Source organism: Cellulomonas sp. C5510, assembly GCF_019797765.1.
GTDB lineage: Bacteria > Actinomycetota > Actinomycetes > Actinomycetales > Cellulomonadaceae > Cellulomonas.
The window spans coordinates 2572800-2630470 of sequence record NZ_CP081862.1 but is presented as its reverse complement, the minus strand read 5'-3'; the positions used below and the strand labels follow the sequence as shown (position 1 = coordinate 2630470).

The following is a 57671-nucleotide window of genomic DNA, read 5'->3' as shown; positions in this document are numbered from 1 at the left end:
GGTACGCCGAGCCGGGCAGCCCGAGCAGCAGCAGGGTCGCCGCCCGGCCGCGCCGCAGGCCGAGCTCCTCGTCCGGCTGCTCGTCCGCGGCGCCGATCCCGTTGGGCCGCGAGGTGGGGTCCGGCAGGCCGAGGCGGGAGTGGTGCCGCACGACGTCGTGGTTGGACAGGACCCACGTGGTGGGGGCGCCGACCGAGTCGTTCACGGCGTACGACGCCGCGATGACCCGGCGCAGCGCCGGCGCGTCCCACCCGGTGGCCAGGAACGCGAAGTTGAACGCCTGGTGCATCTCGTCGGGCCGGACGTACCGGGCCAGGCGGGACAGCGGCTCGACCCAGGCCTCGGCGACGAGCATCCGGTCGCCGTCGTACTCGTCGAGGACCGCCCGCCAGGAGCGGTAGATCTCGTGCACGCCGTCCTGGTCGAACATCGGGCCCTGGTTGCCGGAGCCGCTGACGGCGTCGGCGGGGTCCGCGGCGTCCCCGTCGTCGCTGCCCTCGATCATCGACACGTGCCCGTCCCAGTCGGGCAGCCCGTCGGCCTTGACCATGCCGTGCGCGACGTCGACGCGGAAGCCGTCGACCCCGCGGTCCAGCCAGAACCGCAGCACGTCCTCGAACTCCGCGCGGACCTCCGGGTTCGTCCAGTCGAGGTCCGGCTGCTTGGAGTCGAAGAGGTGCAGGTACCACTGGCCGTCGTCGACGCCGTGCTGCTCGGGGGTGAGCCGCGTCCAGGCGGGGCCGCCGAAGATGGAGTCCCAGTTGTTGGGCGGCAGGGAACCGTCCGGACCGCGCCCGTCGCGGAACAGGTACCGCGCGCGCTCGGGCGACCCGGGAGGCGTGCGCAGCGCCTCGGCGAACCAGGCGTGCTCGTCGGAGGTGTGGTTCGGCACGAGGTCGACGACGACGCGCAGCCCGAGGTCGTGCGCGCGGGCGAGCAGCGCGTCGAAGTCGGCGAGCGTGCCGAACAGCGGGTCGACGTCCCGGTAGTCGGCGACGTCGTAGCCGGCGTCCGCCTGCGGGGAGCGGTAGAACGGCGACAGCCACACCGCGTCGACGCCGAGGGCGGCGAGGTGGCCGAGGCGCGCGGTGATGCCCGGCAGGTCGCCGATGCCGTCACCGTTCCCGTCGGCGAACGAGCGCGGGTACACCTGGTAGATCACGGCGTCACGCCACCAGGGGCCGTCGGCGGCGTCGGGGTGGTGGACCACGGCGGGGGCGGTCAGGGCCTGGGGGAGGACAGCGGTCACGGCGGTGCCTTCGGGGTCGCGGGCGGGTGCGGTGTGCGGGGACGGGGTGCGGGTCGGCGCGGGGTGCTCCGGCCGCGGGGGCAGGGCGGGGCGGTCGGGTCGTGCGGTCAGGCGCTCGCGCCGGGCTCGCGCGGCGCGGCGCCGGTGGATCCCCGGACGATCAGCTCGGGGTGGATCAGCAGCTCGGCCCGGGGGGCGGGCGTGCCGGCGATCTCGCTCATGAGCGCCTGGACGGCGGCCTGGGCCATGGCCTGCACCGGCTGCCGGACGGTCGTGAGCGGCGGGTCGGTGAACCCGATGAGGGGCGAGTCGTCGTAGCCGACCACCGACACGTCCCCGGGCACGTCCAGGCCCCGGGACCGTGCGGCGCGGATGGCGCCCAGGGCCATGAGGTCGGACCCGCAGATGATCGCGGTGTGCCCGGAGTCGAGCAGCTCGTGCGCAGCCTGGACGCCGCCCTCGACGGTGAACAGCGTGGCGACGACGTGACCGGACGGGTCCTCGATCCCGAGCCGGTCGCGCAGCAGCTCGGCGAACCGCGCGTGCTTGCGTCGTGCCGGGACGAACCGGGTGGGTCCGGTGGCCAGGCCGATGGACCGGTGCCCGAGCGCGAGCAGGTGGGTGAACGCCTGGTCGACGGCCACCGCGTCGTCGGTGGCGACGGCGGGGGCGTCCACGTCGGCGGCGCGTCCGTTGACCAGCACGATCGGCAGGCCGCGGCCCCGTAGCGCGTGGTAGCGCTCGGTCGAGGCCGTGGTGTCCGCGTGCAGGCCGGAGACGAACACGATGCCGGCCACGTCGTGGTCCAGGAGGATCTCGACGTAGTGGTCCTCGGTGGTGCCGCCGGGGGACTGCGTGCAGAGCAGGGGCGTGTACCCGCGGCGCGTGAGCATCGACTCGACGGACTGCGCCATGGCAGGGAACACCGGGTTGGACAGCTCGGGAACGACGAGGCCGACGAGGCCGCTCGAGCGTGTCCGGAGCTTCTCGGGCCGCTCGTACCCGAGCACGTCGAGGGCGGCGAGGACCGCCTCCCGCGCCTGGGTCGACACGCCGGACTTCCCGTTGAGGACGCGCGAGACCGTCGCGGTGGAGACCCCCGCCTGGTCGGCGAGGTCCGTCAGGCGGGTGCGCACGGTGGCGAGCGTAAGGGACACCGGGCCTCCTCGTCCTGGGTGGTTCACGTGCAGGGCTGAGCCCGGGCCGGCGCCGTCCTCGGTGCGGGCGGTCGTCACTGTACGCACGTGCTGAAACTTGCTGCAAGGCCTTGCGAAGCCGGTCGGATCGGCGTTAGCGTCCAGCCCCGTCAAGCCGTGGCCGGCACAGCTGCCGCCCGGCAACCTTCCTGCGATACGGAGACGACGATGCGACGGAGCATCCCCGTGCTGGCGACCGCTCTGGGCCTGTCCCTGGTGCTCGCCGGCTGCTCGGGCGGCGGCGACGAGCCCGCGAGCGGCGACGAGCCCACGAAGCCGGCCGAGTCCGCCGGCACCCTCACGGTCTGGGTGGACGACACGCGGTCCGGCCCGGTCAAGGAGGTCGCGCAGACCTTCGAGGCCGACACCGGCGTGACCGTGAAGTTCGTCCAGAAGGACTTCGGCGACATCCGCGACGACTTCATCTCGCAGGTGCCGACCGGCCAGGGCCCGGACATCATCGTCGGCGCCCACGACTGGCTCGGGAAGCTCGTGCAGAACGGCGTCGTCGCGCCGATCGAGCTCGGCGACAAGGCCGGGGACTTCCTCGACGTCGCGATCGACGCGATGAGCTACGACGGCACGCTGTACGGCCTGCCGTACTCGGTGGAGAACATCGGCCTGGTGCGCAACAACGCGCTGGTGAGCGAGCCGACGCCGGACACGTTCGACGCCCTGGTCGAGCAGGCCAAGGCCGCCGGCACGGAGCACTCGGTCCTGATCCAGCAGGACGAGACCACCGGTGACCCGTACCACCTGTACCCGCTGCAGACGTCGTTCGGCGCCCCGGTGTTCGCCACCGACGACACCGGCGCGTACGACGGCTCGCAGCTCGCGATGGACACCGAGCAGGGCCGGGCGTTCGCGGCGTACGTCGGCAAGCTCGGCGCCGAGGGCGTGCTGAAGACGACGGTCTCCGGCGACATCGCCAAGGAGGCCTTCCTGGCCGGCCAGGCGCCGTACATGATCACCGGCCCGTGGAACGTCGGCGACTTCGTGGACGCCGGCATGGACGTCTCCATCGAGCCGATCCCGTCGGCAGGCGGCCAGGAGTCGCAGCCGTTCGTCGGCGTCCAGGGCTTCTTCATCTCGGCCAAGAGCGAGAACGCGCTGCTCGCCAACGAGTTCGTCGTGAACTACCTCGGCACCGAGGACGTCCAGCTCGCGCTGTACGAGGCCGGCGGCCGCGCCCCGGCGCTCAGCGCGGCGGTCGACACGATCGCCGACGACCCGGTCGTCGCGGGCTTCGCCGAGGTCGGCAAGAACGGCGTGCCGATGCCGTCCATCCCCGCGATGGACTCCGTCTGGTCCGACTGGGGCGCCACGCAGGTGGCGATCATCAACCAGCAGGGCGACCCGGGCGAGATGTGGACGCAGATGTGCGCGTCCATCGCCGCCAAGATCGCCGCGGCCTGACCGGCCCCGCGGCCTGACCGGCCCCGCCGGGCGGGCGGTGCGCCGCCCGCCCGGCACCCCCTCGTCGGACCCCCTCAGCGTGGAGTGAGCATGAGCCGCACGACGACGCCCCCCGCGGCGTCCCCCCGATCCCGGACGGCCCGCGGACCGTCCGCCGGCCCCGCCGGCCCGGACGGGCCCCGGGGCCCGCGGACCTGGATCGGCGCCCAGACGTTCTCGGCCGGCTTCGTCGTCAAGCTCGTGCTCGTCGGCCTGGTCGACGCGCTCGGCGTGTACGGGGTCCTGGCGTCCGCGGCGCAGCAGCAGTGGGGCGTCCTGGCGTTCCTCGTCGCGGCGCTGCTCGTCGTCAACCTCGTCTACTTCTCGCGCCGTGCCGTGCCGGGCAAGTACCTGGTGCCCGGGCTGGTCTTCCTGCTCGTCTACCAGGTGTTCGTCGTGGCCTACACGGGCTGGACGGCGTTCACGAACTACGGCGACGGCCACAACTCGACGCGGGAGGACGCCGTCGAGGCGATCCTCGTGCAGGACGAGGCCCGCGTCCCGGACTCGCCGACCTACGCCCTGTCGGTCGTCACGCGCGGCGACGAGCTGGCCTTCGCCGTCGTCGACCCCGAGGGGGACGCGCTGGTCGGCGCGACCGAGCAGCCGCTGGAGCCGGCCGACGGGGCCGACGTCGAGGGCGGCCGGGCCGTGGCGCTCGACGGGTACGACGTGCTCGACTTCGCGCAGGTCGTCGCGCGGCAGTCGGACGTGTTCGCGATGCGGGTGCCGCTGTCGGACGACCCGAACGACGGCAGCCTGCGCACCACGGACGGCTCCGCCGGCTACGTGTACGCCTCCACGATGGTCTACGACGAGGCCGCCGGGACGATCACGGACACGACGACCGGCACCGTGTACACGGCCGACGAGACCGAGGGGTCCTTCGTCGCGGAGGACGGCACGGCGCTCGGCACCGGCTGGCGGGTGTTCGTCGGGCTCGAGAACTTCTCCCGCGTGCTGGCCGACCCCTCGCTGCGCGGCCCGTTCGTCGGCGTGCTGCTGTGGACCTTCGGGTTCGCGATCGGCTCGGTCGTCCTGACCTTCGGGCTCGGCCTGTTCCTCGCCATCACGCTGAACGACTGGCGCGTGCGGGGCCGGACGGTCTACCGGTCGCTGCTGATCCTGCCGTACGCGTTCCCGGCGTTCCTGTCCGCCCTGGTGTGGCGCGGCATGCTCAACCGCGACTTCGGGTTCGTGAACCAGACGCTGCTCGGCGGCGCGGAGATCCCGTGGCTGACGGACCCGGTGCTGGCCAAGGTCGCGGTGCTCACCGTCAACCTGTGGCTCGGCTTCCCGTACATGTTCCTCATCTGCACCGGGGCGCTGCAGTCGATCCCGCACGAGGTCTACGAGGCGGGACGGCTCGACGGTGCGAAGCCGTGGCGGATGTTCCGGTCGCTGACGATGCCGCTGCTGCTGGTGTCGACCGCCCCGCTGCTGATCTCGAGCTTCGCCTTCAACTTCAACAACTTCAACGTCGTCTACCTGACCACCGAGGGCGGGCCGCAGGACCTGTCCGCGCCGGTCGACGTCGGGGCGAGCGACATCCTCATCACCTTCGTCTACAAGATCGCGTTCGGCGGCGTGAACCGGCAGTACGGCCTGGCCTGCGCCATCTCGATCCTCATCTTCCTGATCGTCGCGACCGTCTCCGCGATCAGCTTCCGCAAGACCCGCGCGCTCGAGGAGCTGGGCTGACATGGCCACCGACCAGACCACCGCCGTCCGCGGCACCCGCGGCTCCCGCACCGCCCCCGACGCACCCCGGCGCCTGTCGCCCCGCCGCTGGTGGCGCGAGGTCGGCTGGCGGCACGTCGTCGCCCTCGTGGCGCTCGTGTTCGCGATCTTCCCGATCCTCTACATCGTGTCGTCGTCGCTGAACCCCAGCGGCTCCCTCACGGGGTCGAACCGGCTGTTCGGCACGGTGGCGCTCGACAACTACGTCGACCTGTTCACCGACCCCGTCCACCCGTACGCGAAGTGGTTCGTCAACACGCTCGTCATCGCCGGCGTCACGGCGGTCGGCACCGTGTTCCTCGGGGCGTGCGCGGCGTACGCGTTCTCGCGGTTCCGGTTCCGCGGGCGCCGCGGCGGCCTGCTGTCGCTGCTGCTGATCCAGATGTTCCCGCAGCTGCTGGCCTACGTGGCGATCTTCCTGCTCATGGTCATGCTGCGGGACCTGTTCCCGGCGATCGGCCTGGGCAGCCGGCTCGGCCTGATCCTCGTCTACCTCGGCGGGGCGCTCGGGGTGAACACGTACCTCATGTACGGGTTCTTCAACACGGTCCCGCGCGAGCTGGACGAGGCCGCGACCCTGGACGGCGCCAGCCACGCCCAGACGTTCTTCACGATCATCCTGCGCCTCGTCGCGCCGATCCTCGCCGTCGTGGGCCTGCTGTCGTTCGTCGGCACGTTCTCCGACTTCCTCATCGCGTCGATCGTGCTCGTCGACCCGGACAAGCAGACGCTCGCCGTCGGCCTCTACCAGTACGTCAGCCAGCGGTTCTCGGAGTACTGGGGCGTGTTCGCCGCCGGTGCCGTGCTGGCCGCCGTGCCCGTGATCCTCCTGTTCCAGTTCCTGCAGCGCTACATCGTGTCCGGTCTCACCGCCGGCTCCGTGAAGGGATGAGCATGGCCACCACGACCACCGTCCCCGCCCCCGCCCGGCGCCGTGACACCCGCCCGGCCGGCCACCTGCTGGACGTGCCGCACCACGACGGCAGCGAGCTGTTCGCGCCGCAGGAGGTCCCGTCGCTGGGTGACGTCGTCCCGGTGCGCCTGCGGGTGCCCGCCGGCACGCCGGAGCGCGGCGTGTGGGTGCGCACCGTCCGGGACGCCGAGCCGCACATCGTGCCGGCGCGCCTCGACCGCGAGGAGGGCGGCGAGCGCTGGTACGTGGCCGAGGTACCGGTGCACAACCCGGTGACGTCGTACCGCTGGCTGCTCGACGAGCCCGGCGGCTACCGCTGGCTGACCGGGCGGGGAGCGTTCGACCGGGACGTCACCGACGCGGGGGACTTCCGGCTGACCGTGCACCCCGGCGCGCCCGCGTGGGTGTCCGACGCGGTGGTCTACCAGATCTTCCCGGACCGGTTCGCGCGGTCCGGGACCGAGCGGGCGTTCCCCGACTGGGCCGTGCCCGCGGCGTGGGACGAGGAGCCGGTCGGACGCGGCCCGGCGACCCCGGTGCAGCTCTACGGCGGCGACCTGCCCGGCATCGAGCAGCGGCTCGACCACCTGCAGCGGCTCGGCGTGGACACCGTGTACCTGACGCCCGTGTTCCCGTCCCGGTCCAACCACCGGTACGACGCCTCCACGTTCGGGCACGTCGACCCGCTGCTGGGCGGCGACGAGGCGCTGGCTTCGCTGAGCCGCGCGCTGCACGGCCGCGGCATGCGGCTCGTCGGCGACCTCACGACCAACCACACCGGCGACGCCCACGAGTGGTTCCGGCGGGCCTCGGCCGACCCGGCGGCGCCGGAGCGCGAGTTCTACTACTGGGACGGTTCCGAGCGCGGGTACGCCGCCTGGCTCGACGTGCCGTCGCTCCCCAAGCTGTCCTACCGCTCCCGTGAGCTGGCCCGCCGCCTCGTCGACGGCCCGGACTCCGTGATCGCCCGGTGGCTGGCCGAGCCCTACGCCCTGGACGGCTGGCGCATCGACGTCGCGAACATGACCGGCCGGTTCGGCGGCGACGACTTCGCGCACGAGGTCGCGCGTGCGGTGCGCGCGACGATGGCGGCCGCCAACCCGGACGCGGTGCTGGTCAGCGAGCACTTCCACGACGCCGGCGGCGACCTCACGGGCGCCGGCTGGCACGCCAACATGAACTACGGCGCGTTCACCAAGCCGGTGTGGACCTGGCTGGTGGACCCGGCGACCACGCTCGACTTCCTCGGCATCCCGACGACGATCCCGCGCCGCAGCGGGCCGTCCGCGGTCGCGACGATGCGGGAGTTCGACTCCACCGTGCCGTGGCGGGTGACGCGCTCGCAGTGGAACATGCTCGGCTCGCACGACACCCCGCGGCTGCGGACGGTGGTCGGCAGCCGCGAGCTGGTCGAGGTCGCCGCGGGGCTGCTGTTCACCTACCCCGGGACCCCGGCGCTGTTCGCGGGCGACGAGGGCGGGCTGACCGGCTGGAACGGGGAGAACGCCCGCGTCCCCATGCCCTGGGACGCCATCGAGGGCCGCGACCCCGGCCGCGGTCCCCGGTGGGACGCCGCGACATTCGACGTGTACCGGCGCCTCATCGCCCTGCGCCGGTCCAGCCGCGCGCTGCGCGAGGGCGGCCTGCGGTGGGCCGTCGTCGAGGACGACGCCGTCGCGTACCTGCGGGAGACCGCGGACGAGCGGGTGCTGGTGCTCGCCGCGCGGGCGCCCTGGCGCGGGGCGACCCTGCCCGGGCGCCTCGTGTCCGGCGCGGAGAACCTGTACGGCGGCGCCGACCTGCGCGTCGACGCCGGCGGGGTGCACCTGCCCGGCGACGGTCCCGGCGTGCAGGTCTGGCGGCTGGCGTGACCGCGGGGCCGGGCGCCGGCCCCGTCGTCACGCCCGAGCGGCTGGTCGACGACCTGCGGGCGCTCGGTGTCCGGCCCGGGGGCGTGCTGCTGGCGCACGTCAGCCTGTCCTCGCTCGGGCGGGTCGTCGGGGGCGCCGAGGCCGTGGCGCTCGCGCTCGAGACCGCGCTCGGACCGGACGGCACGCTCGTGGTGCCGACCCAGAGCTGGCAGCTCTGCGACCCGGCGTACCTGGCGGATCCGAGCGTGCCGCGCGCCGCGTGGGAGGCGGCCCGCGCGGCGCTGCCGCCGTACGACCCGCGGACCACGCCGAGCCGGTCGATGGGCGCCGTCGCGGAGGCCGTGCGCACCCGGCCCGGCACGCTGCGGTCCGGGCACCCGCACCGGTCGTTCGCCGCGCGCGGGCCGCTGGCCGCCGAGGTCGTCGCGCGCCACGACCTGGACGACCCGGTCGGGGAGGGGTCGCCGCTGTCGGCCGTGCACCGGCGCGACGGCCAGGTGCTGCTGCTCGGCGTGGACCACGACAAGAACACCTCCCTGCACCTCGCCGAGGCGCGCTCCGGAACGGCGACCGCCCGCGTCCCGAACGCGGCCCCGCTGCTCGAGCGGGGCCGCCGGGTGTGGGTGCCGTTCACCGAGCCCGTGGTGGACGACAGCGACTTCGTCGCGGCCGGGCGGGACTTCGCGGCGGCCGGGCGCGAGCGCACCGGTGCCGTCGGCCGGGCCACGGCGCGGCTCATGGACCAGCGGGCGCTCGTCGCGCACGCGGCCGCCTGGTTCGCGCGCACCCGGCCGGCGCGTGCGGACGGGTCCGGCGGGCCGGGGTCGGGTGCCGGGCGAGGCTGACCCGCCTGCCGGGACGCCGCCCGCCCGGGGTGCCGCCCGCGCGGGCCGCCGCCCGCCCAGGGCCCGGCCTCTCGCGGCCGCTCGATAGGCTGGGCCCGTGACCCCTGACCAGCCCGACGGCTACGTGGACGCCGACCGGGAGCGGTGGGTCGCCGAGGCGCCCAAGTCGCGGTCCCGGACGCCGTTCGAGCGCGACCGCGCCCGCCTGGTGCACTCCTCGGCGCTGCGCCGGCTCGGCGCGAAGACGCAGGTCCTCGGCCCCTCGACCGACGACTTCGTGCGGACCCGCCTGACGCACACCCTGGAGGTCGCGCAGGTCGGGCGCGAGATCGGCAAGACGCTGGGGTGCGACCCGGACGTCGTCGACACCGCGTGCCTGGCGCACGACCTCGGGCACCCGCCGTTCGGGCACAACGGCGAGCGGGCGCTGGCGTACCTGGCGCGCGACATCGGCGGGTTCGAGGGCAACGCGCAGACGTTGCGGCTGCTGACCCGGCTCGAGCCGAAGGTCGTGGCGGACGGCGTCGCGGTGGGGCTGAACCTCACGCGCGCGAGCCTCGACGCCTCGGTGAAGTACCCGTGGGGCCTCGGCGAGGGGCCGCTGTCCGCGACCGGCCGCCCGACGCACAAGTTCGGCGTCTACGCGGACGACCTGCCGGTGTTCACGTGGCTGCGCGACGGCGCACCCGAGCAGCGCAAGTGCCTCGAGGCGCAGGTCATGGACCTCGCGGACGACATCTCCTACTCCGTGCACGACGTCGAGGACGCCGTGGTCGGCGGGCGGTTCGACCTCGCGGTGCTCACCGTCCCGGACGAGCGCGCCCGCGTCGCCGAGTCCGTCCGCACCTGGTACGGCGACGCGATCGACGCGGCCGGCCTGGAGGCCGCGATGGACCGGCTGGTCGCCGCCGACCTGTGGCGCCCCGGGTTCGACGGCTCCCGCGGCGCGCTCGCGGCGCTCAAGGACACCACGAGCCAGCTCATCGGGCGCTTCGCGCGCGCCGCCCAGCTCGCGACGCGGGAGGTCTACGGGCCGGGCCCGCTGACGCGCTACGCCGCGGACCTCATCGTCCCCGACACGACGACGGCCGAGATCCTGGTGCTCAAGGGCCTCGCCGTGACCTACGTGATGGCGCCGCGCGAGCTCGAGCCGCTGTACCAGCGGCAGCGGGAGATCCTCGCGGACCTGGTGCACGTGCTGTCCGAGCGCGCGCCGCTCGCGCTCGAGCCCCCGTTCGCCGCGGACTGGAAGGCGGCCCCCGACGACGCCGCCCGGCTCCGTGTCGTCGTCGACCAGGTCGCCTCGCTCACCGACGTGTCAGCCGCGGCCTGGCACGCGCGCCTCGCGCCGCCCCCGCGGTACTGACGCGGCGAACGCAACCTCCAGGGCCCGTCGTGCGTGTACCTGGTGCGGCAGACGGCCGGGTGCGGGAGCTGGGAGACCTGCTGACGCGGCCGTACCGCGGGGACGCACGCCGCCGGGGGGGAATCGTCGGCATTTCACCCGTCCGCGGCGGTCGCGTGGTCCTCACGGGTGAGGCCGGGCTCCCGATGAGGGGTGTGAGAGCCCGAGAGGGGCCCGCGCCGCGGGTCGCAGGGGGAGGGCTGAGCCTCTGGAGCCCCACCGTGACTGCCGAGACCCGGGCCGCTGCCCCGATGACCCCGTCCGACCCGTCCCCGCGCCGGCGCGCGCTCACCGGCCGCCGGCTGCCGCTCGCCACGCAGATCATCGGCGTCGCCGCCGTCGCCGTCGTGTTCTCGCTGGCGGTCGGCGGCTTCGCCGTGACGCAGATGTCGCAGGTGCGCACGATGACCAGCGCGATGTCGACGGCGGACGCGACCGTCAACGGCGCGCTGTCGCGGTTCCAGGCCGCCCTGTGGAACGTCCGCATGCTCACCGGCATGGTGGCGGCGTACCCGGCGGGGTCGAAGGACGGCGAGATCCAGAAGATCGAGGACGGGTACGGCGCGGTCGAGGCGGCGGCGGGTGACCTGGAGCAGGCCTACCGGGCGTCCTTCGGCACCGTGCCGTCCGGCTGGGACGAGTACACCGCCGCCTGGAGCGACTACCGGCAGATGCTCGAGCAGGAGCTCATGCCGCTGGCGGAGGCGGACGACCACGCCGGCTTCGCGGAGCTCCGGGACGGCGGCGCGGGTGCGGCGGGCACCGCGCTCGTCGAGAGCGTCGCGGCCGTGCAGGACGAGATCGCGGCGACGATCGCGAGCGAGGCCGACGACGTGGCGGCCCGGACCGCTCAGGCCATCGTCGTGACGTGGATCGGGCTGGGTGTCGGCGCCGTGGCGGCGATCGCGGTGGCGGTGCTGATCGCCCGGCGGATCCGCGTGGCCGCGGCCGCGGTGCGCACCTCGCTGGTGGCGATGGCGGAGGGCGACCTGACGGTGGCCGCCGTCGTGCGCTCGCAGGACGAGATCGGCGACATGGCGCGCGCGCTGGGTGAGGCGCAGGACGCGCTGCGGGCGACGGTCGGCGGCGTGCGCGACTCCGCGCAGGCGGTGGCCGCGGCGGCGGAGGAGCTCTCGGCGGCGTCCAGCCAGGTCTCCGCGGGCGCCGACGAGACGTCGGCGCAGGCGGGTGTGGTGGCGGCGGCCGCCGAGCAGGTGTCGCGCAACGTGCAGACGGTGGCGGCGGGTGCGGAGCAGATGGGCGCCAGCATCCGGGAGATCGCGCAGAACGCGTCGCAGGCGGCGAAGGTCGCCGGGCAGGCGACGTCGGCGGCGGCCACGACGAACGAGCAGGTCGCGCGCCTGGGGTCCTCGTCGCAGGAGATCGGGAACGTGGTGAAGGTGATCACGTCGATCGCGGAGCAGACGAACCTGCTGGCGTTGAACGCGACGATCGAGGCGGCTCGCGCGGGGGAGGCGGGCAAGGGGTTCGCGGTCGTCGCGGGTGAGGTCAAGGAGCTGGCGCAGGAGACGGCGAAGGCGACCGAGGACATCGCCCGGCGGGTGGAGGCGATCCAGGGCGACACCTCGGGTGCGGTGGCGGCGATCGGGGAGATCTCGCAGATCATCGCGAGCATCAACGACTACCAGCTGACGATCGCGTCGGCGGTGGAGGAGCAGACGGCGACCACGAACGAGATGTCCCGCTCGGTGGCCGAGGCCGCGACGGGTTCGGGGGAGATCGCCACGAACATCACCGGCGTCGCCTCCGCCGCGGCCTCGCAGTCCGACGTGCTCGGGCAGGTCGGGGTCTCGGTGGTGGAGCTCGCACAGCTCTCCGCCGACCTCGAGTCGCGGGTGTCCCGCTTCCGGTACTGAGCGCCGGGCACGAGCCGCCGTCGGCCCGCTGGGGACGACGGCGGCTCGCCCGCCGCGGGGACCTAGGATCGTCCCCGTGGCGGGACGCATCCGGCGGGAGGACGTGCAGAGCGTCCGCGAGCGCGCCCGGATCGAGGACGTCGTCGGGGAGCACGTCGCGCTGAAGTCCGCCGGCGTCGGCTCGATGAAGGGCCTGTGCCCGTTCCACGACGAGAAGTCCCCGTCGTTCCACGTCCGCCCGCAGGTGGGGCTCTACCACTGCTTCGGGTGCGGCGAGGGCGGAGACGTCATCGACTTCATCCAGAAGATCGACGGCCTGCCGTTCACCGAGGCCGTCGAGTACCTGGCCGGCCGCGTCGGGGTGCAGCTCCGGTACGAGGAGGGCGGCGGACCGCGCCCGGGCCACGAGCCCGGCAAACGGCAGCGGCTGCTGGAGGCGCACCGCGTCGCGGCGGAGTACTACGCCGAGCAGCTCCTCACGCCCGGCGCGGCGACCGCCCGGGCGTTCCTGGCCGAGCGCGGGTTCGACCGCGCGGCGGCGGAGCAGTTCGGCGTCGGCTACGCCCCGCAGGGCTGGGACTCCCTGCTGCGGCACCTGCGCGGCAAGGGGTTCACCGAGGCCGAGCTCACCGCGACGGGCCTCATGAGCCAGGGCAACCGCGGGCTCTACGACCGGTTCCGCGGGCGGCTGGTGTGGCCGATCCGGGAGGTCACGGGCGACGTCGTCGGATTCGGCGCGCGCCGGCTGTTCGACGAGGACCAGGGCCCGAAGTACCTCAACACCCCGGAGACGGCGCTCTACAAGAAGTCGCAGGTGCTCTACGGCATCGACCTGGCCAAGCGCGAGATCGCGAAGAACAAGCAGGTCGTCGTCGTCGAGGGCTACACCGACGTCATGGCTATGCACCTGTCCGGCGTCGGGACCGCGGTCGCGACCTGCGGAACCGCGTTCGGGTCCGACCACGCGCGCGTCGTGCGGCGGCTCATGGGCGCGGGCGGGGCGGGCAGCGGCATCCAGCTCGCGTCGGGGGAGTCCGTCGGCGGCGAGGTCGTCTTCACGTTCGACGGCGACTCCGCGGGGCAGAAGGCCGCGATGCGCGCGTTCGGCGAGGACCAGGCGTTCAGCGCGCAGACGTTCGTGGCCGTCGCCGAGGGCGGCATGGACCCGTGCGAGCTCCGGCAGGCGCAGGGCCCCGACGCGGTGCGTGCGCTCGTGCGGTCCCGGCAGCCGCTGTTCCAGTTCGTCATCCGCACGACGCTCGAGGGGTTCGACCTGCACACCGCCGAGGGCCGGGTGGCCGCGCTGCGCGCCGCGGCGCCGATCCCGGGCGGCATCCGCGACACCGCGCTGCGGCCCGAGTACACCCGGATGCTCGCGGGCTGGCTCGGCATGGACGTGGAGACGGTGCAGCGGGCCGTGCAGCAGGCGTCCCGCGGCGGGCGGGGCGCGGGTCGCGAGGCGCCGCGGTCCGGCGGCTGGGGCGAGCGCGCGGGGGATCGCGTGCCCGCGGGCCGGGTCGCCGGCGGGCGGGCGTCGGGCGGCGGGGGCGGACCGGCCGGTCCCGGCGGCTCCCGTGCGGCGGGCGACCGCTGGCAGCGGCGCGACGGCGGTGGCCCCGGGCGCGGTGACGGTCGGCCCGGCGGCGGACGCTGGGACGGGCGCGACGGGCGCCGCGACGGCCGGTCGCAGGACCGGCGCTGGGACGAGCCCCCGCCCGAGCCGTACGACCCCGGGCACGAGCCGCCGCACGACGCCGACGCGGCCGGGTCGTCCGGGCCCGGCGGTGAGGGCACGGCGCTGCCCGCGCCCCGCATGACGATGCCCGACCCCCGGGACCCGGTCGCCTCGACGGAGCGTCGCGCCCTCGAGGCCGTCCTCCAGATGCCCGACCTCGTGCCGCCGGAGTTCGACGACCTGCCGGCCGAGGCCTTCACGGCCCCCGCGTACCGGGCCGTGCACGCCGCGGTACGGGCGGCCGGCGGCGCTGCCGGGGCACGCGAGCGGGTCGGTGCCGGAGGGCCCGGCGCGACCGTCGGCTGGGTCGAGGCCGTCCGCGAGGAGGCAGCGGCGCCGGTCCGGTCGCTCGTCACCCAGCTCGCCGTCGCGCCCCTGCCCGAGGACCGGCCCGACCGCCTGCCGACGTACGCGCGCGGGCTCGTCATGGCGTTGGTCGAGCTGGAGCTGACCCGCCGCATCGCCGACCTGCGGGGTCGGCTGCAGCGCATGGACGCCGTGCAGGACCCGGACGGCTACCGTGCGCTCGCCGCGCAGCTCTTCGACCACGAGAACCGCCGCCGCTCCCTGCGCGAGAGCGCCTGACCGCCCCGCCACGACCGGCCACCGGGGCACGCGGGTGAGCGGTACGGTGCCCGGATGGAGCTGTGGGGTGCCGCGCGGTTCGGTGATCCGTGCCGGGAGTGCGGCCACCGCTGGGACCTCTCCGCGGAGGACGCGGTGCAGGCCGTGTCCGAGGTGCCGGGCCGGTTCGCCGGGGTGCTGGTGGCCGCCCCCGAGCCCCTGCGGCTCCCGGACCTCGGCTGGTCGACCGCCGCGTACGTGCGGCACGTCGCCGACAACCTGGGTGCGTGGGCGTACCGGCTCGACGCGGCGCGCTGCGATGGGCGCACCACCGCCGCGGGCTACGACCCCGACGCGCTGGGTGAGCTGCTCGACTACGAGCACGCGACCGTCGGGGCGTCGCTGGGCGCCCTCCGGCGGGTGGTGCCGTGGTGGGTGGAGTCCGTCACCGCGGCCCTGGCTGCGCAGGTCGTCCTCGACCACGTCACGCGGGGTCCGCAGCGCGCCGAGGACGTCGCGCGCAACAACGCCCACGACGCGCTGCACCACCTGCACGACGTCCGCCGCATCGTCGAGCAGACCGCAGGCCCCGCGGCCTGACGCCCGGGGCTGGGCCACTACGCTGACCGCCATGACGACTGCGGAGGCCGCCCCCGGCCAGGACCTGCCGGACGAGCGCGAGATCCTCGGCTGGGACCAGTTCGGGGAGGCCGCCCGCGACCTCGCCCGCGCGGTCGTCGCGTCGGGCTTCGAGCCGGACGTCGTCGTCGCGGTCGCGCGGGGCGGTCTGCTGCCGGCCGGTGCGCTGTCGTACGCGCTCGGCCTCAAGGCGTGCGGCACCCTCAACGTCGAGTTCTACACCGGCATCGACGCCCGGCTGCCGGAGCCGGTGGTGCTGCCGCCGCTGCTCGACAACGCGGCGCTGGTCGGGCGCCGGGCGCTCGTCGTCGACGACGTCGCCGACACGGGGGAGACCCTGGCTCTCGTGCAGCGGCTGGTCGCCGAGCACTGCGAGGAGGCCCGCACCGCCGTGCTCTACGCGAAGCCGCACTCGATCGTCGCACCGGACTACGTCTGGCGCCGCACCGACCGCTGGATCACGTTCCCCTGGTCGGCGCTGCCGCCGGTGTCCTGAGCCACGGGGCGTTTCGCGGGCCGCGGCTGTCAGCCGCTGGGCGGCGGCTTGGCGCCCGCCGCGCGCGCGGAAGCCGTGAGGCTCTGCACCGGCCAAGTCCGGTGGCGCGGTTCCCTGATTCGCAGCGTCGCTGACACGCGGCCTGACGATGGTCGCCGTTCGTCGTCTCACGTGTCCTCATGTCGCGACGGCGCGAGACGACCGTTTCCTGCTGACTTACTCCGTGCGTTCCCGGGCATCTTCGAGGCTCGGAGAGAATGGCATGTTCATGCGATCTGCGCTTGACGCGCACCATTGATCGTGGTGCTTGCCCGGCCAGGTTGGGCCAAACGGGTGAAACCAAGGAACTCGCAAATGTCCCCCTAGGTGGCGGCTGTATGTTCCAGCCAACCAGGGCACGTCGCGCCCCTTCGTCCCAGGGGGAAGATTGCGTTCGCTTCGCTTTGCCGTGCCTGCACATCGATCGATGTCGGTTCTCGTCGCCGGTCTCCTCGTTGCCCAGGTAACCGGGACGAGTCCCGCATCCACCCCGTCCGAGGCGCCGGGCGACTCGGTCGAGGTCGCGTGCGAGTCGGCCGTCGTCGACGAGACGACCGCCAGCACCACCGCGCAGCAGTGCGACCAGCGGGTCGAGGTCGTCGATGCCCGAACGCCCTGGGACACGCTCTACGCCGATCCGGACGGCACGATGACGTGGCAGACGTCCGCCACGGCCGTGCGCGCCGAGCTCGACGGGGAGTGGGTCGACGTCGCCCCCTCCGTCGTCCCCGGCGACGACGGTCTCGTCGTGGCGGCCCCGGTCACCTCGATGACGTTCTCCGACGGGTCGGCGGACCTGCCGCTCGCGCGCCTGGCTCGCGACGGGCACGAGCTGACGTTCGACGTCCCGCTCGACCTCCCAGCCCCGACGGTGGACGGGGCACGGATCACGTACGCCGACGTACTGCCGGGCGTCGACCTCCTGCTGACCGTGTCCGAGGACGCCACCGGGTTCTCGGAGGTCCTCCGTGTCGAGTCGCCGGAGGCTGCCGCGAACCCGCAGCTGGACGAACTGCGTTTCCCGGTCGAGGTGAGCGACGGGCTCGATGTCGTCGCCTCCGCGGGCGGCTTCGTCGCCCAGGACCCGGACGGCCTGCCGGTGTTCTCCAGCCCGACGCCGCGGATGTGGGACTCCGCCTCCTCCGAGCCGCAGCCGGGTCTCGCGTCGCTGGGACGCGCGGCGTTCCGCGCCGACGTGCCGGTCGACCCCTCGGGTCTCGATACCGTGGACGTGGACCCGGTTGACGGGCCAGGCGCCGGGGACGTCGTCGCCCAGATGCCCGTCGCGGTCGACGACGGGGCAGTCACGATCGTCCCCGACGACGCGATGCTCACGGCCGAGGAGACCGTCTGGCCCGTCTACATCGACCCGTCCGTGAGTGGTTCGCGGAACCTGTGGACGGCGATCCGCGACGTGTACGGGCAGTCGTGGTCCTTCGACCCCGACGAGGGCGTGGGACTGTGCGACCGGGGGGTGACCACCACGTGCTCCACGACGTTCAAGAGCCGGCTGCTGTGGACGTTCACCGGCCTGGGCGCGATCGGATCCCTGTCGTCGAGCCAGATCACGTCGGCGACGTTCTCAGCCGTCGGCACACACTCCTTCGACTGCACGCCGCGGGAGATCTCGCTGCACCGGGTCGCGGACTTCAACTCCGCCACGCCCTGGCCGGGCGGTCGAACCACCATGTCGCGTAGCCCGAACACGGAGGCGACGATCGACGTGAACATCTCAGGAGTCGACATCACGAAACTGAAGCTCAACCCATGAGTCCGGATGAAGCGGCGATCGCCGTTGCGGTGGGGGAAAGCATAAGTCGAGAACTCGACGAAGACTACGTCGGGCTCTGGGTGATCCCATGGGATATTCGCCGCAGGTTGAGTCTGGCGGACGACGATCTTGTTCGGGAGATTGCCCGAGCGGTTCTCCAGGGGCTATCGCATTCTGCTGTGCGCATTGGTGACATGGGAGACGGCTCCGGCGTCTTTTCGCCGTGGCCGGTGCGGTCGGGAATTGAGCGCGCGCTCCGCGACTGGAGGGAGTTTGGCCGTGATCCCAACATAGGCGAGATCGCGTGGCTCGCCCGTGAGCGGTAGCGGGCTCGGATGTCGTCCGTCTTCGTCCGTCAGTAGCTCTGGAGTACCCCGACGGCTACGTTCGCGTCTACAACTCCTACGGCCAGCCGGTGGACGTCTTCGGCAAGCCCGGACCGCCCGCTGCGACGCACATCTCCGGGACTTACGGCGGCCCATGGCCAGGATGGCCCCAGTGAGCGGTATCCGGCGCCGAGGGGACGATGACGGCTGGGACTTCGATATCGCTGGTCGTGCCACGCACATAGCGATTGACTGCGCGGTGGTGATCGCGACATCCGACGGCTATTCGTTCCGAATCGAACAACCGTTTCGTCTGATCGACGCCGACCGCCACGAGCACGTGCTGGTGCCAGAGGGTGACCCGCTGAACTTGCGGCCGGTGCTGGCGCTGGAGCGGACGAACCTTGCATCGGCGAGAGCCTTCGACGATGGCCGGCTGGAACTCGACTTCGTGGACGGATCGATGCTCCGAGTGCCAGGCGACGAGGACCATGAGCCTGGGGAGGCGTCTGGGCCCTTCGGATTGAAGGTGGTCGACCTGGCAAGTCACCGACGAAGGCCGACGGCTGTCGACGGTCATTCCGATGGGGGGTTCGTGATGCGCGCTCGGCTTGAGGTTTCTCACCTCGACGATGTCAGGGAGCTTGGGGTCATGGTCGAGTCGTCTGAGCAGCCTGGAGTGGCTTCGTCGACGGCGTGGGCGGGCGACGGCGACGCCGTGACTCTCACCTGGGACGAGATCGCCGGGGCGGCGAGTGTCCGATGGCTCGACGGCGACCAGGAGGGCCTCGTGCTCGAGCGAGAGGCTGCATCGAAGATCTCCGTTCGGGCGGAGGGTGGGTGCGTGCAGTTCCGTGTGTGGTCCCGTTCGCAGGACCTGGGCGGTGAACTCGTCGTGCGCGTCGGCGCAGGCGTGTCGGTGCGCGACGCTCTGCTGCGGCTCTAGCTGTACTACCCGCCTGGGGCGAGCAAGCCGCACGCGGTGACGTCGTGTTCCAACCTCTCGCGTGGAGCAGCCTGAGCACGGTGATCGGACTGTTCCGGCGGACTCGATCGGGCGTGTCGTTGCCGAAGTCGATGCTCACCCGGGCCGCGGATCGTTGGTGGTGCGTGCCCGCGCGTGCGCTCACGCCGTCCGCTCCGGGCCAGAGCACGGACGATGCCGTCGAGGAGCCGCCCGTCTGCCCCGCCGACAGGCGGCACCGGCGCCCGGCACGCTCCGCGCGTTCAGGTCCGCCACCGTCGCTACACTCGTGCCCACAGGCACCGATCCGGCCATCACCGGGGAGCCTCCGGAAGAACAGGCCGCGTCGCACCACCGGGCGCGTCCCCAGTAGAACCGGACGGGGCAGGCCCGTCACAGCCGCAGCGCAGAGTGGTCGCGCACCGCACCCCGCGAGGGGCACGGTGGACGGCAAGCGGGGTGGTACCGCGGTGCCCCCGGGTCGGTGTCCGGCCCGGGTGACGTCGTCCCCGTGGTCCTGCCGAACCGCACCGCCCCCGCCGCCCGCCGGCGGGAGCACCGACCACAGGAGCGCCATCCGCCATGGCCTACCCCCTGCACCGCTCGCCCGCCGGCAAGCACGTCGCCCCGTCGTCGCCCGGGGCCGCGTTCGGCCTGCCCGCGTCCCCCGACCTGCCCGCGCTGGAGAAGGACGTCCTCGCGTACTGGGAGGCGGACGGCACGTTCCAGGCGTCGATCGACGCGCGTGACGCCGGCGCGGACGGCGCGAACGAGTTCGTGTTCTACGACGGCCCGCCGTTCGCGAACGGCCTGCCGCACTACGGGCACCTGCTGACGGGCTACGCGAAGGACATCGTGGGCCGGTACCAGACGCAGCGGGGCCGCCGCGTGGAGCGCCGGTTCGGCTGGGACACGCACGGCCTGCCGGCGGAGCTCGAGGCGGAGCGGATCCTCGGCATCACGGACAAGTCCCAGATCGAGACGATGGGCATCAAGGCGTTCAACGACGCGTGCCGCACGTCGGTGCTGCGCTACACCGACGAGTGGCGGGTGTACGTGACCCGGCAGGCGCGGTGGGTGGACTTCGACCACGACTACAAGACGCTGGACCCGACGTTCATGGAGTCGGTGATCTGGGCGTTCAAGCAGCTGTACGACAAGGGCTGGGCGTACGAGGGCTACCGCGTGCTGCCGTACTGCTGGAACGACCAGACGCCGCTGTCGAACCACGAGCTGCGGATGGACGACGACGTCTACCGGGACGTCCAGGACCAGACGGTGACGGTGACGTTCCCGCTGACGGGGGCGCGCGCCGAGGAGCTCGGGCTCGCGGGCGTCGCGGCGCTGGCGTGGACGACGACCCCGTGGACGCTGCCCACCAACTCGGCGCTCGCGGTCGGGCCGGACGTGGAGTACGTCGTGGTGCCGCACGCGCGCCTCGCGGGGGACCGCGAAGGGCTGCAGGACGCGCTGCGCGGCGAGGACTTCCTGCTGGCGCGGGCCCTGCTGCCGGGGTACGCGAAGGACCTCGGCTACGCCTCGGCGGACGACGCGTGGGAGGCGGCGGTGGCGCGCGCGGAGGCCCGCGGGACGAGCCCGACCCTGCGCGGCGCCGAGCTGGCGGGCGTGCGGTACGAGCCGCTGTTCGGCTACCTCGCGGACCAGCCGGGCATGGCGGAGCACGGCTTCCAGGTGCTGCTCGCGGACTACGTCACCACCGAGGACGGCACCGGCGTGGTGCACCAGGCCCCGGCGTACGGCGAGGTCGACCAGGAGACCTGCGAGGCCGCGGGCATCCCGACGGTGCTGAGCGTCGACGAGGGCGGGAAGTTCACGTCCCTGGTCCCGGACTTCCAGGGCCTGCAGGTGTTCGAGGCGAACAAGCCGATCACGCAGCGGCTGCGCGCGGACGGCCGGCTGCTGCGCCAGGCGTCGTACGTGCACTCCTACCCGCACTGCTGGCGCTGCCGGCACCCGCTGATCTACAAGGCGGTGTCGTCGTGGTTCGTCAAGGTGACGGCGTTCCGCGACCGGATGGTCGAGCTGAACCAGGACATCTCCTGGGTGCCCGAGCACATCAAGGACGGCCAGTTCGGCAACTGGCTGGCCGGCGCGCGTGACTGGTCGGTTTCCCGCAACCGCTACTGGGGCACGCCGATCCCGGTGTGGGTGAGCGACGACCCCCAGTACCCGCGGATCGACGTGTACGGCTCGTTCGCGGAGCTGGAGGCCGACTTCGGCCGGCTGCCGCTGAACGACGCCGGGGAGCCGGACCTGCACCGGCCGTTCATCGACGAGCTGACCCGCCCGAACCCCGACGACCCGAGCGGGCGCTCGACGATGCGCCGGATCCCGGACGTCCTGGACGTGTGGTTCGACTCCGGGTCGATGCCGTACGCGCAGGTGCACTACCCGTTCGAGAACGCGGACTGGTTCGACCACCACTACCCGGGCGACTTCATCACGGAGTACATCGGGCAGACCCGCGGCTGGTTCTACCTGCTGCACGTGCTGGCCACCGCGCTGTTCGACCGGCCGGCGTTCCGCACGTCGGTGTCGCACGGCATCGTCCTGGGCTCCGACGGCCGCAAGATGAGCAAGTCGCTGCGCAACTACCCGGACGTGAACGAGGTGTTCGACCGCGACGGGTCGGACGCGATGCGGTGGTTCCTCATGGCGTCGCCGATCCTGCGCGGCGGCAACCTGGTCGTCACGGAGGAGGGCATCCGCTCGGAGGTCCGCCAGGTGCTGCTGCCGCTGTGGAGCACGTGGTACTTCTTCGCGCTGTACGCCAACGCGGCCGGCGACGGCCTCACCGCGCGGCGCGTCACGGCGCAGGACCACGCCGAGGGCCGGCTGTCGACGATGGACCGGTACCTGCTGGCCCGCACGCGGCGGCTGGTCGAGGACGTGACGGCGCAGCTCGACGCGTACGACGTGCCGGGGGCCTGCGAGACGGTGCGGGTGCACCTGGACCTGCTGACCAACTGGTACGTCCGCACGCAGCGCGACCGGTTCTGGGCGGAGGACGCCGCGGCGTTCGACACGCTGTGGACGGCGCTGGAGACCCTGACCCGGGTGATGGCGCCGCTCGCGCCGCTGCTGTCGGAGGAGGTGTGGCGCGGCCTGACCGGCGAGCGCTCCGTGCACCTGACGGACTGGCCGGTGCTCGGGGACGGCGGGGCGGACGACGTCGCGCTGGCGGCGGACGACGACCTCGTCGTGGCCGTCGACGGGGTGCGGGAGGCCGTCTCGGCGGCGCTCGCGCTGCGGAAGGCGAACGCGCTGCGTGTCCGTCAGCCGCTGCGGGAGCTGCGCGTCGCGACGCCGGACCCGCAGGCCCTCGCGCCGTTCCGGGACCTGCTGGCCGCGGAGCTCAACGTCAAGGACGTCGTGCTGTCGACGGTCGAGGAGGCCGCCGCGGGCGGGGTGGCGGTGCGCCGCAACCTCGCGGTGAACGCCCGTGCCGCCGGTCCGCGCCTGGGCCGCGGCGTCCAGGCGGTCATCCGGGCCGCGAAGGCCGGCGACTGGTCGACCGACGCGGAGGGCCGCGTGGTGGTCCGCACCGACGAGGGCGACGTGCCGGTGCTGGACTCCGAGTACGAGCTCACGACGTCGATCGACGTGACGACCGCCGAGGGGGAGGCGCCCACGCTGGCCGCGGGCGTGCTGCCGTCCGGCGGTTTCGTGGTGCTGGACCTCGCGCTGGACGACGCGCTGCTCGCCGAGGGCTACGCCCGCGACGTGGTGCGTGCCGTGCAGGACGCCCGCAAGGCCGCCGACCTGGCGGTGACCGACCGGATCCGGCTGACGCTGGGCGTGCCCGCGGAGCACCGCGCGGCCGTCGAGGCGCACCGGGAGTTCATCGCGTCCGAGACGCTCGCGACGGCGGTGGTGCTCGAGCAAGCGGAGGGCGCCGAGCTCGCGGTCGGCGTCGAGCGGGTGGACGCCTGATGGCCGCCGGGAAGGGCCGGGGCGGCGCCGACCACCTGCGCGACGAGGCCGCGGCGGCCGCCCGCCGGGCCGCGGACGAGGTGTACGCGGGGATCCTCGAGCGGGCGCCCGAGCACGACTTCGACCCGACGCTCGACCGGGTGCGGGCGGTGTGCGAGCTGCTGGGCGACCCGCAGCGCGCGTACCGGGTCGTGCACCTCACGGGCACCAACGGCAAGACGTCGACGGCCCGCATGGTCGAGCGGCTGGTGCGCGAGCACGGGCTGCGGACGGGACGGTTCACGAGCCCGCACCTGAGCCGGGTCACCGAGCGCATCGCGATCGACGGCGAGCCGATCTCCGACGAGCGGTTCGTCGAGGTGTGGCAGGACGTCGCGCCGTACGTGCACATGGTGGACGTACGGGAGCAGGCGGAGGGGCGGCCGCGGCTGTCGTTCTTCGAGGTGTTCACGGTCATGGCGTTCGCGGCGTTCGCGGACGCGCCGGTGGACGTGGCGGTGGTCGAGGTCGGGATGGGCGGGCGCTGGGACGCGACGAACGTCGCGGACGGCGAGGTCGCGGTCATCACCCCGGTGGCGCACGACCACGAGCGCTGGCTCGGGCACACCCTCGTGGAGATCGCGGGGGAGAAGGCCGGGATCGTCAAGGACGGCGCCACGCTGGTGCTGGCGCGCCAGGAGGAGGACGCGGAGGGCGTCATCCTCCACGCAGCCGCCGAGCGCGGGGCGCGCGTGGTGCGCGAGGGCATCGACATCGACGTGGTCGAGCGCCAGGTCGCGGTCGGCGGACAGCTGCTCACGCTGCGTGGCACGGGCGGTGTGTACACGGACATCTTCCTGCCGCTGCACGGGGAGCACCAGGCGCACAACGCGCTGGCGGCGCTCGCCGCCACGGAGGCCCTCATGGCCGGGGGCGGCGCGCTCGACGGCTCGGTGGTGGAGGTGGCGTTCGCGGACGCGGACTCCCCGGGGCGCCTGGAGCTGGTGCGGTCGAGCCCGACTGTGATCGTCGACGGCGCCCACAACCCGGCGGGCGCCGAGGCGCTGGTCGCGGCGCTGGAGGAGGCCTTCGCGTTCCAGAGCGTCGTGGGCGTGGTCGGCGTCATGGCGGACAAGGACCCGGAGAACATCCTCGCGGTGCTGGAGCCGGCGCTCGACCACGTGGTGGTGACCCGGGCCTCGACGCCCCGGGCCCTCGAGGTCGACGACCTCGCCGAGATCGCCCGGGACGTCTTCGGCGAGGACCGCGTGCACGTGCGGGAGCGGCTGGACGACGCGGTGACGCTGGCCGCGGACCTGGCGGAGCGGGACGTCGAGCGCGGCGCCGCCGTGCTGGTGACCGGGTCGATCCTGCTGGTCGCGGAGGCGCGGACGCTGTTCGGCCGGGCCTGAGACGGCCGGTGCCCGGGGTGCACGAACGTGCACCCCGGGCGCACGCCTGCCCCTTGACGCCCGCCACCAGCGCGGCGAGTGTGAGTGCTGTCGCGACGACGGCGCCGCGACCGGCCGCGCGGAAGGGAACCACCGACGTGAAGAAGCTCATCAACGACCCGCAGAACGTCGTCGCCGAGTCCGTCGAGGGATTCGGGCTGGCGCACGCGGACGTCGTGCAGGTGCACACGGACCCGCTGTTCGTCTCCCGGGCCGGAGGCGCGGTCAGCGGCAAGGTCGGCCTCGTCTCGGGCGGTGGCAGCGGGCACGAGCCGCTGCACGCGGGGTTCGTCGGCGCCGGCATGCTCGACGCGGCGGTGCCGGGTGCGATGTTCACCTCGCCCACACCCGACCAGATCGCCCCCGCGTTCGCCGCGGCGGACGGCGGTGCCGGCGTGCTCGCGATCGTCAAGAACTACACGGGCGACGTGCTGAACTTCGAGACGGCGGCCGAGCTCGCCGACGCGGACGACATCACGGTCCGCACCGTCGTGGTCAACGACGACGTCGCCGTCGAGGACTCGCTGTACACCGCGGGCCGCCGCGGTGTCGCGGGCACCGTCGCCGTCGAGAAGATCGCCGGCGCGGCCGCTGCGCGCGGCGACGACCTGGACGCGGTCGTCGCGGTGGCCGAGAAGGTCGTCGCCAACGTCCGGTCGATGGGCGTCGCGCTCACCGCGTGCACCGTTCCCCACGCCGGCAAGCCGTCCTTCGACCTGCCCGAGGACGAGATCGAGATCGGCATCGGCATCCACGGCGAGCCGGGCCGGCGCCGCATCCCGCTCGCCGGCGCGGACGAGATCACCGAGATGCTGCTGACGCCCGTCGCCGACGACCTGGGCCTCGCGTCCGGCGAGCGTGTCCTGCTGTTCGTCAACGGCATGGGTGGCACGCCGCTCTCCGAGCTCTACGTCGTCTATCGTCAGGCACGCAGGCTGCTCGAGGGCCGCGGGGTCGAGGTGACCCGGTCGCTCGTGGGCAACTATGTGACATCACTGGAGATGCAGGGCGCCTCGGTCACTGTGCTCCGGTTGGACGACGAGCTCACCGCGCTGTGGGACGCGCCGGTGCGCACGGCCGCGCTGCACTGGTAGCCGCGAGACGGCTGCCGGGGGCGTCGGGCCCGCCGTCCTCCGGGACGCGTGGCCGCCGGCACGACGGCGGAGGTGGGAGCGGAGCATGACGGATTCCCTGGGTGCGACGTGGGCGGAGGCCTGGGTGCGCCGGACGGCGCAGGTGGTCGCCGAGAACCGGGAGGAGCTCATCGAGCTCGACCGGCAGATCGGCGACGGCGACCACGGCGAGAACCTCAGCCGGGGCTTCACCGCCGTGCTGGCCAAGCTCGACGCGCTGGAGGCGCCGCCGGGCGACGTGGGTGCGGTGCTCAAGCTCGTCGCGACCACGCTGATGTCGACGGTGGGCGGGGCGGCCGGCCCGCTCTACGGGACCGCGTACCTGCGGGCGGCGAAGGTCACGGGCGTCCCGGGGCTGGACGCCCACGCCGTCGTGGCGATGCTGGAGGCCGGGCTCGAGGGCATCGTGGTCCGCGGGAAGGCCACCACCGGGGAGAAGACGATGGTCGACGCCTGGACCCCCGCGGTCGAGGCCGCCGTGCAGGCCGCGGACGCGGGGGCGTCGCCGGCGGCGGTCCTCGCGGCGGCGGCCGAGGCCGCGCGGGCGGGGGCGCTCGCGACCATCCCGCTCGTCGCCACGAAGGGCCGGGCGTCGTACCTCGGCGAGCGCTCCGCCGGGCACCAGGACCCGGGCGCGACGTCGAGCGCGCTGATCCTCGAGGCCGCTGCGGCCACGGCGGCGGCGGCATGAGCGCCCCCGTCGCCCTGGTGCTGGTCTCGCACTCCGAGCGGCTCGCCGCGGGGCTGCGGGAGCTGGCGGGGCAGATGGCGCCGGACGTGCTGATCGTGGCCGCCGGCGGTGACGGCGACGGCGGGCTCGGCACCAGCTTCGACCTGGTGCAGGACGCGCTGACCGAGGCGACGGCCGACGGCCGGTCCGCCGTGGTGCTGACCGACCTCGGCTCGGCGGTGCTCACGACGGAGTCCGTGCTCGAGTTCCTCGACGAGGACGTCGCCGCGCGGGTGCACCTCGCGGACGCCCCGCTGGTCGAGGCCGCCGTCGCGGCTGCGGTCACCGCCGCGGGCGGTGCGCCCGTCGGCGAGGTGCTCGGTGCGGCCGTGGCGGCAGGGGCGGGCTTCCCGCACGCGGTCGGGGCCGGGGAGGCGCCGCCGGTCGGCACCGGCGGACCCGACGCGGCCGGGGAGCCGGCGCCCGCGCCGCCTGCCGGGTCCGGCGCGCCGGGGGAGGAGAACCCGATCACCGCCCAGGTGGTCGTGCGCAACCCGATGGGCCTGCACGCCCGCCCGGCTGCGGTGCTGGCGCGCATGATGGCCGGCTTCGACGCCGCGGTGCGGGTGGACGGCGTGAACGCCGCGAGCGTGCTCGAGCTCATGCAGCTGGGGGCGACGCAGGGCCGCACGCTGGAGGTGTCCGCGACCGGACCGCAGGCGCGGGTGGCGGTCGACGCCTTCGTCGGTGCCGTCGAGGAGGGCTTCGGCGAGGTGTGAGCCGGTTCACCGGTCCGCTGCCTGACGCAACTCTGCATGCCGTGCAAGAATGCATGCCATGCAAGAATCCGCCGCCGAGCCCGAGGGGCTGCGCGCCCGCAAGAAGCGCGCCCGTCTCGAGGCGCTCGTCGACGCCACGCACCGGCTGGCGGCGGAGCACGGCCTCGACCAGGTGACGGTCGAGGCGGTCTGCGCGGAGGTCGGCGTCTCGGTCCGCACGTTCTTCAACTACTTCGAGTCGAAGGACGACGCGGTGCTGGGCCTCGCCCACTGGCGGATCGACCCGGCCGCCGCCGGGACGTTCGCCGACGGCGGGCCGAGCGGCGACCTGCTGCCCGACCTGCAGGCCCTCGTGGCCCACGTGCTCGACCACCCGCCGCTCGGCAAGGAGCGCATGGAGCGGGCGTTCGAGGTCGCGCGCGGCCACCCCGACCTGCTCGTGCGGGCCTACGCGCACGTCCGCGGCCTGCACGACGAGATCGAGCAGCTCGTCCGCCGCCGCCTCGGCGACGGGGCGGACGAGGCGGTCGTCCTGCTGGTCGGCGCGCTGCTCATGGTGATCTCGCACGCAACCTTCGTCCGGTGGGACGCCGCCGGACGCCGGGGCGACGTGCACGACCAGCTGCCGTCCGTCGTCGCGGACCTCGCCGCGATCGCCGCGACCGCCCACCCGGCGGCCGCACCTCCCGGCTGACCTCCCCGCGCGCCACCCACCTGCACCCGCCAGCACCGGCGCGCCCCCGTGCGCCGGTGCTGCGCCCCACCGCACACCTCCGCCGCCGACGGCGCCGCACCGGCCGCAGCCGGTCCCCGGCGCGCGCCGGCCCTCCGCACGAGAAACGGAACCCGGCCCATGGCGACCACCGCCCACGCACCGGACGAGCCGCTGGTCGAGCTGACCCAGCGCACCGTCTGGCTCATCTTCGGCGCGCTGCTGGCCAGCATGCTGCTGTCTTCGCTCGACCAGTCCATCGTCGGCACGGCGATGCCCACCATCGTCGGCGAGCTGGACGGCGTCGAGCACCAGGGGTGGGTCGTGACGATCTACATCCTGGCGATCGCGATCGTCATGCCGCTGTACGGCAAGTTCGGTGACCTGTGGGGCCGGCGCTGGCCGTTCCTCGTCGCGATCGGCCTGTTCACGGTGGCGTCCGCGGGCGCCGGCTTCGCGCAGTCGTTCGGCGAGCTCGTCGCGTGGCGCGGCGTCCAGGGGCTCGGCGGCGGCGGACTGATCATCCTGTCGCAGGCGATCATCGCGGACATCGTGCCCGCGAAGGAGCGCGGCAGGTACATGGGCCCGATGGGGGCGATGTTCGGCGTCGCCGCGGTCGCAGGCCCGCTGCTCGGCGGGCTGTTCACGGACCACGCCGACTGGCGCTGGTGCTTCTGGATCAACATCCCGGTCGGCATCGCGGCGTTCGTCACGGCGTGGTTCACGCTCAAGCTGCCCTCGCACCGCTCCGGTCGGCGCCTGGACGTCGCCGGCATCGTGCTGCTGACGCTCGCCACGTCCGGGATCGTCCTGCTCACGTCCTGGACCTCGCTGACCGGCGAGGGCGGCTACGACTGGTCCGACGCGCGCCTGGTGGCCCTGCTGGTCGGCACCCTCGTCGCGATCGCGCTGTTCATCGGGGTCGAGCTGCGGGCGCAGGAGCCGATCCTGCCGCTGCGGCTGTTCCGCAACCCGACGTTCGCGCTGGCCACCGGCATCGGCCTGGTCATCGGCATGGGCATGTTCGCGTCCCTGGCCTTCCTGCCGACGTTCCTGCAGATGTCGACCGGCTCCGGCGTCACGGAGTCCGGCCTGCTCATGCTCCCGATGACCGTCGGTGTCATGCTCACCGCCATCGGCTCCGGCGTGGCGATCACCCGCACCGGGCGCTACCGGGCGTTCCCGATCGCGGGCATGGCGGTGACCACGGTCGGACTGGCGTGGCTCACCACCATCACCGGCGACATGTCGATGGTGCTGTTCGGGGTGATGATCTTCGTCCTGGGCGCCGGGCTCGGCCTCGTGATGCAGACGATCGTGCTCGCGGTGCAGAACTCGGTCGACCCGCACGAGATCGGCACCGCGACCAGCGCCAACAACTTCTTCCGGGAGATCGGCGCGGCGGTCGGCACGGCACTGTTCAGCACGATCTTCACCACCCGGCTCTCGACGCGCCTCGAGGGCGTGTTCGCGGGCGTGCCGGCGGGCGGTGCCGACGCGTCCGGCGGTGCCGAGTCGCTGACCCCCGCGCTCGTCGCGCAGCTGCCCGACGCCCTGCGCGACGGCGTGGTCGCGGCGTACACCGAGGCGCTCGCGCCCGCGTTCTGGTACCTCGTCCCGCTGCTCGCCCTCGGCTTCGTGCTGACGCTGTTCCTGCGCGAGGTGACGCTGTCGGACGTGGCCGGGATGGTGGCGCGCGGCGAGGCCACGGCGGCGCCGGCGCGGCGCTCGACGCCACCCGCGCCCGAGGCGGAGCGCGCGTCCGCCGCCGCGGCCGGCCCGTCGGGCCCCGCGGGAGCCGGTGGCCCCACTGGGTCGTCCGGCGACCCCCGGTAGCCTGCCGACGTGACCTCCCCGCACGCCGCGCGGCCCGCGCGCCCGAAGCGTCCCGCCAAGCCCCAGTTCGCCTCGACCATCCTGGTCCTGGAGGGCGTGCTGGTGCTGTTCGCGGCGCTCACGGCGCACGGCCTCGCGGCGGCAGGCGTCCTCGGCACCCCGCCGGGGGTGCTCTGGCCGGTCGCCGGGCTGGTGTTCGTCGTCCTCGTCGTGCTGTCGCGCCTCGTGACGGTCCCGGGCGGGTACCTCGCCGGCTCGGTGGCGCAGGTGCTGGTGCTCGCGTGCGGGTTCGTCGTGCCGCTGATGTTCGCCCTCGGCGTGCTGTTCGCCGTGCTGTGGGCGGTGTCGCTGCGGCTCGGCGCCCGGATCGACCGGGAGCGCGCGGCGTACGACGCGGCCCACCCCGAGGAGTCCGGCGCCGCCGGTTAGGGTGACGCCCATGAGCGACATCCAGCGCACCCTCGTCCTGGTCAAGCCCGACGGCGTGAGCCGGGGGCTGGCGGGCGAGGTGCTCCGCCGCATCGAGGCCAAGGGCTACACCCTCGTGGCCGTCGAGCTCCGCACCGCCGACGACGACCTGCTGCACGCCCACTACGCCGAGCACGAGGGCAAGCCGTTCTTCGGCCCGCTCGTGGAGTTCATGAAGTCCGGTCCCGTCCTGGCGGTCGTCGTCGAGGGCCACCGCGTCATCGAGGGTTTCCGCTCGCTGGCGGGCGCCACGGACCCGACGGTCGCAGCCCCGGGCACCATCCGCGGCGACCTCGGCCGCGAGTGGGGCCTGAAGGTCACGCAGAACCTCGTGCACGGCTCGGACTCCCCGGAGTCGGCCGCCCGCGAGATCGGGCTCTGGTTCCCCGCGCTGGCCCGCTGAGCCCGCGCACCGGCCCGGGGCCTCCGGGTCCCGGGCCGGTGCCGCCACTAGGCTGCCGCCCGTGCACCTGAAGACGCTCACCCTGCGGGGGTTCAAGTCGTTCGCCTCGGCGACGACGCTGCACCTCGAGCCCGGGGTGACCTGCGTCGTGGGCCCCAACGGGTCCGGCAAGTCGAACGTCGTCGACGCGCTCGCGTGGGTGATGGGCGAGCAGGGCGCCAAGTCGCTGCGCGGCGGCAAGATGGAGGACGTCATCTTCGCGGGCACCTCCGGCCGCCCGCCCCTGGGGCGTGCCGAGGTGTCGCTGACCATCGACAACACGGACGGCGCCCTGCCGATCGAGTACACCGAGGTGACGATCTCGCGGACGCTGTTCCGCAACGGCGGCTCGGAGTACGCGATCAACGGGCGGCCGTGCCGGCTGCTCGACATCCAGGACCTGCTGTCCGACTCGGGCCTGGGCCGGGAGATGCACGTCATCGTCGGGCAGGGTCAGCTCGACGCGGTGCTGCGCGCGACGCCGGAGGAGCGGCGCGGCTTCATCGAGGAGGCCGCGGGCGTCCTCAAGCACCGCAAGCGCAAGGAGAAGGCGCTCCGCAAGCTCGACGCGATGCAGGCGAACCTCACGCGCCTCACCGACCTGACCGGGGAGCTGCGGCGCCAGCTCGGGCCGCTGGGCCGGCAGGCGGAGGTCGCGCGCAAGGCGCAGACCGTCCAGGCGGACCTGCGCGACGCCCGGGCGCGGCTGCTCGCCGACGACCTGGCGCAGCTCACCGCGACCCTCGAGCAGGAGATCGCCGACGACACGGCGCTGCGGGCCCGGCGCACCGAGGCGGAGGCCGCGCTCGACGCCGCTCGCGCCCGGCTCGCGGCCCTCGAGCGCGAGGCCGCCGAGGCGGCTCCCGCCCTGGGCGAGGCGTCGGACCTCTGGTACCGGTTGTCCGCGCTGCAGGAGCGGCTGCGCGGCACGGGGTCCCTCGCGGCGGACCGGGCGCGGCTGCTCGGCAGCGCGACGCCGGAGCCGGCCCGCGGGCAGGACCCCGAGGACCTCGAGCGCCAGGCCGAGCGGGTGCGCGCCGCCGAGGCGGAGCTGACCGCGGAGGTCGACACCGCGCGCGCCGCGCTGGAGGCCGCCCAGGCCGCCCGGCAGCAGGCGGAGGAGGAGGCCGTCGCCGCGGAGAAGGCCCTGGCCACCGTGCTGCGGGGGGCCGCCGACCGGCGCGAGGGGCTCGCCCGGCTCGCCGGCCAGGTGGGCGCCCGGCGCAGCCGCCTGGAGGCCACCGAGGCGGAGATCGGACGGTTGCGTGCGACGCTCACGGAGGCGGAGCGGCGCGGGCACGAGGCGACCGTCGAGTTCGCCGCCCTGGAGACGCAGGTCGCCGGCGTCGAGGAGGGCGAGGAGGGCCTGGACGCCGCCCACGAGGCCGCGGCGGACGCCGTCGAGACGACCGCCGCGCGGGTCGCCGAGCTGGAGCAGGCGCTGGACGAGGCCGAGCGCGAGCGAGCGGCGCTGGAGTCGCGCATCGAGACGCTCGAGCTGTCCCTGACCCGCAAGGACGGCGCCGGCGCGCTGCTCGCCTCCGACGGACTGGCGGGCGTCGTCGGGTCGCTCGCCGCGCTCATCGCGGTCGCCGCAGGCGACGAGGACGCGATCGTGGCGGCCCTGGGTGCGTCGGCGGACGCGGTCGCCGTCGAGTCCGTGGAGGCCGCCGTCGACGCGATCCGGTACCTGCGGGGGCAGGACGCCGGGCGTGCGGGGCTGGTCGTCGCGGCGGGTGACGCCGGGACGACCGCGGCGGCCGGGGTGGGAGCCTCGCCTGCCGGGGCCGCGTGGGCGCTCGACCTGGTCCAGGCGCCGCCCGCCGTGCTGCCCGCGGTGCGCCGGCTCCTCAGCGACGTGGTGGTGGTGGACGACCTGGTCGCCGCGCGCGGGGTGCTGCGGGAGCGGCCGGACCTCGTCGTCGCGACACGGGGTGGCGACGTGCTGGCGGCGCACCGGGCGTCGGGCGGCTCGGCGACAGCGCCGAGCGCGTTGCACCTGCAGGCCGCGCTGGACGAGGCCCGGCAGGGCGTCCAGGACGCCACCTCGCGCGCCGAGCAGGCCCGGTTCGCCCTGGTCGGGGCGCGCGAGGCCCAGGAGTCCGCCCGCGCGGCCTACCAGGACACGCTGGAACGGCTGAACGAGTCCGACGCGGCGCTCGCGGCGGTCGCCGAGCAACTCGGGCACCTGGGTGCGACCGCACGGGCGGCCCGCGCCGAGGCCGAGCGGGTCCAGGCGTCCCTCGCCGCGGCCGAGCAGGCGCTCGCCGCGGAGGCCGCGGAGCTGGCCGAGCTCACCGAGCGGCTCGCGGCCGCCGAGGCCGAGCCCGTCGACACCGACGCCGCGATCGAGGAGCGCACGGTGGAGCGCGACGCCCGGGCCGAGGCCGCGTCGGCCGCGCGGGGCCGGGAGACGGAGGCCCGGCTGACCCTGCGGACGTCGGAGGAGCGCGCCCGTGCGCTCGCGGGCCGCGCGGAGTCGCTGGACCGCGCCGCCCGCACGGAGCGCGCCGCCCGCGAGCGGGCCGCCGAGCGCGAGCGGACGCGCGCCCGGCACGCCGCGGTCGCGACGGCGGTCGCGCAGGGCGCCGCCCAGGCGCTGCGCGTCGTCGAGCACGCCCTCGCCCGGGCCGCTGACGAGCGCGCCGCCGCGGAGTCCGCACGCGCCGAGCGGGACACGGCCCTGGCCGCCGTGCGGACGCAGGTGGACGAGCGACAGCGCGAGGTCGCCCAGCTCACGGACGCCGCGCACCGCGACGAGGTCGCGCGCGCCGAGCAGCGGCTGCGCGTCGAGCAGCTGCAGGCGCGCTCCGTCGAGGACCTCGGCATCGACCCGGCCGTGCTCGTCGAGGAGTTCGGGCCCCACCGGGCGGTGCCCGTGCTCACGCCCCCGGGCGCCGAGGCGAACGGGGACGCACCGGCCGAGGTGCCGTACGTCCGGGCGGAGCAGGAGAAGCGGCTGCGGGCCGCCGAGCGCGCGCTCGCCCAGCTCGGCCGGGTCAACCCGCTGGCGCTGGAGGAGTTCGCGGCGCTCGAGGAGCGGCACAAGTTCCTCGTGGAGCAGCTCGCCGACCTCAAGAAGTCGCGCGCCGACCTGCTGGAGATCGTCCAGGAGATCGACGAGCGCGTGGAGCAGGTGTTCGCCGAGGCGTACCGGGACACCGCGGCGCAGTTCGACCGGGTGTTCCCGCGGCTGTTCCCCGGGGGCGAGGGTCGGCTGGTGCTCACCGACCCCTCCGACATGCTCACCACCGGCATCGAGGTGGAGGCGCGGCCGGCGGGCAAGAAGGTCAAGCGGCTGTCGCTGCTGTCCGGCGGCGAGCGGTCGCTGACGGCGGTCGCGCTGCTGGTGTCGATCTTCAAGGCCCGGCCCAGCCCGTTCTACGTCATGGACGAGGTGGAGGCCGCGCTCGACGACGCGAACCTCGGCCGGCTGCTGGAGGTCTTCCGCGAGCTGCGGGAGGACTCCCAGCTCATCGTCGTCACGCACCAGAAGCGCACCATGGAGATCGCCGACGCGCTGTACGGCGTGACGATGCGCGGCGACGGGGTGACCACGGTGATCAGCCAGCGGCTGCGGGACGAGGCCGCCGCGCCGGTGTGAGCCGCGGGGCGACGTGAAGATCTCGTGCCGGTTCGCCCCGGGTCCGGCACGGGACGGGGCAGTTCCCAGGAACCCGTCCGACAATTGATCCCATGGGCGCGTACGCATGGGGGATCGGGCTGGCTCTGCTGGCGGCGGTGGGCGTGATCGTGGCGGCGAACGCCGCCGAGGGCGGGCGCACGGGGCTGCGCACGTTCTGGCAGGACCTGCGGGGCGGGCTGCGCCGGGACGCGGAGGACCAGCCCGCCGAGGCGGCCGACGCCGAGCCGGTGGACGTGCCGTTCGCGCAGCTCTTCGCGGAGGCGTCCCAGCCGGACGACGGGTACCTGCAGCTGGACGAGCTCGCGGACATGCTCGAGCGGACGGGGGAGCGGGCCGGACGCCTGCTGCCCGGCCGTGCCGGAGCCCGGGGCCACGACCGCGACGCCGCCCGCCCGGTGCCGTCCGTTCCGGCCGACCGTCCTGCGGCGCCCCGGCAGCACGACCGGCACCCGCGGATCCCGCGCCCGGTGCACGTGCCGACCGCCGCACGGCGTTCCGGCCACGCGCCGGCCGGCGTCGCCGCGGACGAGCGGCCGCCCACCGTGCCGCCGCGCCCGCGCGACGGCACGGACGGCTGACACCCGCGACGGCTGACAGACTGTCCCGGTGGACTCGAACGACCTCCTGACCCTGCTCCTCGTCGGCGTGCCGGCGCTCGCCGTCCTGGGCGGCGGTGCCGCGGTGCTGACCCGTGGCCGCCGGCCCGGGGGGACGCGGGACGCCGCCGGCCCGACGACCGTCGAGGACCGCCCCGCCGCCCCCGCCGGCACGGCGGCGCCCGAGGCAGAGGCGCCCGCCCCCGCGGCTCCGGCCCCCGAGGACGCGGCGGCGCCGCCCGCGATCGAGGTGCCCGCTCCCGCCGCCGGTCGGCTCGCCCGGCTGCGCGACCGCCTCGCCCGCTCCGGGTCGCCGTTGGGCGCGCGCATGCTCCAGGTGCTGTCCCGCGACCACCTCGGCGAGGACGACTGGGACGAGCTCGAGGAGACCCTGCTGCTGGCGGATGTCGGCGCGGGCCCCTCCGCGGACCTCGTCGACGCGCTGCGCACCCAGGCGCGCGTGCAGGGGCTCAAGGACCCGGCCCAGGTGCGCGCGCTGCTGCGGGAGCAGCTGCTCGCCCTCGTGGACCCGGGCCTCGACCGGTCGCTGGCGACCTCCCCGCGGACCGGCGAGGACGGCACGGCGCTGCCCGCGGTGGTGCTCGTGGTCGGCGTCAACGGCACCGGCAAGACGACGACCGTCGGCAAGCTCGCGCGCGTGCTCGTCGCCGAGGGCCGATCGGTGCTGCTGGGTGCGGCCGACACGTTCCGTGCCGCCGCCGCCGACCAGCTGGAGACGTGGGGCTCCCGCGTCGGCGTCCGGACCGTCCGTGCCGACCGCGACGGCGCCGACCCCGCGTCCGTCGCGTTCGAGGCGGTCCGGGACGGCGTGCGCGACGGGGCCGACGTGGTGCTGGTCGACACCGCCGGGCGCCTGCAGAACAAGGCGGGGCTCATGGACGAGCTCGGCAAGATCACCCGCGTCGTGACGCGCACCGCGCCGCTGTCCGAGGTGCTCCTGGTGCTCGACGCGACGACCGGCCAGAACGGCATGAACCAGGCCCGCGTCTTCGCGGAGGTCGCCGGGGTGACGGGCATCGTGCTCACCAAGCTCGACGGCACGGCCAAGGGCGGCATCGTGATCGCGGTCCAGCGCGAGCTCGGGGTGCCCGTCAAGCTCGTCGGGCTGGGCGAGGGGCCGGACGACCTGGCGCCGTTCGACGCGGAGGAGTTCGTGGACGGCATCCTCGGCTGAGGCCGCCGGGGCCCGCCGGACGCCCGCCGACTGAGACGAACCCCCCGGCGTAACACAATGTTGACGCCACCCGGGGCCTCGTCACATCCCTGTAACGCGGGTGGCGTCGCCTCGAAACTCCTGTTCAGGACGCTGGACCCCGATCCGGCCGCTCGGCTGGCGAGGGGAGAGGCGTTCCACATGGATCTGGACACCGGAGCGACAGCCTGGATGCTGATGTCAGCGTCCCTGGTGCTGCTCATGACGCCGGGACTGGCGTTCTTCTACGGGGGCATGGTGCGCGGCAAGTCCGTGCTCAACATGATGATGATGTCGTTCATCAGCATCGCCGTGGTCGTCGTCGTGTACGTCTTCTGGGGCTGGTCGATGTCCTACGGATCGGACGTCGGCGGCCTGTTCGGCAACCCGTTCGACCAGTTCGGCCTGGCGGGCACGATCTGGGACGACAGCGGCGAGTTCCTGCTCGACGCCTACGGCGTGCCCGTGGTCGTCGGCGTCGCGTTCCAGGTGACGTTCGCGATCATCACGGTCGCGCTCATCAGCGGCGCGATCGCCGACCGCGTGAAGTTCGGCACCTGGGTCGCGTTCACCGCGCTCTGGGCGACCGTGAGCTACTTCCCGCTCGCCCACATGGTGTGGGGCGGCGGCCAGCTCTCCGGCGCGGAGAACGGCGTCGCGGCTCTGCTCTTCGGCACCACGGACGGCGCGGCCACGGTCGCCCCGATCGACTTCGCCGGTGGCACCGTCGTGCACATCAACGCCGGTATCGCGGGCCTCGTGCTCGCGCTGATCATCGGCAAGCGCAAGGGCTTCGGCAAGGAGCCGATGCGCCCGCACAACCTGCCGTTCGTCATGCTCGGCGCGGCGCTGCTGTGGTTCGGCTGGTTCGGCTTCAACGCCGGCTCCGCGTTCACCGCCGACGGCAACGCCGGTCTCGCCTGGGTCAACACGACCGCCGCCACCGCGGCCGCCGTCATCGGCTGGCTGGTCACGGAGAAGTTCCGCGACGGGCACGCCACCTCCCTGGGAGCCGCGTCCGGTGTCGTCGCCGGCCTGGTCGCGATCACCCCGGCCGCCGGCACGCTGCGCCCGGTGACCTCGATCATCCTCGGCGTGGTCGCGGGTGTGCTGTGCGCCCTCGCGGTCGGCCTGAAGTACCGCTTCGGCTACGACGACTCGCTCGACGTCGTCGGCGTCCACCTGGTCGGCGGCCTCGTCGGCACCATCGGCATCGGCTTCCTGGCCGCCGACACGGGCCTGTTCTTCGGCGGCGGCGTCAAGCAGCTCGTCGTGCAGACGGTCATCGCGCTGCTCGCCCTGGTGTTCTCGGGTCTGGTGACCCTGGTCATCGGGCTCATCCTGAAGGCCACCATGGGCTGGCGGGTCAGCGAGGAGGCCGAGGTGGGCGGCATCGACCTGGCCGTGCACGGTGAGACCGCATACGAGACGCTGGGCGGAGCCCGCGTCGTGACGGAGGTGAAGGCATGACCAAGCTCGTGTCGGCGGTCATCCAGCCGCATCGGCTCGACGACGTGAAGTCGGCCCTGGAGGCGGCGGGTGTCCGCGGCCTGACGGTCAGCGAGGCGTCCGGCTACGGCCGCCAGCGCGGCCACACGGAGGTCTACCGGGGTGCGGAGTACACCGTCGACCTGGTGCCGAAGGTCAAGATCGACGTGCTGGTCGCCGACGAGGACGCCCCGGGCGTCACCGAGGTGATCGTCAAGGCCGCGCAGACCGGCAAGATCGGCGACGGCAAGGTCTGGGTGGTCCCCGTCGAGGACGTCGCCCGCGTCCGCACCGGCGAGCACGGGGTCGACGCCCTGTGACGACCGGCACGACGACGGCCGGCCGGACCGGCTGACGGATGGCCGACCCGACCGAGGTCCCGCACTCCCCGGAGCTCCCGGGGGTGCGGGACCTCCGCTCTGAGCGGCTCGTGCTCGCCGCGCGGTTGTCCGGCCCGGACGCCGACGGCGGGGCGCGGCGCCGCGCCGTGTCCGACCTGGTGCTGCGGCGCCTGGCGGAGCTGTGGGACACCGCGACCGGGGGCCGGGAGACCCCCGGCATCGGCCTCGGCGCCGTGGGGTCCGTCGGCCGCGGCGACGCCAGCCCGGCGAGCGACCTCGACCTCCTGCTCGTGCACGACGGCCGGGGCCACGCCGCCGAGGAGCTCGCGGGCCTGGCCGACCGGCTCTGGTACCCGGTGTGGGACGCGGGTCTCGACCTGGACCACTCCGTGCGGTCCCTCGCGCAGTGCCGGCAGGTGGCCTCCCGCGACCTCCCGGCGGCGGTCGGCCTGCTGGACCTGCGCCCCGTGGCGGGCGACCCGGGCATCGTGCACCGGGCGCAGTCCGCCCTGCTGGCCGACTGGCGGTCCGCGGCCCGCCGCCGGCTGCCCGAGCTGCTGGCCTCCACGCGGCAGCGGGCCGAGCGGCACGGCGAGCTCGCGTACCTCATCGAGCCGGACCTCAAGGAGGCCCGCGGGGGCATCCGGGACGCGGTCGTGCTGTCCGCGCTCGCCGCGACGTGGCTGACCGACCGGCCGCACGGCGCCGTCGACCGCGCGCACGCGCACCTGCTCGACGTCCGCGACGCGGTGCAGACCGTCACCCGCCGGCACACGAACCGGCTGCTGCTGGCCGACCAGGACGAGGTCGCCGAGCTGCTGGGCGTGGGGGACCGGGACGACCTGCTCGCGAGCCTCGCGGAGGCCGGCCGGGTCATCTCCTACGCCCTGGACACCACCGCCCGCAACGCCCGGCAGGCGCTCGCCCGGCCCGCGCGCCGACCGGTCCTGGTGCGGGGGCGCCGCACCCCGCCGCGGCTGCGCGCCGTCGCGGAGGGCCTCGTGGAGCACGACGGCGAGCTGGTGCTGGCCGCCGACGCCCGGCCCGCCGACGACCCGCTGCTGTCCCTGCGCGCGGCCGCGACCGCCGCCCGGACGGGGCTGACGCTGTCGCCGATCACCGTCGCGAGCCTCGAGCGGACGCCGCCGCTGCCGACCCCGTGGCCGAAGGCCGCCCGCACCCTGCTCGTGCAGCTCCTCACCACCGGACCCGCGCAGGTGCCGGTGTGGGAGGCGCTGGACCTGGCCGGGGTCGTGACCACGTGGATCCCGGAGTGGGCCGGCGTCCGCAACCGCCCGCAGCGCTCGCCGATCCACCGCCACACCGTCGACCGCCACCTCGTGGAGGCCGCCGCCCGCGCGGCCGGGCTGCGCCGCACCGTCGACCGCCCGGACGTGCTGCTGGTCGCCGCGCTCCTGCACGACATCGGCAAGCGCGCCGGCGCCGCGGACCACTCCGTCGAGGGTGCGCGGCTGGTCGGGCCCGTCGTGCAGCGCATGGGCTTCCCGCCGGCGGACGTGGCCGACGTCGAGCTGCTGGTGCGGCACCACCTCACGCTCGCGGACCTGGCGACCGGCGCGGACCCCGACGACCCGGCCACCGTCGAGGCGCTCCTGGCGGCCGTCGACCACCGGCCGGACCTGCTGGCGCTGCTGCGCGCGCTGACCGAGGCGGACGCGTCGTCCGCCGGCCCCACCGCGTGGACCGCGTGGCGGGCGCAGCTCGTGGACGACCTCGTGGCGCGGGCGACCGCGCGGCTGGCGGGTACGCTGGGACGTCCCTGACCGCCGAGAGAGCGTGAGGATCGCGCGGTGTTCGCCACCCTGTCCGACCGACTGACGTCGACCTTCAAGAACCTGCGCTCCAAGGGGCGGCTGTCCGAGGCGGACATCGACGCCACCGTGCGCGAGATCCGCCGGGCGCTGCTCGACGCGGACGTCGCCGTCCCCGTCGTGCGGCAGTTCACCGGCGCGGTGCGCGAGCGGGCGCTGTCGGCCGAGGTGTCGGGCGCGCTGAACCCCGCCCAGCAGGTCGTCAAGATCGTCAACGACGAGCTGGTGGCGATCCTCGGCGGCGCGAACCGGCCGCTGACGCTCGCCAAGAACCCGCCGACGGTCATCCTGCTCGCCGGCCTCCAGGGAGCCGGCAAGACGACGCTCGCCGGCAAGCTCGCCCTGCACCTCAAGGACCAGGGCCACACCCCGATGCTGGTCGCCGCCGACCTGCAGCGCCCGAACGCGGTCACGCAGCTGCAGGTGGTGGGGGAGCGCGCCGGCGTGCCGGTGTTCGCGCCCCACCCCGGCAACCAGGGCTCCGAGCAGGACGTCGTCGTGGGCGCCGACCCGGTGGCCGTGGCGCGCGAGGGCCTCGCGACCGCGAAGGCCCGCCAGCACGACGTGCTCATCGTCGACACCGCGGGCCGTCTCGGCGTCGACGCGGAGCTCATGCGGCAGGCCGCCGACATCCGCGACGCCGTCGAGCCGGACGAGATCCTGTTCGTGATCGACGCGATGATCGGCCAGGACGCGGTCGCGACGGCCACCGCGTTCCAGGAGGGTGTCGGCTTCACCGGCGTCGTGCTGTCGAAGCTCGACGGCGACGCGCGCGGCGGCGCCGCCCTGTCGGTCGCGTCCGTCACAGGCCGGCCGATCCTGTTCGCGTCGACGGGCGAGAAGCTCACCGACTTCGAGGTGTTCCACCCCGACCGCATGGCGTCGCGCATCCTCGACATGGGCGATGTGCTCACCCTCATCGAGCAGGCCGAGCGCGCGTTCGACGCCGAGCAGGCCGAGCAGATGGCCGGCAAGCTCGCCTCCGGCGAGGGCTTCACGCTCGCGGACTTCCTGCAGCAGATGCAGCAGCTCAAGAACATGGGCTCGATGAAGAAGATGCTCGGCATGCTCCCCGGGATGGGGCAGATGCGCGAGGCCATCGAGAGCTTCGACGAGCGCGAGGTCGACCGGGTCGAGGCGATGATCCGCTCGATGACCCCGGCGGAGCGCGACAACCCGAAGATCATCAACGGCTCCCGGCGCGCCCGCATCGCCGCGGGCTCCGGCATGCAGGTGTCGGACGTCAACGGTCTGCTCGAGCGGTTCGCCGCGGCGCAGAAGATGATGCAGCAGATGGCGCGCGGCGGCGGCATGCCCGTGCCCGGCATGGGGAACCTCCCGGGGACGGGCCGCAAGGGCCGCGGCCGGACGGCACCGGCGAAGAAGGTCAAGGGCAAGTCCGGCAACCCGGCCAAGCGCGCCGCGCAGGAGCGGGCGGCGGCCGACCGCGCGGCGGGGATCGCGCCCGCGGCGCCGGCGGCGAAGGGCTCGGCGTTCGGCATCGGCGGGCCGGCCCCGCAGCAGGACGCGTTCGACCCGTCGAGCATCGAGGACCTGCAGAAGTTCCTCGGGCGCTGACCGGACGGGCGGGCGGATCGCCGGGGGAGGCGCCGTGGCCGACGTGCTGCACCTGACCGGTCCGGTCGTCCTCGACGACGACCGGGTCGTGGGCGAGGCGTGGGTCGTCGGCGGGCGGCTCACGTTCGCGCGTCCGGCGGGCGGTGCGGCGACGCGGGTCGACGGGTGGGTCGTGCCCGGGCTGGTCGACGTGCACTGCCACATCGGCCTCGCCGCGGAGGGCGCCGTCGACCGCGCGACCGCGCAGGCGCAGGCCCTCGCCGACCGTGACTCCGGCGTGCTGCTGGTCCGCGACGCGGGGTCGCCCGCCGACACGGCGTGGGTGCACGACCGGCCGGACCTGCCGCGCCTGCTGCGGGCCGGGCGGCACCTCGCGCTGCCGAAGCGCTACCTGCGGCACTACGGCCGCGAGCTCGCCTCGCCGGACGCGCTGCCGACCGCCGTGGCCGAGGAGGCCGCGCGCGGCGACGGCTGGGTGAAGCTCGTCGCGGACTGGATCGACCGCGACCTCGGGGCCGACGGGGACCTGCGGCCGCTGTGGCCCGCGGAGGTGCTGGCCGAGGCCGTGCGGGTCGCCCACGCGGCGGGCGCACGGGTCACGGCGCACACGTTCGCGGAGGAGGCGCTGGACGACCTGCTCGACGCGGGCGTGGACTGCCTGGAGCACGCCACCGGGGCGCAGGACCGGCACATCGCGCGGATCGCCGCCGCCGGCATCCCGGTCACGGCGACGCTGCTCCAGGTCGCGCAGTTCGGGGCCATCGCGGAGCGTGCCGGGAGGTACCCCGTGTACGCCGCGCGGATGCGGCGCATGCACGCCCGCCGGTACGCCCACGTCCGCGACCTGCACGACGCGGGCGTCCCGGTCCTCGTCGGCACCGACGCCGGCGGCACCCTCGCGCACGGACGCCTCGCCGACGAGGCGGCCGAACTCGTGGCGGCGGGGCTGCCGGCCCGCGACGTGGTGGCGGCCGCGTCCTGGCGCACCCGGGCGTGGCTCGGCGTCCCGGGGCTCGCGGAGGGGGAGAGCGCCGACCTCGTCGTGTACGACGCCGACCCGCGGGAGGACGTGCGCGTGCTCGCCGCCCCGCGCGCGGTCGTGCTGCGGGGCGTGCGCGTGGCGTGACGCCCGCGTCCCGTCGCCCGGGTGGTTGGGGACCGCCGCCCGCGTCTGGCACAATGGCCTGCTGTACTCGGCGCGCCCGGCCCCTCTACCCGCGCGATGCCGTGTCCTCCAGGTCGGACCCGTCCCGCATGCCCCACGTGCAGGACGCGACGACCGCCCCGTAGACACCCAGGAGAGACCACACAGTGGCCACCAAGATCCGCCTGAAGCGCCTCGGCAAGATCCGGGCGCCGTACTACCGCGTCGTCGTCGCGGACTCCCGCACCAAGCGTGACGGCCGCGTCATCGAGGAGATCGGCAAGTACCACCCCACCGAGGAGCCCTCGCTCATCGAGATCTCCTCGGAGCGGGCGCAGTACTGGCTCGGCGTCGGCGCGCAGCCGTCCGAGCAGGTCCTCGCGCTCCTCAAGGTCACCGGTGACTGGCAGAAGTTCAAGGGCCTGCCGGGCGCCGAGGGCACGCTGCGGACCAAGGCCGCCCCGGCCGACGTCCAGGCCACGGTCGACGCGGTCGCCGCCGACGCCGAGAAGGCCAAGGCCAAGGCGTCCGAGAAGAAGGCCGCCGCCGCCGAGGCCCCGGCCGCTGACGAGGCGCCGGCCGAGGACGAGCAGGCCTGATGCTCGCCGACGCGCTGGAGCACCTGGTCCGGGGCATCGTCGACCACCCGGACGACGTGCAGGTGGACGCCCGCACGCTCCGCCGCGGCGACCTGCTCGAGGTCCGGGTCCACCCGGACGACCTCGGGCGGGTCATCGGCCGCGGCGGCCGGACCGCCCGCGCCCTGCGGACCGTCGTCGGCGCGCTGTCGGCCGACGGTCCCGTGCGCGTGGACGTCGTGGACGTCGCCCGGCGGTGAGCCGCGCACCCGTGCCGCTCCGCGCGGCGCGGTGAGACACCGGCACAGGCCCGGTCCCAGCAGGGACCGGGCCTGTGCCGTGCCCACGCTGCCCTGCCCTGCCCTGCTCCGCCCGGCGTGGACCGGGGCCCTACCCTGGTCCGACAGCCGGACGCCCCGAGAGGAACCCCATGCTGCTGACGGTCGCCCGCATCGGCCGCGCCCACGGACTGCGGGGCGAGGTCGCCCTCGACCTGCGCACCGACGAGCCGGAGGCCCGGCTCGCCACCGGGACCGTGCTGCCCACCGACCCGCCGGCGAGCGGACCGCTGACCGTGGCGGGCACGCGGGTCCAGCAGGGCCGCTGGTACGTCACGTTCGCCGAGGCGGGGGACCGGACGGCTGCGGAGGCGCTGCGCGGCGTCGACCTGCTGGTGGACGTGGCCGACGAGGGCGACGACGAGGACGCGTGGTACCCGCACGAGCTCGCCGGGCTGCGTGCCGAGCACGTCGACGGCCGGGTGCTGGGGGAGGTCGTCGGGCTGGAGCACCTGCCGGCCCACGACGCGCTGGTGCTCCGCGAGCCCGACGGCGCGCGGACCCTGGTGCCGTTCGTCCGGGCCATCGTGCCCGTCGTGGACGTCCCGGGCGGCCGCGTGGTGCTGGACCCGCCCGGCGGGCTGCTGGCGTCCGACGCGGCGAACCTGGTGGTCAGCGACGAGACCTCGGGGACCTCCGCGGGGGACGACGACTGACGTGCGCATCGACATCGTCACGATCTTCCCGGACTACCTGAGCCCGCTCGGGCTGTCCCTGGTGGGCAAGGCGCGGGCGGCCGGGCTCGTCGACCTGCGCGTCCACGACCTGCGGGACTGGACGACCGACCGGCACCGCACCGTGGACGACACGCCCTTCGGCGGCGGAGCCGGCATGGTCATGAAGCCCGACGTGTGGGGGACGGCGCTCGACGAGCTCGTCGGCGAGGGGACGCACCTGCTGCTCCCGACGCCGTCCGGGGCGCCGTTCACGCAGCGGCACGCCGAGCAGTGGGCGGCCGACGATCACCTCGTCGTCGCGTGCGGGCGCTACGAGGGCATCGACGCCCGGGTCGCCGAGCACTACGCGGCCCGGCCCGGCGTCCGCGTCAGCGAGTACTCGCTCGGCGACTACGTGCTCAACGGCGGCGAGGCGGCCGCGCTGGTGCTCGTCGAGGCCGTCGTGCGGCTGCTGCCCGGCGTCGTGGGCAACCCCGCGTCGCTCGTCGAGGAGTCGCACGGCAGCGCCGGCCTGCTCGAGTACCCCGTCTACACGAAGCCGCCGACGTGGCGAGAGCTGGACGTCCCGGAGGTGCTGCTGTCGGGGCACCACGGGCGGGTCGGGCGCTGGCGGCGCGACCAGGCCCTGGAGCGGACCGCCGAACGGCGTCCCGACCTCCTGGAGCGCGTCGACCCGGCGGCGCTCGACCGGGCCGACCGTGACCTGCTGTCCGGGCTCGGCTGGGAGGTCGGCGACGAGGGCGTGTCCCGGGCCTGACGCGCTCCGGCGCCCGGCCGCCGGTTTCTCCCGTCCCAGGCGGGTGTGGCACACTGGTCGGTCGGTGCGCGACGGCCGCGTCTCTGCCACAGGGGAGACGACCCACGACCTGCCGAGCGATCGGCCGCACACCGCTCACTGCCATCCCGGCGCCGCAGGGCGCCGACGACGACGCGCGTGACCTGTGGCACGGCGGGAAAGCGACGACCCATGTCCCACATCCTCGACCAGCTCGATGCGGCCTCCCTCCGCACCGACGTCCCGGACTTCCGCCCCGGTGACACCCTGAAGGTCAACGTCAAGGTCGTGGAGGGCAACCGCTCCCGCGTCCAGGTGTTCCAGGGCGTCGTGATCGCCCGCCAGGGCGACGGCGTGCGGGAGACCTTCACGGTCCGCAAGGTCTCGTTCGGCGTGGGCGTCGAGCGCACCTTCCCGGTGCACTCCCCGACGCTGGACTCCGTCGAGGTCGTCACCCGCGGTGACGTGCGTCGCGCGAAGCTCTACTACCTGCGCAACCTCCGCGGCAAGAAGGCCAAGATCAAGGAGAAGCGCGAGTCGGTCCCGGCCAAGAAGGCCTGAGACCCCGCAGCACGCGGACGGGCGGTACCCCCACGGGGTGCCGCCCGTCCGTCGTCCCGCCGCGACCGGGGAGATTCCGTGGACACCGGGAGCCGGGGCGGTCCGGGCCCGTGCGACGTGGGAGAGTGACCCGGTGACGGATCAGCACGAGGCCCGCGCCGGCCACGCCGAGCAGCGGGCCGCAGCACCCGGGAGCCGCCGGAGGGGACCGGTCGCGTCGTTCCTGCGGGAGACCGCCATCATCCTGGTCAGCGCCGTGGTGCTGTCGTGGGTCGTCAAGACGTTCCTGGTGCAGGCGTTCTTCATCCCGAGCGCGTCCATGCACGACACGCTGCTCGAGGGCGACCGCGTGCTGGTGAACAAGCTCGCGCCCGGCCCGTTCGACCTGCACCGCGGGGACGTCGTGGTGTTCGCCGACCCCGGCGGCTGGCTGACCGAGCAGGACGTGCCCGAGACCAACGCCCTGCAGGACGTGCTCATCGCGATCGGGCTCATGCCCCAGCAGTCCGAGGACCACCTCATCAAGCGCGTGATCGGCCTGCCCGGCGACCGGGTGGCCTCGGCCGGTGACGGCTCGCCGGTGACCGTCAACGGCGTCCCGGTGGACGAGTCCGCGTACCTCGCGCCGGGAGCCGGGCCCAGCGAGATCGCCTTCGACGTGACCGTGCCCGAGGGCTCGCTGTGGGTGATGGGCGACAACCGCCAGCACTCCGCGGACTCGCGCTGGCACCTGGGTGACCCCGGGGGAGGTGCCGTGCCCGTCTCCGACGTCGTCGGCACCGCGTTCGTGACGCTCTGGCCGCTCGACCGCATCAGCCTGCTGCGGAACCCCGGCGAGGTCTTCGAGGCCGTGCCGGACGCGTCGTGAGCACGTCCGTGAGCCCGGGGGACCGCGGGCCCGTCGGTGGCGGGGGTGGTGCGGCGCGCGCGCGGGCGGGTGCGGCGCGTGCGCGGGCGGGTGCGGCCGGCCGGTCCGGGGCGCCCACGCTGCGTGTCGAACGGCAGATCCTGCGCGACGGCGTGCCGGCGCTCGCGTGCGTCGACGAGGTCGGGCGCGGGAGCCTGAGCGGTCCGGTGACCGTCGGCGTCGTCGTCGTCACGGCCGAGACCCGCTCCGCCCCGCAGGGGGTCCGCGACAGCAAGCTCCTCACGCCGGACGCCCGGGAGCGGCTGGCGCCGCTGATCCGTCGCTGGGCGGCGTGCTGGTCGGTCGGCCACGCCGAGCCCTCCGAGATCGACCGGTACGGCATCATCGCGGCGCTGCGCCTCGCGGCCCACCGAGCGATCGCGGCCCTGACGGTGCCGCCCGCCACGCTGCTGCTCGACGGCAACCACGACTACGTCACGGCGCCCCTCCAGGACGCCCTGCTCGGCCCGCCGCCGGTGCTGGACGTGGTGCCGCCGGTGCTGGACGTGGTGCCCCCGGTGCGGACGATGGTCAAGGCGGACCTGCGGTGCGCCGCCGTGGCCGCCGCGAGCATCCTCGCCAAGACCGAGCGGGACGCGATCATGGTGCGGCTCGCCCAGGACCACCCGGAGTACGGCTGGGCGGAGAACAAGGGCTACTCGGCACCCGAGCACCTGGCGGCCCTGCGCCGGCTGGGGCCGACGCCGCACCACCGCACGTCCTGGCGGCTGCCGCAGCGGGAGGCCGAGGGGCTGGCGGCGGCGGGGGAGCCCGTCCGCGTCGAGAGCGGTTCCGCCCCCGGCGTGCTGCCCCTCGGTGCGCTGCTCGACCCGCGGCTCGACGTCGCCGGATGAGCACGGCGGCCTCCCGGTGCGGGCGCCCGCGCCCGGATGGGGGATGATGGACCGGTGAGTGCGGAGGACCTGGAGAACTACGAGACCGACATGGAGCTCGCGCTCTACCGCGAGTACCGGGACGCGGTCGGGCTGTTCTCGTACGTCGTGGAGACCGAGCGCCGGTTCTACCTCGCCAACCACGTCGACCTGCAGGTGCGGTCCGCGGCCGGCGAGGTCTACTTCGAGGTGACGCTCGCCGACGCGTGGGTGTGGGACGTCTACCGGTCGGCCCGGTTCGTGAAGTCGGTGCGGGTGGTGACGTTCAAGGACGTCAACGTCGAAGAGCTCGTCAAGGCGGACCTCGACCTCGGCGGAGGCTCCGGCTTCACGCGCTGACCCGCGCCGGCCTGCCACGCACGGGACGGGTGCCCGCTCCTCCACAGGGTGACGGGGTCCGCGTCGTCCCCAGGCCCGGCCGTCCGAGCCGGACGGAGGCGCTGCTCCCGGGCCACGCTCGTGCCCGGAGGTGACGCTGATGCGCACGAGGAACGAGACGGGCCGGCTCGGCGAGGGCCTGGCGGCGGACGCCCTGCGGGGCGAGGGGTTCGAGGTCCTGGACCGGAACTGGTTCGGTCCGGGGGGCGAGCTCGACATCGTCGCGTTCGACCCCGACGCCGACGAGGTCGTCGGCGTCGAGGTCAAGACCCGCACGTCGCGGGCTTTCGGGACGCCTGCCGAGGCGGTCACGCCCGCGAAGGTCCGGCGGCTGCGGCGGCTGCTCGCGCACTGGCTCGCGACGCACGACGTCCGTGCGGGCGGAGTGCGCCTGGACGTGGTGGCCGTGGAGCTGCGGCGTACCGAGCAACCCCAGCTGGAGCACGTGCGGGGGATCTGCTGATGGTGCTGGGGCGCACCCGCGCCGTCGCCCTCGTGGGGCTCCGCGGGCACGTCGTCGACGTCGAGGCGCACCTGGCCTCCGCGCTGCCGGCGTTCGCGCTCGTCGGGTTGCCGGACGCCTCGCTGACCGAGGCGCGGGACCGGGTACGCGCCGCGGTCGGTTCCACGGGGCTGACGTGGCCGAACCGTCGCATCACCGTGAACCTGTCCCCGGCCGCGCTGCCGAAGTCCGGCCCGGGCTTCGACCTGGCCGTCGCCGTGTCGGTGCTCGCGGCTGCCGGGATGGTGGACGCGGAGGCCGCGGCCCGCGCCGTCCACCTGGGCGAGCTCGGCCTCGACGGGCGGCTCCGTCCGGTGCGGGGCGTCCTGCCGGCAGTGGCGGCCGCTGTCGCGGCCGGGCAGCCGGATGTCGTCGTGCCGGTCGCGGACGCCGCCGAGGCCGCGCTGGTACCGGGTGCGCGGGTCACCGGCTGCCGGAGCCTCGCGGAGGTCGTGCGGCGGCACGGCGGTGCGGTCGAGGTGCCCGAGGTGGTCGCCGTGTCACCCGACCGGGGAGCTGCCCGCAGGCGGGAGCCGGTCGGCGACCTCGCGGACGTGCTCGGCCAGCCGGAGGCGCGCACCGCGGTGGAGGTCGCCGCCGCCGGAGCCCACCACCTGCTGCTGGTCGGGCCGCCCGGTGCGGGCAAGACGATGCTCGCGTCCCGCCTGCCCGGCCTGCTCCCCGACCTCGGCGAGGCGGACGCGGTCGAGGTGACCGCCGTGCACTCCGTCGCCGGGACGTTCGACCCCTCCGGCGGGCTGCTGCGTCGACCGCCGTTCGAGGACCCTCACCACACGGCGACGCCGGCCAGCATCATCGGCGGCGGCTCGGGCACGCCGCGGCCGGGAGCGGCGTCGCGGGCGCACCGCGGGGTCCTGTTCATGGACGAGGCGCCGGAGTTCCCCGCCGCTGTGCTCCAGACGCTGCGGCAACCGCTCGAGCACGGCGAGCTCGTCATCCACCGTTCGGGTGGTGCCGCCCGCTACCCGGCCCGGTTCCAGCTCGTGCTCGCCGCGAACCCGTGCCCCTGCGGCCGCGCCACGGGGGCCGGTCTCGGGTGCGACTGCACGTCGCTGGAGCGGCGGCGGTACTTCGGCCGGATCTCCGGCCCGCTGCTGGACCGGGTGGACGTGCAGGTCGAGGTCCCGCCGGTCGGGCGCGCGCACCTCGCGGCGCCCGGCGAGAGCACCGCGACCGTGGCCGCCCGGGTGGCCGCGGCGCGCGTGGCGCAGACGGCGCGGTGGGCCGGCACACCCTGGAGGGCCAACGCCGAGGTGCCCGGACGTGAGCTGCGCGACCGGCTCCGCGCGCGGCCGCGGCTGCTGACCGACGTGGACGACGCCGTCGACGCGGGCTGGTTGACGCTCCGCGGTGCGGACCGTGTGCTCCGGGTGGCGTGGACGGTGGCGGACCTGGCGGGGATCGACGCCCCGACGCGCGCCGAGGTCGGCCTCGCGATGGCGCTGCGGACCCGCGGGCAGGCGGGGACGTGACCGGCGGCGACACCGCGCGTGCTGTCGCCGCCCGGCGCGGCGGCGGGCGGGTGGGCGCAGGTCTGGGGGACGGCACGGCCCGTGGCGCGACCGCGTCCGGGCGTGCACCCGGACGTCTGCCGGCCCCGTGCGAGGAGGAGCTGCTCGCACGCGTCGCGTGGAGCATCGTGGCCGAACCCGGCGACGCGACGGCCGGCGCGGTCGTGCGCGCCGTGGGCGCGCGGACGGCTCTCGCATGGGCCGCCCGAGCAGTCCGGGGGTCACCCGTGGACGCCGTGCGCCGGCTGCGGCAGCTCGTCCGGGACGCACCTCCGCCCGGCTCCGGCTCGTCGGCGGGCCCTGCCGGTGGTGGCGGCCCGACGACGCCCCGCGGGGGTGGTGCGGGTCCGGGGGACCGGTCGGAGACCGCGCGTGACGGCGCGGCCGGTCGTCCCGGTTCGGGAGGTCGGGTCGGTTCGGACGGTCCTGGCGGTCGGGTAGGCGCGGCCGGCGAGGTCGGCGCGATCGGGATGGTCGGCTCGGAGGCTCCGACCGGCCCCGGAGCGGCCCAGCCCGCGGGCGCCGTGCCCGACCGGTCCGACGAGCAGTGGGTCCGCGTCGTCGGCCGCGCCCTGGAGCGGTGGGCGCCCCGGTTCGAGGACCTCGACCCGGCGCGGGCGCTCCACGCGGCAGAGGCTGTCGGCGCGGTGGTCGTGGTCCCGGGCGATCCCGGGTGGCCCGGAGGACTCGACGACCTCGGGCCCGCGGCGCCACTGGCGCTGTGGGTCCGAGGACCCGGCGACCTGGCAGGGCTCCTCACCTCGTCGGTCGCCGTCGTCGGCGCGCGTGCTGCCACCGTCTACGGGCGCCGGGTCGCCTCCGACCTCGCGGGAGGGCTCGCCGCGCACGGGATCACGGTGGTGTCCGGGGGCGCCTTCGGGGTCGACGTCGCCGCGCACCGTGCCGTCCTGGCGGCGGGCGGTACCACCGTCGCGCTCCTCGCCGGTGGTGTCGACAGGCCATCGCCAGCCGGCAACCTCGACGTCCTGGAGGTGCTCGCGTCGCGCGGCGGAGCGCTGGTCGCGGAGAGCCCGCCGGGCAGCGCACCGACGCGCTCGCGCTTCCTGCAGCGCAACCGCCTCATCGCGGCCGGGACCCGCGCCACCGTGGTCGTGGAAGCCGCGTGGCGCTCCGGTGCCCTCAGCACGGCAGCCCGCGCTGCCGAGCTGCTGCGCCCCGTGGGCGCCGTCCCGGGCCCGGTGACGTCCATGGCGTCCGCCGGCTGCCACCGGCTCCTGCGCGACGGGTCCGCGATCTGCGTCACAGGTGTCGACGACGTGCTGGAGCTGATCGTGCCGTCGTCGGCCGGACCTCGCCCCGCGGAGCCGTCGGCCGGTCGCAGCCCCGGACGGGCTGCCGATGCGCGGACCGGGACGGCGAGAGGCCCGGGCGTCTCGCCCGCGGTCGACCGGGCGGACAGCGTGGAGTCGCGGGTGCTCGACGCCGTCCCGCGCACAGGGACCGAGATCCCGGACCTCGCGCGCCGCTCGGGTCTGTCGGTGAGGGAGGTGCAGTCGGCCCTCGGCCTGCTGGAGCTGCGCGGGCTCGTCGAGCGGGCGTCCGGGGGCTGGCGGCGTGCGCCCGCAGCACGGCGACGCGCGGCCGGTCCGGGAGGAGAGCTCGGCGGGCCGGCCGCGCCCGCGTGACCAGGGCGTCACCGACGTCGGCACCGTGGACGCGGCCTGCGGCTGCGGCTGCGGCGGCGAGAGGTCGGGGCCGCCCGCACGCCGGGTGGAAAGCGCTTCATCCCGACGGGTGGTGGATGTGGTCGCCTTCGGCCGTCAGGGGGATCAGCGGGTGAACCGCACGCGTGCAGCGGACCCGGCGGCAGAGGGGTGATCGACAAGAAGAATCGGACATTTGCCCGTGATTCGTACAAGGGTGGGTGAATCGCACCACAGACCGCTTGTCGCCCGGAGGTGTGACAGGCGACCGTAGTCCCGTGCAGACGGGGGCCGGGGTGGTGGAGGTGCGGAGCGAGGACTCCGTGGCCGACGCATTCGCCCTGCATCTGCGGGCGCAGCGTGGTCTGTCCGAGAACACGGTGCGGGCGTACCTGGGCGACCTGACCGACCTCGACGGATACGCCCGCCGGCACGGCGCCGACAGCCTGACGGGTGTCGACATCGCGGTGCTCCGTGGCTGGCTCGCCTCGATGGCCGCGAGCCGGCGCAGCCGCGCGACGCTGGCACGGCGAGGAGCAGCGGCGCGCACGTTCTTCGCGTGGGCCGCGCGGACCGGGCGTGTGGACGCGGATCCCGCGCTGCGGCTGGCGAGCGCGCGCCCCGCGGCGCACCTGCCGACGGTCCTGGACCAGGGGGCCGCGGCGGCGCTGCTCGACACGGCGCGCCTGCGGGCGGACGACGGCGACCCGGTGCACCTGCGGGACTGGGCGGCGCTCGAGCTGATGTACGCGACCGGCGCCCGGGTGGGCGAGCTGTGCCGAGCGGACGTCGACGACCTCGACCTCGGGGCCCGGACGCTGCGGGTGACCGGCAAGGGGGACCGCCAGCGGGTCGTCCCTGTCGGCGAGCCCGCGGTCGAGGCCACCGAGGCGTGGCTCGCGCGGGGTCGCCCGGCGCTCGCCACCGACGGCTCGGGCGCGGCGCTGCTGCTCGGACGCCGCGGGGGTCGGGCGGACCAGCGACAGCTCAGGCAGGCCGTGCACACGGTGTCCCGACTCGCGGAGGTCGACGACGTGGCCCCGCACGCGCTCCGGCACTCCGTCGCGACGCACCTCCTGGAGGGCGGTTCGGATCTCCGGAGCGTCCAGGAGGTGCTGGGTCACGCCAGCCTCGCGACCACGCAGCGCTACACCCACGTGACCGCGGACCGCCTCCGCGCGTCGTACGAGCAGGCTCACCCCCGCGCATGACGTCCGAGATGGAGACAGGCATGTCAGTCCCTGCTGAGGTCACCGCCCCCGTGGCGGTGCCCGACCGCGCCGCCTGGGCGCCGCTGGGCGTCATCCCGCGTCAGCACGCGCTGGAGGAGTGCCTCGGCGTGGAGAGCGAGCTCGTGCTCGCCCCCGCCGACGTGGACGCGGTCGACGTGCTCGGGAGCACGGACGTCCTGGACGCCGATCTCGACGTCGCCGTGGTGCGCCTCGCCGCGGTGGACGACCCGGCTGCGCCCGAGGACCTCGACGCCCCGGCGGTCGACCCGGTGGCGGAGGACTGGCTCCTGTTCAAGGCGGGCGGCGACCGGCTCGTGCGGGAGCGGCTCATCCTGCACTACGCGCCGCTCGTGACCGCCGTGGCGGGGCGCGTCGGGATGCGGCTGCCGGCGATGGTCGAGCACGCGGACCTCGTGTCCTACGGGATGTTCGGGCTCATCGACGCCATCGAGAAGTACGAGCCGGGCCGGTCGGTGAAGTTCGAGACGTACGCCGGCGCGCGGATCCGCGGCGCGATCATCGACGAGCTGCGGGCCATGGACTGGATCCCGCGGTCGGTCCGGACGAAGGCCCGCGCTGTCGACCGCGCCTACGCGGAGCTGGAGAGCGAGCTGCACCGCGTGCCCACCGAGGGCGAGGTCGCGGCTCGTCTCGGCATGGACATCCGGGACCTGCGGGCCCTGTTCACGCAGCTCTCGACGGTGAACGTCGCGGCGCTCGACGAGCTGCTGGGTGCCGGTGAGGAGCGGGGTGACCGGCTGTCGCTGCTGGACACGCTCGGTGACGACAGCACGCCGGACCCTGAGAGCTCGTTCGAGGCGCAGGAGACGAGGTTCCTGCTGGCCCGCGCGATCGACCAGCTCGGCGAGCGGGAGAAGCTCGTCCTCGTCCTGTACTACTACGAGGGCATGACGCTCGCGGAGATCGGGCGGGTGCTCGGCGTGACCGAGTCGCGCATCTCGCAGATGCACACCGCGGCGATGCTGCGTCTCCGTGCCCGCCTCACGGAGGCCGACCGCGGCTGACCCGGGCGGCCGGGGGGCAGCGGCGAGCAGGACGACAGGACCGCCCGTGAGCAGGGCCTGCGGGTCCAGGTAGGTCTCACCGTCCCGGACTCCCCAGTGCAGGCAGCTCGCGGGGGCGCAGTGCGAGCGGACGCCGTCGACGACGGTCCCGAGCACCTCGCCGGCGGCGACGCGCGCCCCTGCCGCGACCGCGGGTGCGACCGGCTCGACCGAGCTGCGCAGGCCGTCGTCGTGGCGGACGGTCACCACCGGCCGGTCGACGACGAGCCCTGCGTGCGTGACCGTCCCCGCCCGCGGGGCGCGCACCGGCGTCCCGGCGGGTGCCCGGAGGTCGACCCCCCGGTGTCCCGCGGCCCACGGTTGCGGTGGGCCGTCGAACGCCTCGAGGACGACGAACGGGTCGACGGGGGGCGACCACCCGCCCGGACCGCGGGGCGGCTCGCCGGGAGCCGGCGTCAGGGAGGCGACCGCGGTCGTCGCGAGCGTGGCGGCGGCCACGAGCAGCGCGAGCAGGGCGGCGGGTGGCCCGGGGGGCGGGAGTCGCATCGGCATGCCGAGACGGTGCCGTGCGCGCGGGGCCGTCGTCGCGGTCGAGACCGCTCACCTGGGGACGCGCCGCGTGCCGCGGTGCTGGGGAGGAGCCGGTGCCCCGGTGCCGGCCGGGCCGTCCCACCGCGTCACGACGGGCGCACCTCGGCCGTGCCGCGGACTGTCCCGGTGGCTCGCCCCCGTCCGGTAGACTGCCTCCTGCGACCGGTGCGTGCCGGTCGACATCGCGCGTCACCACCGGCGCTCGCACCCGGACCGTCCGACGGTCCCGGGTGGGTGCGGCGGGCCGACGCCGGCAGCGGTCCGGGTTCGTCCCGGCGTCGGCGTGGGCGTGGCGCCAGGGACGCCGCCCGCCCGGGAGGCGTCGACAACCGGACGAGCGGGTCGGCCACGCGGCTGGCCCGCGATCAGTGTGCGCGCCCCCGACGTGGGCGCGTCGGAAGGACCTGTCATGGCCGTCGTGACCATGCGCCAGCTGCTCGAGAGCGGTGTCCACTTCGGGCACCAGACCCGCCGCTGGAACCCCAAGATGAAGCGCTTCATCTTCACCGAGCGCAACGGCATCTACATCGTCGACCTGCAGCAGTCGCTGTCCTACATCGACCGCGCGTACGACTTCGTCAAGGAGACCGTCGCGCACGGCGGCACCATCCTGTTCGTCGGCACGAAGAAGCAGGCGCAGGAGCCGGTCGCGGAGCAGGCCGCCCGCGTCGGCATGCCGTACGTGAACCAGCGCTGGCTCGGTGGCATGCTCACCAACTTCCAGACGGTGAACAAGCGCCTGCAGCGCCTCAAGGAGCTCGAGCTCATCGACTTCGACGACGTCGCGGGCAGCGCGTACACGAAGAAGGAGCTGCTCATCATGCGTCGCGAGAAGGACAAGCTCGCGAAGACGCTGGGCGGCATCCGCGACATGGCCCGGACCCCGTCCGCCGTGTGGATCGTCGACACCAACAAGGAGCACCTGGCCGTCGACGAGGCCCGCAAGCTGGGCATCCCGATCGTCGCGATCCTCGACACCAACTGCGACCCGGACGTCGTCGACTACCCGATCCCGGGCAACGACGACGCCATCCGCGCCGTGCAGCTGCTCACCCGCGTGATCGCGGACGCCGCCGCCGAGGGCACGCTGCAGCGCCACTCCGCCCGTCAGGGCGGCGGCGCCGAGGCCGCCCCGGCCGACGCCGAGCCGCTGGCCGAGTGGGAGCGCGAGCTCCTGGCCGGTGCCGAGGAGTCGCTGGCCGCCACGCAGGCGACCGCCGACGAGGCCCCCGCGGGCGAGGCCGGTGCCGCCGAGGGCGCTGCCACGCCGGGCCAGGACGCCGCTCCGGCCGTCGAGGCCGCCGCCGAGGCCGCCGCGACCGAGACCGCCGCTGCCGAGTCCGAGGGCGCTGCCGAGTCCGAGTGACCCGGCTGCCCGACGACACGTACTGACGAGAAGGACGGGAAACTCATGGCCAACTACTCGATGGCCGACATCAAGGCGCTCCGCGAGAAGACCGGCGCGGGCATGATGGACGTCAAGAAGGCCCTGGAGGAGGCGGAGGGCGACGCCGACAAGGCGCTCGAGATCATCCGCGTCAAGGGCCTCAAGGGCGTCAGCAAGCGCGAGGGCCGCTCGGCCTCCGACGGCCTGGTGGCCGCCCAGGTCGTCACCGCCGGTGACGGCGAGGACGAGGTCGGCGTGATCGTCGAGGTGAACTCCGAGACGGACTTCGTCGCGAAGAACGCCACGTTCATCACCCTGGCGGAGAAGGTCCTCGCGACCGCCGTCGCCTCCGGTGCGCGCGACGCGGACGCCCTGCTCGCGGCGGACGCCGAGGGCAAGGCGCTGCAGGAGGTCGTCGACGAGACGGCCGCCGTGCTCGGCGAGAAGGTCGTGGTGCGCCGCGTCGCCCGCGTCGCCGGCGAGAAGGTCACGGTCTACCTGCACAAGGTGAACAAGGACCTCCCCCCGCAGGTCGGCGTGCTCGTCGCGACCGACGCCAAGGGCGCCGAGGTGGCGCGCGACATCGCGACGCACATCGCCGCGTTCTCGCCGTCGTACCTGACCCGCGACGAGGTCCCGGCCGAGACGGTCGAGAACGAGCGCCGCATCGCCGAGGAGACCGCCCGCAACGAGGGCAAGCCCGAGGCCGCGCTGCCGAAGATCGTCGAGGGCCGCCTGAACGGCTACTTCAAGGACGTCGTCCTGCTGGACCAGGCGTTCGCGAAGGACGCGAAGAAGTCCGTCGCCCAGGTGCTCGCCGAGGTCGGCGGCACGGTGACCGGCTTCGTGCGGTTCCGCGTCGGCGCCTGACGACGCACCACCCGGTGGCCCCGGCCCGGCAGGGCCGGGGCCACCGGCGCGAGCACCACCCGACGCACCCGTCGACCGCGGTCGAAGACACTGGAGGTTCCCCGTGACCAACGAGACCGACGCCCGACGGGTCCTGCTCAAGCTGTCGGGGGAGGCCTTCGGCGGTGGGTCCGTCGGCCTGCACGCCGGCGTCGTCCGCCGCATCGCGGCCGAGATCGCCGAGGCCGTCCGCGAGGGCGTCCAGGTCGCGATCGTCGTCGGCGGCGGCAACTTCTTCCGCGGCGCCGAGCTGGCCCAGAACGGCCTGGACCGGGCGCGCGCCGACTACATGGGCATGCTGGGCACGGTCATGAACTGCCTGGCGCTGCAGGACTTCTTGGAGCAGGCCGGCGTCGACACGCGCGTGCAGACCGCCATCACGATGGGCCAGGTCGCCGAGCCGTACATCCCGCTGCGCGCCATCCGGCACCTCGAGAAGGGGCGCGTCGTGATCTTCGGCGCCGGCGCCGGCATGCCGTACTTCTCCACCGACACCGTCTCCGTGCAGCGGGCTCTCGAGACGCACTGCGACGAGGTGCTCATGGGCAAGAACGGGGTCGACGGCGTGTACTCGGCCGACCCGCGCACGGACCCGGACGCGGTCCGCCTGGACCACCTGACCTACACCGAGGCGATCGTCCAGGAGCTCGGGGTCATGGACTCCACCGCCCTGTCGATGTGCCGCGACAACGGCGTGCGCATGCGCGTCTTCGGGCTGGAGACGCCGGGGAACGTCACCCGCGTGCTCCGGGGTGAGAAGATCGGGACCCTGGTCACCGAGGACTGACCGCGCCGGCGCGACCACCCGGCCGCAGCCCGGGACGCCGCCCGCACGCCCGCACCGCCAGCAGGACCTGAACCGAAGGAGCAACCGTGATCGACGAGATCCTCCTCGAGGCCGAGGAGAAGATGGACAAGGCCGTCGAGGTCGCGAAGGAGGACTTCGCCGCGATCCGCACGGGGCGCGCGAACGCGGCGATGTTCAACAAGATCACCGTCGACTACTACGGCAGCCCGACGCCGCTGCAGCAGCTGGCGTCGTTCAACGTGACCGAGGCCCGCACCATCCTCATCTCCCCGTTCGACAAGTCGTCGATGCAGGGGATCGAGAAGGCGCTGCGCGACTCGGACCTGGGCGTCAACCCGACGAACGACGGCAACGTCATCCGGGTGACCCTGCCGGCGCTCACGCAGGAGCGCCGCAAGGAGTTCGTGAAGCTCGCGAAGGCGAAGGCGGAGGACGCCCGCGTGTCGGTGCGCAACGTGCGCCGCCGCGCGAAGGACGAGCTCGACCGCCTGGTGAAGGACGGCGAGGCCGGCGAGGACGAGGTGGTCCGCGCCGAGAAGGAGCTGGAGGCCGTCACGAGGCGGCACG

At 74.6% G+C, this 57671-nt stretch carries 49 protein-coding genes and 1 pseudogene (2 of these 50 cut by a window edge); 47 read left to right on the top strand and 3 right to left on the bottom strand.

Annotated features, from left to right (window positions below; genetic code table 11):
• On the bottom strand, positions 1-1249 hold the 5' portion of the coding sequence (locus K5O09_RS12155; RefSeq protein ID WP_222169790.1) for a glycoside hydrolase family 13 protein. It extends 509 nt beyond the left edge of the window; the window shows 1249 of its 1758 coding nt (coding positions 1-1249); the start codon lies at positions 1247-1249; the stop codon falls past the left edge of the window.
• A 107-nt stretch (positions 1250-1356) separates the two neighbouring features.
• Positions 1357-2406 (bottom strand): LacI family DNA-binding transcriptional regulator, encoded by a 1050-nt coding sequence (locus K5O09_RS12150; protein ID WP_222169789.1) that lies wholly within the window; start codon positions 2404-2406, stop codon positions 1357-1359.
• Positions 2407-2613: 207 nt separating this feature from the next.
• Here K5O09_RS12150 and K5O09_RS12145 point away from each other — a divergent pair, with 207 nt between their 5' ends.
• From K5O09_RS12145 to whiG, 43 genes are all read left to right on the top strand, one after another.
• Positions 2614-3861, top strand: a complete 1248-nt coding sequence (locus tag K5O09_RS12145) for a maltose ABC transporter substrate-binding protein (protein WP_222169788.1) — start codon at positions 2614-2616, stop codon at positions 3859-3861.
• Between the two features lie 90 nt (positions 3862-3951).
• A complete protein-coding gene (locus K5O09_RS12140; protein ID WP_222169787.1) occupies positions 3952-5601 on the top strand; it encodes an ABC transporter permease subunit in 1650 nt (549 codons plus the stop codon).
• A gap of 1 nt (position 5602) precedes the next feature.
• The gene (locus tag K5O09_RS12135) at positions 5603-6532 is read left to right on the top strand and encodes a sugar ABC transporter permease (protein WP_222169786.1); all 930 of its coding nucleotides are present in this window, start codon (positions 5603-5605) and stop codon (positions 6530-6532) included.
• Positions 6533-6534: 2 nt separating this feature from the next.
• Entirely contained in the window at positions 6535-8424 is a 1890-nt protein-coding gene (locus K5O09_RS12130; RefSeq protein ID WP_222169785.1) for a glycoside hydrolase family 13 protein, read from the top strand.
• Complete coding sequence (locus K5O09_RS12125) at positions 8421-9269, top strand: aminoglycoside N(3)-acetyltransferase (protein ID WP_255595364.1); 849 nt, start codon at positions 8421-8423, stop codon at positions 9267-9269. Before K5O09_RS12130 ends, K5O09_RS12125 begins: the two co-directional genes overlap by 4 nt.
• Before the next feature lie 97 nt (positions 9270-9366).
• Positions 9367-10635: a deoxyguanosinetriphosphate triphosphohydrolase gene (locus tag K5O09_RS12120; RefSeq protein ID WP_222169784.1), complete on the top strand. Its 1269-nt coding sequence runs from the start codon at positions 9367-9369 to the stop codon at positions 10633-10635.
• Between the two features lie 260 nt (positions 10636-10895).
• Positions 10896-12551 (top strand): methyl-accepting chemotaxis protein, encoded by a 1656-nt coding sequence (locus K5O09_RS12115; protein ID WP_370635440.1) that lies wholly within the window; start codon positions 10896-10898, stop codon positions 12549-12551.
• Positions 12552-12627: 76 nt separating this feature from the next.
• Entirely contained in the window at positions 12628-14871 is a 2244-nt protein-coding gene (dnaG, locus tag K5O09_RS12110; RefSeq protein WP_222169783.1) for a DNA primase, read from the top strand.
• Between the two features lie 54 nt (positions 14872-14925).
• Positions 14926-15450 carry a DinB family protein gene (locus tag K5O09_RS12105; RefSeq protein WP_222169782.1) on the top strand — a complete coding sequence of 175 codons (525 nt, stop codon included), beginning with the start codon at positions 14926-14928 and terminating at the stop codon, positions 15448-15450.
• Positions 15451-15481: 31 nt separating this feature from the next.
• Positions 15482-15985 carry a phosphoribosyltransferase gene (locus tag K5O09_RS12100; protein WP_222169781.1) on the top strand — a complete coding sequence of 168 codons (504 nt, stop codon included), beginning with the start codon at positions 15482-15484 and terminating at the stop codon, positions 15983-15985.
• Between the two features lie 466 nt (positions 15986-16451).
• The gene (locus tag K5O09_RS12095; protein WP_222169780.1) at positions 16452-17795 is read left to right on the top strand and encodes a hypothetical protein; all 1344 of its coding nucleotides are present in this window, start codon (positions 16452-16454) and stop codon (positions 17793-17795) included.
• Entirely contained in the window at positions 17792-18121 is a 330-nt protein-coding gene (locus K5O09_RS12090) for a hypothetical protein (RefSeq protein ID WP_222169779.1), read from the top strand. Before K5O09_RS12095 ends, K5O09_RS12090 begins: the two co-directional genes overlap by 4 nt.
• A gap of 172 nt (positions 18122-18293) precedes the next feature.
• Complete coding sequence (locus tag K5O09_RS12085; RefSeq protein ID WP_222169778.1) at positions 18294-19067, top strand: DUF6188 family protein; 774 nt, start codon at positions 18294-18296, stop codon at positions 19065-19067.
• Between the two features lie 600 nt (positions 19068-19667).
• Positions 19668-23039, top strand: coding sequence for an isoleucine--tRNA ligase (gene ileS, locus K5O09_RS12080; protein WP_222169777.1), 3372 nt, complete (start codon positions 19668-19670; stop codon positions 23037-23039).
• The gene (locus K5O09_RS12075; RefSeq protein WP_222169776.1) at positions 23039-24430 is read left to right on the top strand and encodes a folylpolyglutamate synthase/dihydrofolate synthase family protein; all 1392 of its coding nucleotides are present in this window, start codon (positions 23039-23041) and stop codon (positions 24428-24430) included. The genes ileS and K5O09_RS12075 overlap by 1 nt, the downstream gene beginning before the upstream one ends.
• A gap of 137 nt (positions 24431-24567) precedes the next feature.
• Positions 24568-25563 carry a dihydroxyacetone kinase subunit DhaK gene (gene dhaK / locus K5O09_RS12070; protein WP_222169775.1) on the top strand — a complete coding sequence of 332 codons (996 nt, stop codon included), beginning with the start codon at positions 24568-24570 and terminating at the stop codon, positions 25561-25563.
• 85 nt (positions 25564-25648) lie between these two features.
• Positions 25649-26293 carry a dihydroxyacetone kinase subunit DhaL gene (gene dhaL, locus K5O09_RS12065; protein WP_222169774.1) on the top strand — a complete coding sequence of 215 codons (645 nt, stop codon included), beginning with the start codon at positions 25649-25651 and terminating at the stop codon, positions 26291-26293.
• Positions 26290-27051: a dihydroxyacetone kinase phosphoryl donor subunit DhaM gene (dhaM, locus tag K5O09_RS12060; RefSeq protein WP_222169773.1), complete on the top strand. Its 762-nt coding sequence runs from the start codon at positions 26290-26292 to the stop codon at positions 27049-27051. The genes dhaL and dhaM overlap by 4 nt, the downstream gene beginning before the upstream one ends.
• A gap of 58 nt (positions 27052-27109) precedes the next feature.
• Positions 27110-27745 (top strand): TetR/AcrR family transcriptional regulator, encoded by a 636-nt coding sequence (locus tag K5O09_RS12055; RefSeq protein WP_222169772.1) that lies wholly within the window; start codon positions 27110-27112, stop codon positions 27743-27745.
• Between the two features lie 159 nt (positions 27746-27904).
• Positions 27905-29599: an MDR family MFS transporter gene (locus tag K5O09_RS12050; protein ID WP_222169771.1), complete on the top strand. Its 1695-nt coding sequence runs from the start codon at positions 27905-27907 to the stop codon at positions 29597-29599.
• Between the two features lie 9 nt (positions 29600-29608).
• Entirely contained in the window at positions 29609-30028 is a 420-nt protein-coding gene (locus K5O09_RS12045) for a DUF4233 domain-containing protein (protein WP_222169770.1), read from the top strand.
• A 10-nt stretch (positions 30029-30038) separates the two neighbouring features.
• Positions 30039-30470, top strand: coding sequence for a nucleoside-diphosphate kinase (gene ndk / locus K5O09_RS12040; protein ID WP_222169769.1), 432 nt, complete (start codon positions 30039-30041; stop codon positions 30468-30470).
• A 61-nt stretch (positions 30471-30531) separates the two neighbouring features.
• On the top strand, positions 30532-34113 hold the full coding sequence (gene smc / locus K5O09_RS12035; protein WP_222169768.1) for a chromosome segregation protein SMC: 3582 nt from the start codon (positions 30532-30534) through the stop codon (positions 34111-34113).
• Between the two features lie 92 nt (positions 34114-34205).
• Entirely contained in the window at positions 34206-34733 is a 528-nt protein-coding gene (locus K5O09_RS12030; protein ID WP_222169767.1) for a hypothetical protein, read from the top strand.
• Positions 34734-34761: 28 nt separating this feature from the next.
• A complete protein-coding gene (gene ftsY / locus K5O09_RS12025; protein ID WP_222169766.1) occupies positions 34762-35946 on the top strand; it encodes a signal recognition particle-docking protein FtsY in 1185 nt (394 codons plus the stop codon).
• A gap of 180 nt (positions 35947-36126) precedes the next feature.
• A complete protein-coding gene (locus K5O09_RS12020) occupies positions 36127-37434 on the top strand; it encodes an ammonium transporter (RefSeq protein ID WP_222169765.1) in 1308 nt (435 codons plus the stop codon).
• Positions 37431-37772 (top strand): P-II family nitrogen regulator, encoded by a 342-nt coding sequence (locus K5O09_RS12015; RefSeq protein ID WP_222169764.1) that lies wholly within the window; start codon positions 37431-37433, stop codon positions 37770-37772. Before K5O09_RS12020 ends, K5O09_RS12015 begins: the two co-directional genes overlap by 4 nt.
• Before the next feature lie 38 nt (positions 37773-37810).
• Positions 37811-39577: a [protein-PII] uridylyltransferase gene (locus K5O09_RS12010; RefSeq protein WP_222169763.1), complete on the top strand. Its 1767-nt coding sequence runs from the start codon at positions 37811-37813 to the stop codon at positions 39575-39577.
• Positions 39578-39604: 27 nt separating this feature from the next.
• Positions 39605-41203 (top strand): signal recognition particle protein, encoded by a 1599-nt coding sequence (gene ffh / locus K5O09_RS12005; RefSeq protein WP_222169762.1) that lies wholly within the window; start codon positions 39605-39607, stop codon positions 41201-41203.
• Positions 41204-41237: 34 nt separating this feature from the next.
• Positions 41238-42329, top strand: coding sequence for an amidohydrolase family protein (locus tag K5O09_RS12000; RefSeq protein ID WP_222169761.1), 1092 nt, complete (start codon positions 41238-41240; stop codon positions 42327-42329).
• A 185-nt stretch (positions 42330-42514) separates the two neighbouring features.
• Positions 42515-42946, top strand: a complete 432-nt coding sequence (gene rpsP, locus K5O09_RS11995) for a 30S ribosomal protein S16 (RefSeq protein ID WP_222169760.1) — start codon at positions 42515-42517, stop codon at positions 42944-42946.
• Positions 42946-43185, top strand: coding sequence for an RNA-binding protein (locus K5O09_RS11990; RefSeq protein WP_222169759.1), 240 nt, complete (start codon positions 42946-42948; stop codon positions 43183-43185). Before rpsP ends, K5O09_RS11990 begins: the two co-directional genes overlap by 1 nt.
• A gap of 170 nt (positions 43186-43355) precedes the next feature.
• Positions 43356-43919 (top strand): ribosome maturation factor RimM, encoded by a 564-nt coding sequence (rimM, locus tag K5O09_RS11985; RefSeq protein WP_222169758.1) that lies wholly within the window; start codon positions 43356-43358, stop codon positions 43917-43919.
• A gap of 1 nt (position 43920) precedes the next feature.
• A complete protein-coding gene (trmD, locus tag K5O09_RS11980; protein ID WP_222169757.1) occupies positions 43921-44697 on the top strand; it encodes a tRNA (guanosine(37)-N1)-methyltransferase TrmD in 777 nt (258 codons plus the stop codon).
• Between the two features lie 210 nt (positions 44698-44907).
• On the top strand, positions 44908-45276 hold the full coding sequence (gene rplS, locus K5O09_RS11975; RefSeq protein WP_222169756.1) for a 50S ribosomal protein L19: 369 nt from the start codon (positions 44908-44910) through the stop codon (positions 45274-45276).
• Positions 45277-45409: 133 nt separating this feature from the next.
• On the top strand, positions 45410-46144 hold the full coding sequence (gene lepB, locus K5O09_RS11970; RefSeq protein WP_255595361.1) for a signal peptidase I: 735 nt from the start codon (positions 45410-45412) through the stop codon (positions 46142-46144).
• Positions 46141-47037: a ribonuclease HII gene (locus tag K5O09_RS11965; RefSeq protein WP_255595360.1), complete on the top strand. Its 897-nt coding sequence runs from the start codon at positions 46141-46143 to the stop codon at positions 47035-47037. The genes lepB and K5O09_RS11965 overlap by 4 nt, the downstream gene beginning before the upstream one ends.
• Before the next feature lie 54 nt (positions 47038-47091).
• Positions 47092-47415, top strand: coding sequence for a DUF2469 domain-containing protein (locus K5O09_RS11960; protein ID WP_222169755.1), 324 nt, complete (start codon positions 47092-47094; stop codon positions 47413-47415).
• A gap of 139 nt (positions 47416-47554) precedes the next feature.
• On the top strand, positions 47555-47917 hold the full coding sequence (locus K5O09_RS11955; RefSeq protein ID WP_222169754.1) for a YraN family protein: 363 nt from the start codon (positions 47555-47557) through the stop codon (positions 47915-47917).
• Entirely contained in the window at positions 47917-49449 is a 1533-nt protein-coding gene (locus K5O09_RS11950) for a YifB family Mg chelatase-like AAA ATPase (protein ID WP_222169753.1), read from the top strand. Before K5O09_RS11955 ends, K5O09_RS11950 begins: the two co-directional genes overlap by 1 nt.
• A 563-nt stretch (positions 49450-50012) precedes the next feature.
• Complete coding sequence (dprA, locus tag K5O09_RS11945; RefSeq protein ID WP_255595359.1) at positions 50013-51134, top strand: DNA-processing protein DprA; 1122 nt, start codon at positions 50013-50015, stop codon at positions 51132-51134.
• A 341-nt stretch (positions 51135-51475) separates the two neighbouring features.
• The gene (locus tag K5O09_RS11940; RefSeq protein ID WP_370635439.1) at positions 51476-52363 is read left to right on the top strand and encodes a tyrosine recombinase XerC; all 888 of its coding nucleotides are present in this window, start codon (positions 51476-51478) and stop codon (positions 52361-52363) included.
• 20 nt (positions 52364-52383) lie between these two features.
• On the top strand, positions 52384-53409 hold the full coding sequence (gene whiG / locus K5O09_RS11935; protein WP_222169750.1) for an RNA polymerase sigma factor WhiG: 1026 nt from the start codon (positions 52384-52386) through the stop codon (positions 53407-53409).
• A gap of 72 nt (positions 53410-53481) precedes the next feature.
• Here the strand turns inward: whiG and K5O09_RS11930 are convergent.
• Positions 53482-53955, bottom strand: a pseudogene (locus tag K5O09_RS11930) (peptidoglycan DD-metalloendopeptidase family protein); the annotation flags it as partial.
• A gap of 454 nt (positions 53956-54409) precedes the next feature.
• On the opposite strand from K5O09_RS11930, the gene rpsB reads away from it, so the two are divergent.
• From rpsB to frr, 4 genes are all read left to right on the top strand, one after another.
• Complete coding sequence (gene rpsB, locus K5O09_RS11925) at positions 54410-55366, top strand: 30S ribosomal protein S2 (RefSeq protein WP_222169749.1); 957 nt, start codon at positions 54410-54412, stop codon at positions 55364-55366.
• Between the two features lie 45 nt (positions 55367-55411).
• Complete coding sequence (gene tsf, locus K5O09_RS11920; RefSeq protein ID WP_222169748.1) at positions 55412-56257, top strand: translation elongation factor Ts; 846 nt, start codon at positions 55412-55414, stop codon at positions 56255-56257.
• A 103-nt stretch (positions 56258-56360) separates the two neighbouring features.
• Positions 56361-57083 carry a UMP kinase gene (gene pyrH / locus K5O09_RS11915; RefSeq protein WP_222169747.1) on the top strand — a complete coding sequence of 241 codons (723 nt, stop codon included), beginning with the start codon at positions 56361-56363 and terminating at the stop codon, positions 57081-57083.
• 86 nt (positions 57084-57169) lie between these two features.
• A protein-coding gene (frr, locus tag K5O09_RS11910) for a ribosome recycling factor (protein ID WP_222169746.1) crosses the window boundary here: on the top strand, positions 57170-57671 show its 5' portion. 56 nt of this gene lie beyond the right edge of the window; only the first 502 of its 558 coding nucleotides appear in the window; its start codon is at positions 57170-57172; its stop codon lies beyond the right edge, outside the window.

Bases quoted from the DNA above. Each gene is read 5' to 3' on its own strand.
- tsf (WP_222169748.1), top strand. From the start codon at position 55,412: ATGGCCAACTACTCGATGGCCGACATCAAGGCGCTCCGCGAGAAGACC.
- K5O09_RS12075 (WP_222169776.1), top strand. From the start codon at position 23,039: ATGGCCGCCGGGAAGGGCCGGGGCGGCGCCGACCACCTGCGCGACGAG.
- ileS (WP_222169777.1), top strand. From the start codon at position 19,668: ATGGCCTACCCCCTGCACCGCTCGCCCGCCGGCAAGCACGTCGCCCCG.
- K5O09_RS11955 (WP_222169754.1), top strand. From the start codon at position 47,555: ATGCGCACGAGGAACGAGACGGGCCGGCTCGGCGAGGGCCTGGCGGCG.
- K5O09_RS12090 (WP_222169779.1), top strand. From the start codon at position 17,792: ATGAGTCCGGATGAAGCGGCGATCGCCGTTGCGGTGGGGGAAAGCATA.
- whiG (WP_222169750.1), top strand. From the start codon at position 52,384: ATGTCAGTCCCTGCTGAGGTCACCGCCCCCGTGGCGGTGCCCGACCGC.
- K5O09_RS12145 (WP_222169788.1), top strand. From the start codon at position 2,614: ATGCGACGGAGCATCCCCGTGCTGGCGACCGCTCTGGGCCTGTCCCTG.
- K5O09_RS12105 (WP_222169782.1), top strand. From the start codon at position 14,926: ATGGAGCTGTGGGGTGCCGCGCGGTTCGGTGATCCGTGCCGGGAGTGC.
- K5O09_RS12015 (WP_222169764.1), top strand. From the start codon at position 37,431: ATGACCAAGCTCGTGTCGGCGGTCATCCAGCCGCATCGGCTCGACGAC.
- K5O09_RS12095 (WP_222169780.1), top strand. From the start codon at position 16,452: ATGTCGGTTCTCGTCGCCGGTCTCCTCGTTGCCCAGGTAACCGGGACG.
- dhaM (WP_222169773.1), top strand. From the start codon at position 26,290: ATGAGCGCCCCCGTCGCCCTGGTGCTGGTCTCGCACTCCGAGCGGCTC.
- K5O09_RS11990 (WP_222169759.1), top strand. From the start codon at position 42,946: ATGCTCGCCGACGCGCTGGAGCACCTGGTCCGGGGCATCGTCGACCAC.
- ndk (WP_222169769.1), top strand. From the start codon at position 30,039: ATGAGCGACATCCAGCGCACCCTCGTCCTGGTCAAGCCCGACGGCGTG.
- K5O09_RS12140 (WP_222169787.1), top strand. From the start codon at position 3,952: ATGAGCCGCACGACGACGCCCCCCGCGGCGTCCCCCCGATCCCGGACG.
- K5O09_RS12010 (WP_222169763.1), top strand. From the start codon at position 37,811: ATGGCCGACCCGACCGAGGTCCCGCACTCCCCGGAGCTCCCGGGGGTG.
- rimM (WP_222169758.1), top strand. From the start codon at position 43,356: ATGCTGCTGACGGTCGCCCGCATCGGCCGCGCCCACGGACTGCGGGGC.
- K5O09_RS12135 (WP_222169786.1), top strand. From the start codon at position 5,603: ATGGCCACCGACCAGACCACCGCCGTCCGCGGCACCCGCGGCTCCCGC.
- rpsB (WP_222169749.1), top strand. From the start codon at position 54,410: ATGGCCGTCGTGACCATGCGCCAGCTGCTCGAGAGCGGTGTCCACTTC.
- K5O09_RS12050 (WP_222169771.1), top strand. From the start codon at position 27,905: ATGGCGACCACCGCCCACGCACCGGACGAGCCGCTGGTCGAGCTGACC.
- K5O09_RS12100 (WP_222169781.1), top strand. From the start codon at position 15,482: ATGACGACTGCGGAGGCCGCCCCCGGCCAGGACCTGCCGGACGAGCGC.
- K5O09_RS11950 (WP_222169753.1), top strand. From the start codon at position 47,917: ATGGTGCTGGGGCGCACCCGCGCCGTCGCCCTCGTGGGGCTCCGCGGG.
- K5O09_RS12020 (WP_222169765.1), top strand. From the start codon at position 36,127: ATGGATCTGGACACCGGAGCGACAGCCTGGATGCTGATGTCAGCGTCC.
- K5O09_RS12055 (WP_222169772.1), top strand. From the start codon at position 27,110: ATGCAAGAATCCGCCGCCGAGCCCGAGGGGCTGCGCGCCCGCAAGAAG.
- K5O09_RS12130 (WP_222169785.1), top strand. From the start codon at position 6,535: ATGGCCACCACGACCACCGTCCCCGCCCCCGCCCGGCGCCGTGACACC.
- rplS (WP_222169756.1), top strand. From the start codon at position 44,908: ATGTCCCACATCCTCGACCAGCTCGATGCGGCCTCCCTCCGCACCGAC.
- dhaL (WP_222169774.1), top strand. From the start codon at position 25,649: ATGACGGATTCCCTGGGTGCGACGTGGGCGGAGGCCTGGGTGCGCCGG.
- K5O09_RS12030 (WP_222169767.1), top strand. From the start codon at position 34,206: ATGGGCGCGTACGCATGGGGGATCGGGCTGGCTCTGCTGGCGGCGGTG.